We start from the raw sequence: 57,492 nt of genomic DNA, 5'->3' as shown, positions 1-57,492 counted from the left end.
TGACCCCGCCGAAGCTTTTTCCGCTTTCCCACCCTTACCTCCCTGCAGGCTGCCGGTCCGCTAACGGTCCCATTCCAGCCTGCACCCTCGACGTAGTCCATGTGGCTCTGTTGCAAAAATTGTGCTCATGCTATGGCATCAGCTATCGCGACCTTGAAGAAATGATGGGCGAGTGAGGTGTGTCCGTCGATCATTCCACGATCTCATCAACACCGACAAGGCACCGACCTACGGCATTGCTATTTCTGAACTGAAGACACAAGGCAAGTGCCCAGAAGAGCTTGTGCATCGGCCGGTGAAATATCTGAATAATGTCGTCGGGTCCGATCACGGCGAGCTCAAGCAACTGATCAGGCCTGTGAGAGGGTTCAAGACGTTGAAAACGGCCTATGCGACGATCAAGGGCTTCGAGGTGATGAGGGCTCTGCGCAAGGAGTCCGGCCGGGCAACCGGGCCGGCCGGATGTCGGTTCGGAGACCGTCCATCAAGATAGGCGGCTCCAATTATTATGCAAGCATGTATGATGTTTGTATTGCATTTTGGGTGGACCGGAGCCTATCCTGGTTCTCATTGAGACGGAGGAAAGATACCCATGACTTCTTCTGATCTTACCCTGTTAGGGACGACGATCCACCGGGTCGCGCAGCTCATCCAGCAGCGGATCGACACGAGATTGGCGACTGTCCGCGAATGATTTGAGACTTTTTGGGCTCTGGAAGAATGGAGTTTCCGGCTCGGTTTGCGGGTTGATTTAAGCCGCTTTGGCGTGGTGTTTCAAGCGGCGTAGTCTGATGGTGTCGCGTTTGATCCTTTCGCGTTCGAGCAAGATGGTATGGCCGCGTCCGAAGTAGACGTCGGCCGGGGTGAGATTATCGAGGCTCTCGTGGTATCGCCGATGATTGTAATGCTCGACGAAGGCGGCGATCTGGGCTTCGAGGTCCTCCTGGACCATTTATTGGGAACGGCGTGTGCGGATCTCATCATGGCCTGGCTGCAACCGCAGCTCATCGCGAGAGGCCGGATACATTTATGCAACTGGAATCGTCATTTACGATGTCGCGTACCCTTGCACGGACGAGGCGGACCATACATTCTTTCCCAAAAGGTCTTTCAAAGCCGCATTGTCGAGCATCGCATCGGCCAGAAGCCGCTTCAGCTTCGCGTTCTCGTCCTCCAGCGTCTTCAGCCGCTTGGCCTCCGACACGTCCATGCCGCCGAATTTGGCCTTCCACTTGTAGATGCTGGCATCGCTGACACCGTGCTTGCGGCAAAGCTCCGCGACCGGCGTGCCCGCCTCGTGCTCCTTCAGAACGCCGATGATCTGTTCGTCCGTAAAACGGTTGCGCTTCATTCCCTGGTCCTCTCAATGGGCCAGAGCTTACTTCAAAATGGATTAGTTCAGCGGGGCAAGGTCATTTATTGGGGGCATGTCACAACTTTTAGAAAACTCGACAGAAAACTGAATGACCGAAAAGACGGCGCAAAGCGGAAATAATTTCCCTCCTAGTTCGGCTCTTCACCCACGAAAGATTGCATCTGAATACACCGACACCGTTTTCGGATGGAGTGGATAATCTTTTCCAGGACTCTTGTCGGATCGCCGGCCAGAGCCTCGACTTGGGACGCCACCCCATCGCATGCGGCGCTAACACGCTCTGCCAGTTCCAAAACGCGCCTTGCCGTCGACGCGCCGCTCAATCCGAGTTCGTCGGCTAGCGCTTGCCAATCCGCTTGCCGTAAATCTGGAGCGTTGAACCTGCCGGCTATCCCTTGCGGAAGAATCTGATCGACCTGGCGGTACACCGCCGCACACATGAGATCGTAGAGCGGCGCCATCTTCGCCGAGCCGCCAGCACCGATCAGAACGGAATAGTTCTTGGAATGCGAATCTGAATTGCAGATCAGCACGTTGAAGATCACTGCATCAAGAAGCGTCAGACGTGCGGAAAGCGAGATCAGATCGCTGAGGGCAGCGAAGATCATTTTCTGGGTTACGCCACGTCCTATCGAGGATCGTTCGTATTTTTGCGACGGGAAGTGACCCGTTAGCTGGCAAGATCTTCCTGATGCAGCCGACGGATTGCTCCTTGTGGATCGGTGAAACGGTCATAGCGCTTCACCAGCAGATAGCGCCGGTCACACGCAACACCGATCGTCGCTTCGGCGGCGTCCAGTCCGTAGGCGCGCGCAAGCGCAAGTCAGAAGGCTTCGTTCTCGACACTGCCCGCAAGCCGTTTTGAATCCGGCTTCAGAATATGGGTCGAGGGTGTCCCATCGACGGGAATGGAGATGGTGTCGCCCTCATCCACGAAGACCGGCAGCTTCACTTGCACACCCGTGAGAGACATGGAGACGCCGCGTTCGCCGACCAGAAAAGGTTTTGCCGGAAGCTGGTCCAAGACGCGCTCCAGTGTCCTCGCACCCGGCACGGGCTGGAGATGAATACCCGGCTTACGGGGAGCACCAATCGACAATATGCCGGCGGTGTCACGCCCGATGCGGCCGAGCAGGCCGACGATGTCCTGAGGGGGAACCTTCAGCCGCTGGCCGATTTCGGCGAGGTCGGTTTCCGGTAGAAGATTGGCGAGCTAGGGTAGCAGCCTGTCGGCCGCGACTGGGCCTGAACGGAGCGGCATGGTGAGCGACACCGGGAAGGCAGACCGGCGCGCTTCCCAGCTCGGGTCATAGTCCATTCGCCACTCGCCACTGAAAGCCAGGCGGGCGACCGGAAGGGCGTCGTAGAAGATCGTTGTCATCGACCGTCACCGAAGGTTGGCAAGAAGGCCAGGTCATCGTCAGGCGAGGTCGGCGCGACTTGGGCCGTCCTGATATCGCCGATCTCAATGCCGACAGTGCGTGCGACGATCAGGGACTTTTCAAGCTGACAGCTTGGCTTGCCGGATTCAAGCTCAACGATGAAGCGCTCGCCCGTGCCGGACCGGGTGGCAAGCTCGGTCTGCGTCCAGCCAAGCGCCTTGCGTTTTTCCCGAATGGCAGCGCCGAAATCGCGTGCGGACCTGAACATCGAACATCTCCTGGATCGGCTTACCGCACAGGAAGATTTCTCCTAGATCAACGCGATCCTTACCGATCGGGAAGCAGGCGAAGGTATCTTCCAAAATCACCCTGATCGGGAAGTTTTGCGTCTCGCACGACCTCGAAAAAATAAGACCCTTGAGATCCGGGTATCGCTTGTGGTATACCTGTAGGTATCGTAATTTCCCGAACGGGAGCATAGGCTTACGAGAAACAATTGTTTCTCAGGTATCGCGGGCTTAATTGGCGGAGAGTCCCACCCTCTCCGCCATTGATGCAAAAAAGCGTAATTTTATCAATGTGTTGTAATTAATTTGCGCCTTCGCCCCACAAAATGACCCACATAATTGTTGTGTGTGGATCATCATCGTTGGCTTGGCTGTTAGATAAGTGTCGCGAACGTCGCACCGTGGGTAAAGTCTTCGTGCCTAGGCCCCGAAAAAGTTCGCTTTGCCCTCTTGGTTGACCAAACAGTGCAGTGGCGTTTTCTTCAGCCTCGACTTATCTCATGCAAAAGTAGCTCTGCCTGTGCGAGCACCACTTTTATGGCCTCCTACTCCAGGTCTGGCGGATATCCAAACTTCTTGAGGATGCGTTTCACTAGGATGCGCATCCTGGCGCGGGCACTTGCCTTGTGTTGCCAATCAACGGTGACTGAGCCCCGCATGTTCTCGACCAGTTCGTGGGCGATCACACGCAACTGTTCGCTACCCATGACCTCGACGGCCGTCTCATTGCCAGCAAGCGTGTCATAAAAGGCGATCTCCTCCGTAGAGAGACCCAGCTCATCACCACGTGCGGTCGCCGTTTGGATCTCCTTCGCCAGCGCGATCAGTTCCTGAATCATTTCGACTGACGAAATCGCATTGGCATGATACCGGGCCACCGCCTCCTCAAGGCGTCGAGAGAAGGCCTTGGACTGAACGACGTTGGTTTTGGACCGGCTCTTGATCTCCCCGGTCAGAAGCTTCTTCAGAGCTTCCAGCGCGAGGTTCTTCTTTTCCATCTTCTGGACGTCCATCAGAAACTGGTCAGAGAGAACAGAGATGTCGGGCGACTGCAGCCCCGCAGCCTTCAGGATGTCTACGATCTCGGCGTTGGCTACGGCCTGGTTGAGAAGCTGCTCCACCGCCATTGATTTGGCCTTGTCGGACATCTTGCCGGTAGCCGTGGTTTTCACCAGAGCGGCGCGAACGGCCTGGAAGAAGCACACCTCATCACGAATTTCCGTTGCCGCATCGCTGGCGGAGGCAAGGGCATAGGCCTTGCTCAGCTCCAAAACCGCATCCTGATATCGGCGATGCGCCTGTTTCTTGACCTCTGGGCGTTCAACTTTTGCTGCGTCCGCCTGCTGCCACTTCAAGATCCAGTCGATGCCGTCTGCCAGCGCCTTCAGCCGCTCGATAGGCTTGCCCGTGACACCCAGGCTGTAGTCATGCCCGGTGAACATGCCCCGGACGATCTCGTATTTCTCCAGGAGGACGGCGACGGCTTCCTCTTCATCAATCCCCGTCTTGTCTCGATCGGATTGGGAATACTGCGCGAGCGCCTTCTTCAGGTTGGTGGCGATGCCGATGTAATCGACCACGAGGCCGTCTGGCTTCTCCTTGAAGACACGGTTGAAGCGGCCAATCGCCTGCATTAACCCATGACCCGCATTGGCTTGTCGATATACATCATGTGCATGCAGGGCGCATCGAACCCAGTAAGCCACATGTCGCGCACGATGACCAGTTTCAGCGGATCATCGACCTTTCACGCCCGCATGGCGAGATCGTCGCGGCCGGACATTGCCTTGGCGACCCTCGCCGTCCGGATGCACATCGACTGTCATGTCTGCTAACAGGATAGATCAATCCGGTGCTTGGGTGAAGCCAGTTTATGTCAAGCAACGTACTTGCGATCGATCCTCGAGTGAGGAGGACGATCGCCTCTGGTCGGTCGAGTGGCGTTCAACGGCTCATGAGGCGGAAGTTTGCATGGTCCGATTGCCGGTCTTTCTTGGCGTTTCCACGTCATCGAACATTCGAAGAGCGAGTAAACAAATGACGACCAGCGACAGGCGGGTAATAACGGGCTCCTGTGCTCCTAAGGAATGACGCGTGGTCGTCAGCTCGCACGTCCGCAATGGCGAGGCGCCCTGAGGTTTTTGCGAAATCAGCACCCTCGATAGTGCCCGGCGTTCAATACCGGTTGCAATGACGCGCGCAACGAACTCTCAACGGTCGGCAGGCTCTGACAAGTCGCGAGCCTCACAATCGAGCGACTAAGGAGGTGCTAACCCCGATATGTTGCACTGTGCCACCCGCGCCGGACGTCATAGCCTGATGAGCACCTGCCAAAAGCAACTGGTTTCGCACGGGCGGAGCCAGTGCGCTGCGATCTGCGTGCGCTCCATTTTTTATCTACGGTACGACGGCGGGTGAAAAAGCGGATTTGATCAGTGTTCTGGTGTACTCAGCCGAAGGCCGGTTGAAGATGGCGTTTGTCTCTCCCTCCTCGATAATCTTTCCGTTTCTCATGACGATGACATAATCCGAAATGGCCTTGATGACGGACAGGTCGTGGCTGATGAAGATGTAGGAAAGGCCGTGGGCCTTCTGTAGATCACGCAGGAGGTCGATAACCTGGCCCTGAACGGACCGGTCCAGCGCCGACGTGGGTTCGTCAAGAATGATGACCTCTGGTTTGAGAATAATGGCGCGGGCAATGGCGATACGTTGGCGTTGCCCCCCGGAAAATTCGTGGGGGTAGCGGTTGCGGGCGGCGGGATCGAGGCCCACTTCCTTCAGCGCCTCGATTGCGCGCCTGTCCCGTTCCGCACGGTTGAGGTCCTGGTCGTGGACGAAGAGCCCCTCGGTGATGATCTCGCCTACCGTCTGTCGCGGCGAAAGCGAACCATAGGGGTCCTGGAACACGAGCTGGAGATGCCGCCGTAGCGGCCGCATGGCCTTTCGATCAAGCCCGGTGATTTCCTGTGTTCCGAAAAAAATCCGGCCATCGGCCTGGATCAGGCGCAGCAGAGCGCGACCGAGCGTGGATTTGCCTGACCCGGATTCGCCAACAATGCCGATCGTCTGTCCCTGATGAAGATTGACGTTCACGCCATCAACGGCCCGGAACTTGCTTGATTTCGACAGGAAGCCGCCCGGAATTGTGTAATCGATCGTTACGTTCTGGCCGGAAAGCACGATCGGAGCCTCTCGGCTGACTGCAGGCTTGTTCCCTCGGGGCTCGGCATCGAGAAGCATCCGGGTATAATCCGCCTTCGGGCGCTCGAAGATATCCTCCGTTGTCCCAGCCTCCACGATTTCCCCCCGGCGCATCACCGCGACGCGATCGGCAAAGTGGCGGACGACGCCGAGATCATGCGTGATCAGCACGATGGCCATCCCGAAACGCTGCTGCAGCGACTTCAAAAGATCAAGGATCTGGGCCTGGATCGTAACGTCGAGGGCGGTGGTCGGCTCATCCGCAATCAGGATGTCCGGCTCGTTCGCGAGCGCCATGGCGATCATGACGCGCTGGCGCTGACCACCGGAAAGCTCGTGAGGATAGCTGTCTATACGCCGCTCGGGCTCCGGAATTCCGACTAGCCTCAGCAGTTCGAGAACGCGTGCGCGCGCCTCCTTTTTACTGCCACCGCGGTGGTGAATGATCGGCTCAGCAATCTGCGCACCGATCCGGTAAAGAGGATCGAGCGAGGTCATCGGCTCCTGGAAGATCATGGTGACTTTCGCGCCACGGATTTTGTTAAGCTCGCCGACAGGCAGTCCAAGAAGTTCCTTTCCGCGATATTTCGCGGAGCCGCTGATGGCGCCATTGGATGCAAGCAATCCCATGATGCCCATCATCGTCTGGCTTTTGCCAGAACCGGACTCGCCAACGACAGCGAGCGTTTCGCCCTGTTTGACGTCAAGGTCGATGCCCTTGACGGCATGGACGGTTCCGTCCGGTGTGTTGAAGTCGACCTTCAGGTCGCGAACGGAAAGAATGGTGTCAGTTGTCGTCTTCATGTCAACGATCCTTGGGATCGAGTGCATCACGCAACCCATCGCCGACGAAATTCAGCGAAAACAGGGTCAGCACGAAAAAGATCGCCGGGAATATCAGAAGCCAGGGGGCGGACTGGATGTTGTTGGCACCTTCGGAAATCAGCGCGCCCCAGCTTGTGAGCGGCGCCTGAACGCCGAGACCGAGGAAGGACAGGAAGCTTTCCAGAAGAATGACTTTGGGCACGACGACCGTCACGAACACGACAACGGGTCCGATCGTATTGGGGATGATATGACGGCGGATAATCTGCCAGTCGCTTAGTCCCAGAGCCTGCGCCGCACTGACAAATTCCCGTCGTTTCAAGGCGAGTGTCTGGCCACGCACGATGCGCGCCATGTCCAGCCATTCCACCGCGCCGATGACGAGGAAGATCAGGATGAAGCTGCGGCCAAAAAAGACGACCAGAACCACAACCAGAAAGACGAAGGGCAGTGAATAGAGGATTTCGACGAAGCGCATCATCACATTGTCCACGCGCCCGCCGATATAGCCCGCTGTTGCACCGTAGACCACGCCGATTCCCAAGGAAACGAGGCTCGCCAGGACACCGACCGCAATCGAAATCTGACCGCCAAGCATGACGCGCGCAAGCATGTCGCGGCCGTTGGAATCTGTACCGAAGAAAAAGTATTCGCGGTTGACGTCGCCTTCCAGCTTCAGCGTGCGTCCGTCGTCTTCGGTTGCAGTCACCCTGGTATTTTTGAATTCATTGGCACGGTCGAAGTAGCGTGTTGCGCGCGGATCGATTGCGCTGCTGGAGGTGATGGTCGCCGTGAAAGTCTGGCCTTCAACGGCAAATTCCTTCAGCTCGACGCGGGCCCGGCTCGCAACACCCTCCATCACGTCCTGAAGGTTATTCACATCCGGGCGTGGCTCGAGACTGGGCGCCACCGAGACATAGGAGGAAAACACCTGATCATAGGTATGTGCCAGGAAATGAGGCCCGACGAACGAGAACAGAGTGATAAGGAGCAACATGACGGAACCCGCCATGGCCGCCTTGTTGCGTCTGAAACGCAGGACTGCCAGCTGGAACAGGCTGCGGCTTTTGATTTGTTGCGAATGAGGGTTAGTGCCGGGGCTATCAGTCATGTCTGACCCTCGGATCAAGAAGGCCGTAGAGAATATCGACGACTAGATTGAACAGGATGACGAAAATGGCGACGAGAACAACGGTGCCCATTACCAGCGTATAGTCACGATTGATGGCGCCGAGAACGAAGTAGCGGCCGACACCGGGAATGGTGAAGATCGTTTCGATGACTGCCGAGCCAGTCAAAAGCGCGGCGGCGCAGGGAGCGAGATAGGAAACGACCGGCAGCATTGCCGCGCGCATGGCGTGGAAAACGACGACGCTGCGCGCGGGAAGGCCATAGGCCTTGGCCGTGCGGATGTGGTCCATTCGCAGTGCCTCGATCATGGCACCGCGCGTCAGCCGGGCAATGACCGCAAGCTGCGGCAGCGCAAGTGCGATCATCGGAAGAATGAGGTAGCGTAGCGACCCGTCACCCCAGCTGCCTGCCGGAAGAAGCCCGAGCAGCACGGCAAATACAAGCGTGAGAACAGGGGCCACGACGAAGTTCGGGACGGTGACGCCCACTGTCGAGATTGACATGATCGAGAAATCGAAAGCGCTGTTTTGCCTGAGTGCTGCGAGCGTGCCGGCGAGCACGCCGCCCACCAGAGCCAGCAACAGGGCATAACAACCCAGTTCGAGCGAATAGGGCAGGCCCTTGCCGATCAGCTGCGCGACGGTGTTGTCCTTATAGATGTAGCTTGGGCCAAAATCGCCGGTGACGGCATTGCCGAGATAGATGAGATACTGGCGCCATAGTGGCTCATCCAGATGATAGGTTCTCATCAGATTTTCCATGGTCTGCGGGGGGAGGGGACGTTCGAGATTGAACGGACCACCGGGCGCAAAACGCATCAGGAAAAACGAGATCGTGACGACGATAAACAACGTCGGCACGGCGCTCGCCAAACGGCGCAGAATAAACGAGATCATGTTTTTGGGCTCCGGCATGGCACGGTGGCGGGGCCACCGTGCCAGTGCTGCTTATTCGGAAACGCTCAGGAAGCGGCTGAGGTGTTGATTGGCAGCGTTGTCCACCCAACCCTTGACGCGGTTGGACACCAGCCAAAGATCGGCCTGTGTCAGAAGCGGCGCTACCGGCTGTTCCTTCATGAGGATCGTTTCGGCCTCGTGCAGCAGCTTGTAGCGAGCTGCCGGATCCTTTTCCTCATAGGACTTCTTCAGCAATGCATCATACTCGGCGTTGTTGAACTTCGAGTAATTGAAGGTCTTGTTGGACGAGATGGAGAGCGCAAGGAAGTTTTCCGCATCCGCATAGTCAGCGACCCAGCCAGCACGCGCCACATTGAACTTGCCGCCTTCCTGGAGGTAGCCGTAGTGCGAGGCAACGTCGAGGTTCACGAGGGAGACCTTGGCGCCGAAGGTGTTTTTCCACATGTCGGCAATCGCGGTCGCAACGCGTTCGTGGTTGGGGTTGGTATTGTACCGGATTTCGATGGATAAAGACTTGCCACCTTCACCGTAACCGGCCTCCTTCATGAGCTTTAGAGCTTCGTCTTCGCGATCAAGCTGCGACAGGGTTGCAAAGTCGGCCTTGGCGGGCTCACCGTAGGAATCCATGCCGGGTGGAACCATCGAATAGGCCGGAACCTGCGAGCCGCTGTAGATTTCCTTGGCGAGGAAGTCGCGGTCGACAGCCATGGATAGCGCCCGGCGCACGCGGACGTCGTCATATGGCGCTTCGCGCGTATCGAAGGTGTAGTAGTAGGTCGCGAGCGTCGGTGAAACGTGCACCTGGTCGCCATAGGATTTGCGCAGACGGTCGATCTGGTCAGCTGAAAAATTGTAGGCGAGGTCCATTTCCTTCGCCTCGAAACGGCGAACGGAGGCGGCCTGGTCGTCAACCGGGTAGAAGATCACCTTGTCGATCTTGGTATTGGCAGCGTCCCAGAAATTGGTGTTCTTGACCACAGTGAGGCTGTCGTTCGGAACATGAGCTTCGAGTTTGTAGGCGCCGTTCGACACCATCACGCCCGGTTTTACGAAATCCGCGCCGTTCTTTTCGTAACTCGCCTTGGAAATGGGCAGAGCCGTTTGATGGGCGAGCAGTTCAAGGAAGAACGGCGTCGGCCGCTCGAGCGTGATCTCCAGGGTCTTGTCATCCACCGCCTTGACGCCAAGCTGGTCAACAGGCGTTTCGCCCTTGTTGATCTTTTCGGCGTTCTTGATCGGGTAGAGAATATTGGCGTATTTCGCTGCGGTCTTCGGGTCTTCGACGCGCTTATAAGAGAAGACAAAATCTTCCGCCGTCACGGGTGTACCGTCCGACCACTTCGCATCGGCGCGCAGTTTGAACGTGTAAACGGTACCATCGTCAGACAGCGTCCAGCTTTCGGCCGTGCCCGGAATGATCTTGCCGGTCGCGTCATAGATGGTCAGACCTTCATAGAGATCCTTGACGATGAAGGCCTCGATGTTGATGGAGGTCTGTGCCTGATCGAGCGTCTGTGGTTCGCCGGCATTACCGCGGTGTAACACTGTTTCTGCAAGCGCAGAGCTCGCCCCCAAGAGAAGCGCAGCCATCACCACCGCGACCCGAGACCTAGCATTTATCGACATTTTTTCTTTCCCCGTGACTATTGAGCCGACAAATATGGCCAAATCGCCAGGAAGCGCAACCGAGACGAAATCATCAGGTAAAATTGCCACTGCAGAGCCAGGGGTAGGAGAAGCGGATGCAGCGCGTGCCCGAACTTACAAATACCGTCGCCCAAATCTTCTGTTATTTTGGTGCCTCATCGCGTCTGGCAACTCTGCAGTCGGGCTGAGGCGCCGGCAAGGCAAGAGGTTGCCATCAGCCAGGTTGGAAGCGGACCGGCACCGGGTGTTACTCCTGGGATGAAAATACCAGCGTTACAACCATGTCGATGGAGAGATTGCCAGGTCGCTCCGTGACAGCGCAATCCCTCTTTCGAAACCGTTTTGTGCGGCACCGTACGAAAGCGATTTCGACCGGACTTAACCATGTTGGTTCCAGCCGCTTTAAGTTTCGTTCACGTAGTCTGGACGAAACACAGGCGGATATGAAACGATGCAAACCCTTCTGCAGTCGAAATGGTTTTGGAGATTTAGCCTGCCCGTCATGGCGTCATTCGCCATCTGCGGGCTGCTTCTCTTGTCACTCTATTTTGCGGCGATCGCAAGCGACGGTATCGCAGTTGCAAGGCAGCGTGACGTGGTCGCCCTGACGGTATCGAAACTCAAGTCATCGATTGCTCATGATCAGGAAAGCGCCACTGTCTGGGATGACGCCGTCACGAACTCCCTTGCCCGTAATCCAGACTGGATGGAAACCAATCTCGGCGTATGGATGAATACCTATTTCGGACACGATGCAGCAATCGTGCTGACAGCGGACCTTAATCCGATCTATCAATTTCTTGTCGATCACAATGACGCGTCCACCGCCGATGGTTTGCGGACCGCCTATCTCCCGTTAGCGACGAAGCTGAAGGAACGCCTTATCGCAGGCGATCAGGACGGAACGAGTAGCAAGGTGCTCTCCATAGGAGAAGCCGACATCGTCTACGTTGGCTCACGTCCGGCGATCGTAAGCATAAAACCGATCGTTTCCGACACGGGTGATATCGAGCAGCAACCGGGGCGAGAAAATCTGCATGTTGCGGTCCGATTTCTGGACGGAGATCTCGCAGCAACGGTGGGTCAGGAATACCAGTTCGAAAATCTTCGATTTGCCCTTCATCAGCCAACGGACCCGCGTTTTTCTTATCTTGCGTTGCATTCGAGATCCGGACAGGTCGTTGGCTACTTCGAATGGCAGCCGTTCAGGCCCGGCCAGCAAGTCCTTGAAGCTACCATTCCCGCGATCGCATTTGCTTTTTTTGCCATATTCAGTGCAGCGAGCGTCGGCGGAAACGCCCTCTGGAGACGCTCGAACCGATTGAAGGCGAACCAGGAGCAGTTGCAGTATCAGGCGGCACACGACACTCTAACCGGCCTTGCCAATCGATCGGAATTCAATGCGAGAGTTGCGACCGCCGCGCAAAATGCGAGGGAAGACGAGGCACACGCCGTGCTGTTCATCGATCTCGACAGGTTCAAGGAGGTGAACGATTCGCTTGGACATCCTGCAGGCGATAGATTGATATCACTTGTCGGGGCGCGGCTCACGAGCCTTTTGCCCGACAGTCTTGTTGCGCGGATCGGTGGTGATGAATTTACCGTCCTTGTCACATCGAACGATTTGCTAAAGCCCGAGCATGTTGCAAAAGCCATTGTGGACGACCTTCGATTGCCGTTCGAGATCGAGGAGACGCAAGTCACAATTGGTGCCAGCGTCGGAGTGGCCGTAAAGAACGGCGCCTTTGATGCAAACGAGGCGATACGTCAGGCCGACATCGCACTGTATCACGCCAAAGCAGCTGGCAGGAATACTTACGCAATATTCGGCGAGCACATGGACGAGTTGCTTCGCAAGAGAAGGGCTATGGAAGCTGACCTGCGGAAGGCGGTCAACGGCCGCGCGGAGATAGAGATATTCTATCAGCCAGTCTTCTCAGCACGGGACCGGATGCTCTGTTCCCTCGAGGCGCTGGCCCGATGGAACCACCCCACACTTGGATACGTAAGCCCCGGAGAGTTTATTCCGCTGGCCGAAGAGTGCGGTTTGATCCACGAAATCGGAGCCATTGTGCTAGAAGACGCCTGTTCCATGCTGGCGCACTTTCCCGACATCGACATCGCGCTCAACGCCTCCTTGCTGGAACTGTGTTCGCCGGCCTATCCGCTGAACGTGATTGCTGCGCTCGAAAAATGGAAGGTTTCGGCTAACCGCCTGGAAATCGAGATAACGGAAAGCGCAGCTACCGGAGAGGACGGCCGATCGGAACGGACCATTGCGGCCCTGCGCGCAGCCGGAGTAAGATTTGCGATCGATGATTTCGGAACAGGATATTCGTCATTCTCGCGGGTTCAAAAGATTGAGGTGGATCGCATCAAGATTGACAGATCATTCATCGAGGAAATCCACCGAAGCGACAACAGGGCCCTCGTCACTGCCATGATCAATGTCGCGCGGGCCAAGGGGTTGAAGATTACGGCTGAGGGTGTTGAGACAACGGAGCAGCGCGATGCTCTGGAGAGCCTCGGTTGCCATCATCTGCAGGGCTTTCTACTCGCAGGGCCCTTGTCGCCGAATGCTGCTCGCGCGCTGCTCTCGGCCCCTGATCCCCTCTCGACGCTGCCCGGTCACGCGGGTTTCTGGCCTGACCGACAGTCGTATAACGTAAGCCGCTGATCAACCGTCGCAATTCGCGGCGTCGCAAGAGCTCGTGACACGCCTGCAAATCCTCGCCGCTCACTCCGCGGCGGGCGGAGCCAGGCACGACCTGCTTTTGGCGAAATGCTTCGTTCGTCTCAACACCAATGGGATGCAAGCCTTCCAAGCTCGTCACATTGGCTCCGTGCAGGAACGAGGTTGGTCGCGATGCCTGGCAGATCCGAATTCGCGACCTCACGCCGAAAAAACAACCCCTGATAATCGGCAGATTGCTCGCCCGCCGGCCGTTATCTAGTTTCGGTCGAGGTTGACACGACAAAACGCGCGGGTGTCCATGTCCAATGAACCAAAAAGTCGCCTGCCATCGTTGAGTGCGGTCACGGCGGGCTTCATGTTTGCCTGTATCCTCGTCGGTGCCGCGATTGTGTTCAAGGTGATTGACGATCGAATGCTCAGTTTCCAGGAGGCAAGTCTGCGTACTGCCGTGGAAACCAGGGTACGGGGCGTTCAAACAGCCTTCGCCGCTTCCCTTTATCGAGAATGGACAAACCTCGAAACGCTGGGAAGGTCGCTTGCGGTGAGCCAGCCTGAAGAGATCCAGGACGATCTTTCAACGCTCGTGGGAAGCGGACGGGTTGTGTCGTGGGCAGGTTATGCCGGAAATGACGGCAAAGTCCGTGTCGCGTCAAACGGTCTGTTGGTCGGCGCCGACGTGTCATCCCGTCCGTGGTTTCAGAGGGGGCTTCAGGGCAACTTCGCCGGGGATGCGCACGAAGCGGTTCTTCTTGCGGCTAAACTTCCTGCTCCCGAAAGTGGGGAGCCGTTACGGTTCCTCGACCTGGCAGCCCCTGTAACCGGTGTTGGTCAGTCAGTAACAGGAGTTCTTGGGCTTCATCTCAATCTGGAGTGGGCAAAAGCCTACATTCGTGAGCTGAGTGATGCCCTGGACGTCGACGTCCTCATAGTCAATCCCGAGGGCAGGGCTGTTATATCGTCCACGAACGAGAGCCCTTCAAACCTGGATCTGCCAAGCTTTCGAAGAGCAAGGACAGGTGCCACCGGCGTGAGCCTCGAGTTATGGCCTGATGGCAAGAATTACTTCGTAGCCACGCTTCCCGAGGCCAGCTACCAAAGCCTACCGAGGTTCGGGTGGTCCATTGTCGCGAGGATCGATGCGAACGCATTCAGCAATGCGGCCAGTAGCTTCTCCAGCGGTCTTTTTATTAGTTTGTCTCTTCTGACCCTGCTCCTTCTGCTCCTCATGTCATTGTTCATTGTCTCGTTTATCCGGCCGTTCCATCACCTCGCCGTCAATGCCAAAGCCGTTGCGGATGGACAGAACGTATATCCCTACGAGAGCAGGAGAACTTCCGAACTAGCTACAATCGGCTCGGCAATTTCTCGCTTGCAGGCAAGTGCAGACCGGCAGGACGGCGGTTAAGTAAGCTAGACCACTACTGGCGGGCAAAACGGGTGGTGGCATCCTTGATGATCGCCGATAGCCGTGTTGACGTGACACTTGGTACGCTCCCTCCAGCGTAAAGTCTTTTCAGCAAGAGCTGGTACTGTGTTTCATCCAACCCCAGCGCAACGACCAGGCCGTCGTCGGTCCGATCCAGCACCGTGGCGGTGAAATCTCCGATTTCTTTGAGTTTCATGATGATCTGGGTAGCTATAGGCGCGTCTACCCCTCTGAGACGGGCCGTTTCCTGCGTCAGGTCCGTCATCCAGACGCGCTTCAGCGCACCGCCGAGGGATATTACGACCCGCTCGGGACGGTCCGCATAGTGTTTCTCACGTCGTGGCAACTCGACACAGACCAGCAGCGTCACGGCAAGGATCACCAGATTGTAAACAGTCCAGAACAGGATAACGACCTTCCCGTCTCCTGCGTCATTGAACGCGAAACGGTCAGAGACCAGACCGATCAGGACCCCGGCGACGGTCAGAAACGTCAAAAGGAGGAAGGGGCGCATAAGACGCCATTGGACAACGACTTTGGTTCGGTCTCCTCCCTTTGCCGTAACACTGAAAGGATGACCTTTCGGCTTCACAAGCCCCACAATGGCGGCTCTCGATATGGGGAGCGCACCAAGCAACTGGCTGACGTCATTGACGATGGGGATCACCATTCCGGACGAGATGAAGTTCAACACGAACAGGATCCACACCATATACGCCCCGAAATAGCTGATGACATCGGGAACAGATGCGTTGACCACCGTGATGTTGAAAAACCAGTAAAAGAGAGGAAAGGTCATGGAGGCGATGCGGAATGTGAAGGTGGTGAGCCAGAAAAATACCGAGTCAACGACACTCCAGCGGTCCCGCAGCCGCAAATTGTTCCGCGAAAAGGGACCTAGCCTTCCTCGGGCAATCTGCATGAGCCCCAGGCACCATCGCGCTCGCTGAGTGACGTATTCCTTCAACCCCTCCGGAGCAAGGCCCTCGGTCAACGCTTCGTTCAGATAGACCGTCCGATAGCCGTGCTCCTGCAACTGAAGCGTCAGCATGAAATCTTCCGTGATGCTGTCTGTCGGGAACCCACCGGAGGCCTGCACTGCCCTCCATCTGATCACCGACGACGTGCCGCAGCAGAATGCGATGCCCCACCCGTCGCGGCTTGGTTGTAAATGGTCAAAGAAAAAGCGCTGCTCGTCGGGATACGATCGGCTGAGCCCGAGATTATGCTGGATAGGATCCGGATTGAAGAAGTGCTGGGGTGTTTGAACCAGTCCGACCTCCTGGTCGTGGAAAAGCGCAAGTGCGCGCGAGACAAAATCCGTGTGAGGAACGAAGTCCGCGTCCAGCACGGCTATGAAGTCTGGCGGTTGATCGTCTTGCGCAAGAACGCCCAGGGCATGATTGATATTGCCGGCTTTCGAGCCCTTGTTATCTGGCCTGCGAAGGTATCGAACGTCGTGCTCCTTGCAGAAGTCACGCAGCCAGTCACGGCGCCCGTCATCCAGCACAAGAACCTGGACGTCCGGATGATCGCTGGCCTTTGCCCCGACGACCGTCCGTTCCAGAACGGCTTGCTCCTCGTTGTATGTGGCGATCAGAATCGCGACTTTTGGAGGCGGATCCGGTTGCCACCAGGATTTATTCTCCTCGACTTCAGGGGACCGATCGGTGGTTCTGGTCAGGATTGTAAACGCGCTCAGCGACGAGAGAACAGATAATGCTTCCAGAGCAAAGAATGACCAACTGAACAGACAGTCCAGCGTGAAGCCGGGCGGGGCCAGGGTCTGGGTTCCTCGCCACCAGATATATCGCACCGCTAAAGCCATTCCGATTGCGAAAAGGAACGTCCTGTGGGTCCAGTTACGATTGTTCAGGAGGTATGGCAGGACGAGTGCGCACCCGAAGGCCAGAGCCAGATGAGAGAAGCTCGACTGAAGTTCGCTAAGATAGAGAAAACTGTCCAAGTCCTATCTCCATAGTCCTCGCAGCCAGTCAAAAGCGCGCGTTTCGAAAAACACCCTGCCCGTGCGCCCTGCGAGGCACCGAAGGTCGGGGTCGTCCCGCAGAGCCGGCACATCAAGTGCCACGTCGTACCTTTGGAGGTGGCGCTGACTCGGTGCTATTGCCATGTTTTCATAGATCGTAGCCGCGCCGGAACCCGCAAGGCGGATTACCGATCCCTGAAGAACCTGACGGCTTCGGTTAAGGCGAAAGGTCGCGGGTGCGCCGACCCTGAGGAAATTGTAGACGCTTTCCGACACGGATAAGGTCACAATTGCGGAGTCGCAGTCTATCAGGCGCATGAGGTCCTGACCGCGCTGGACCGTTTCGCCCGAAGCGGAGAGGTACTCCCACAGCGCACCATTCACATTCGCCACCAGATCTGAGGAAGAAAGTCTGTTTACACGAAGACGCTCGTTTGCCAGCCGATCGGAAATTGCAGCCAATGCCAGTTTCTTCGCCTCAAGTTGCGCTTTTAATTCCAGACGCTGCACGTCGATCTCGGAAATCCTCTGTTCGGAGTAGGGGGCGTCGTTAAATCCGTCCCCGAGGAATACTCCCCGCTCGGCCGCCTTCTGTGCCACAACGATTTCGGCGGCCTGAGCCTTTGCATTTGCGACCTCCAGCGCGGAAACCTCGGAAAGTGACTGGGCCTGTTCAAGGGACTGTGCGGTAGAAATGCCCTGACCGCTTAGCCGTGATGATCGCTCGCGGCTGAGTTCCGCGTATTTCAGACGTGCCTCGGACGCAGCACGCGAGGCGTCGGCAGACTGAGCCTGAGCCGCGAGCTGGCGTTTTCTTTCCTCACGATAGATGGCCGCGCGGGTCTGCAACTCATCAATCGATTCATCGAAAGACGTGACGACGGTTTCGAGCCTTTTTATTTCGGTCTGAGCATCGGCCTGTTGAAGTTCGAGATCAAGGAGACGGATGCCGTCAACAAGAGGATCCTCAAGAGAGCCCAGTGGATCGCCTTGCGCAACCTGGGCGCCCAGCGGTCTCGAAATCAATTCAATTTTGCCAGCGATGGGAGCGCGTATCGTCGTCAAACGGGCGTTTATGAACGCATTTGCACTCGCGCCGCTAAGCTGCTCCCCAAGCACCACATAAAGAGCACCGCAGATCAGCAACAAACCGAATCCGATCTTTATGAGCTTCATGTTTCCTCCTCCGCATCTACCTAACAAAACGTACGGCCGGGGATCGGTTCACCCTGCTTGAGAAAACCCGCTCCCAGAGTTAGCGCGCGGTTAAATGACAACCGGCGCATATAGACTTTGACCTATCAAACCACCGAGCGCTAAACGTGTCTCAGGTCAAAACTTGCCCGCGAGTTTTTGTGGAGCGCTCGCTTTGCACGATTATCGACAGGCAAAGGGCGAGAATGCGCGCGACGATCACCGAGAGGAGGTGGCTCGGCGAGCGTCATGGATAGATCGAGAAGTTCGGGAGACGCGACTAGGGTCGTTCGATACGCCGCGCGAGTTTCGTCCAGATCGACAGCAATAAGATCGTGACGCCGCCGGTCGCTATACCGATTACCGCCTGAATAAACGCGGTGGCCAGCCAATTCGTCACGGAGGGGACAATCACTAGGGTTTGTTCTATCCTTGATGCGACTGTTTCGATCAGATGTTCAGGCTGATGCCATCCCATCCCCGCCAGACTGTGTACGATAATGCTTCCGCCTACCCACAACATTGCCGCTGTTCCAACGATTGCCAGTGCCTTGAGAAGAAACGGTACACCTTTGACCAGGCCGGCACCGACCGTTCTTGACAAGGGTCCACCGGACTTCGTCAGGTGCAATCCGACATCATCTGCTTTGACGATGAGCGCGACCACGCCATAAACTGCTGCGGTGAGCAGGATGCCAACCGCCGCCAGGACCCCTGCCTGGGTATAGATGCCGGAGGAGGAGACACCAGCCAGTGTCAGCGCCATGATCTCGGCCGAGAGGATAAAGTCGGTACGGATCGCGCCTGCGACCTTGCGGTTTTCCAGATCTGTTGCATCAAGCGCCGCGTTGTCGTCCGGACCGTGTTCCGGGGCATGAGCGAAAAATGCCTCATGTAGCTTCTCCGCGCCTTCGTAGCTCAAGTATATGCCACCGATCATCAGGAGCGGTGTGATGAGCCAGGGAGCGAAATATCCGAGGACGAGAGCGATGGGCAGGAGGAAGATCAGCTTGTTTTTAAGCGATCCAAGCGCAATTTTGCCAATGATCGGCAGTTCACGCGCGGGAGCCAGACCGACGACGTAGGCCGGCGTGACGGCGGTGTCGTCGATCACGACACCTGCCGCCTTCACACTGGCTTTGGCAGTCTGGGTTGCGACGTCGTCGAGGGACGCGGAGGCAGCCTTAGCTATCGCTGCCACGTCGTCAAACAATGCGATCAATCCGGTAGCCAATTTAACTCCTGAACAGGTTCAGCGTTGTCCGTGATTTGGGGCCGTTGCACAGAATGGAGAGTAAAGGTTGCTCGATATATCACAGCCATCCTGTCTTCTTGAACCGGTAATAAAGTATCGCGCAAAGGGTGATGATTACGGCGATCACGACATAATAGCCATATTCCGATTTCAGTTCCGGCATGTGCTCGAAGTTCATTCCATAAATGCCGGCGATCGCCGTTGGGACAGCCAGGATCGCGGCCCAGGCTGCAAGCTGGCGGGTGATCATACCCTGGCGCTGCTGTTCAAGCAGGTTCGAGGCCTCGAACACGGAAGTGATAACTTCCCGCAAGCCTGACATCATGAATTCGACGCGCCGTACATGGTCAAGCACGTCCCGAAAATAGGCTTTGGCGTTCTCGTCAATACAGGGCAGCTCCAGATTGGCGAGCTTGCCAGCGACCTCCTCCATCGGGCCCAGAATACGCTGAAAGCGGATCACCTGCCGTCGCATGCGGAAAAGCCGTCTGATCTGCTCCCTTTCGAGAAATGCAATCAGCATGTGCTTTTCCATCTCAAGCACCTTGTCCTCCAGCGTCTCGACCATCGGCAGATAACCGTCGACGACGAAATCGATGATACCGTGCAGGACATAGTCCGGGCCATGTTCGAGGAGTTGCGGAGACTGTTCGAGATGCTCCCTCAATTCCTTGTGGGAGCGTGCCGAACCATGCCGGACCGAAATCACATGGTGCCGTCCGACGAAAATACAGGTTTCGCCATAGGCAATCTTGTCGCCCTCAAGATGAGCGGTCTTGATGATGACGAAGAGCTGATTGCCGTACACCTCAACTTTCGGCACCTGCCTCCCGTTCAGTGCGTCTTCGACGGCAAGCGGATGCAGGTCAAACATCGACTTCAGGCTCGCCATTTCCTCGACGGTCGGGTCGGTGATACCGATCCAGGCAAACTCGCCGTCCCTCTCGGGGAACGGTCGGCCAGTCAAGGGGAGTTCTTCGGCACGCTTGCCAAGGCGGTAGATGTAGGAAGCTATGACTGTCATGAAAACCGCAGTGAGTTAACCGTCATGATTTGGTATTCTGATATCGTAGTGACAAGATGGAACGGGCGATATCCTATCCGTAGCGAATCTGCACACCAGCGTCATTGGCAGAATCGCAGCGTCACGGCGCGTCCATCGAATGTAAGTTTGCCGTCACTGGAACAGTCCGCGCTGCACACCGTTATAAACCGGCGCTGCAAAGGGTGGCGTTGGAGATGGTTTGCATGAACAGTCGCATTTGCATTATCGGTTCGGGGCCTACCGGAATCTTTTCCCTTCAGCGACTTATTCATTCTCCTTCCTCAATGAGTATTACTGTTTTCGAAGCGGAAATGTTGGCAGGGAAGGGAACGCCCTATCTTCCCGGCTCAAATGATCCTGTCATGCTTTCCAACATTCCGAGCATCGAGATACCGCCGTTGCCGCTGTCACTGGTGGAATGGCTATCTCGCCAGGAAGACGATTACCTTAACCGTTTTGCCATTGTGCGCGATGCCATCAGCGAGCGTGCGTTTTACCCGAGGTTGGTTCTCGGTGATTATTTTCAAGAGCAGTTCAGTGCGCTTGTGGATTATGGAGTCGAGAAAGGTCACCAGATCGATATCCGCCCCGGGCACCGCGTCAGTGATATATCGCTCGACGTCGACCATATCCGAATTTGCGTCGAAAGCCCTGACGGAAAGTTCGACGCGATCTATGACCACGTCGTGATGGCAACGGGCCATAATTGGCCTGATAAGACCGAAGTGCAGCCAGGCTACTTTGCGTCTCCGTGGCCCGCTTCCGCGCTCAAAAGTTCCTGCTATGGAAGGCTTGGGATACTTGGGACGTCGCTCAGCAGTATCGACGCGCTTTTGACCGTCGCGGTATCCTGCGGCTCGTTTGTTTATGACGACACGGGAACAATGAGGTTTCACGCATCCACCGGGCACGAAAACTTCACAGCCGTGATGATGTCCCGCAAGGGACTGTTACCGGAGGCGGATTTCTATTGCCCGCTTCCCTACCGGACACCGAGTGTTTGCACGCAGGAAGCTGTCAATGGAGAAATCGAGATTGGCTCTGCCGGTTTGCTCGACAGGGTTTTCGAGCTCTTCAAGCGGGAAATCGCGACCGCCGATCCTGACTACGCAGCCGAAATAGGGCTAAATTGCCTGACGGCAGACACCTTTGCTGGCGCATATTACTCTCGCCGGTCGGGAGTGGATCCATTTGTCTGGGCAGCAGCAAACCTAGCCGAAGTCGAACGCAACGCAGAGCAGCGATTCACTGTGCCTTGGCGCTACGCCATACTCATCACACATGAAATCATCGCCAGAGCAATCCCGCACCTGGACACGCGTGACCTAGCGCGGTTCAACCGATCGTTTAAAAGTATATTCATCGATGAATATGCGACCGTACCCCACCTTTCGATCAACCGTTTGCTTGCGCTTCGAAACGCTGGCAGGTTGGAAATTATCGCGCTGGGAGAAGATTACGCAATAGACACGTGTGGCCTTGCGCGGGGCGCCAGAGTGACCGCGGGCGACTCGGAAGAAGTCTTCGAAAGTTTCATCGATGCGACCGGCCAAACGGCGTTATCGGCACGGGACCTGCCGTTTCCTTCGCTCGTGAAGCAGGCAGCCGTCAAACCGGCTGTCACGCGCATGGCTTCGACTGGATTAATAGCCGATACGACAGGCCTCAACTTCAAGAGGACCGGCGGTATCGAGGTCGACGAATGCTATCGTCCACGCGATACCGGCTTGTTATCCAACCGGCTTTATTGCGTGGCAATACCATTCCTGTTGCATAAGAACCCCTTTGTACAGGGTATCACCAGCGCCGCGGAGTTAGGGCAGGCGGCCGCGCAGGCTATCCTCGACGATATTCGGGCGACGACAGCCGACTTGCTGCTCACAGCCTGACATAGCGGACAGAATAGATATGACGGTCACTTTTCGCTCAAAACACGTTATTGGGAAAGTCGCTGAGATCTGGCGTTTCCCGGTAAGCTCGCTTGGTGGAGAACGATGCAAATGCGCAGAAATAGAGCCAGCGGGCATCGTCGGCGACAGGCGTTTTGCGCTGTTCGACAATGTATCCGGCGTCGCCGCAGCGCCGGAAAAAGACGTTCGATGGCGGCCGGCACTTTTCCTCCGCAGCGCCATTGATGATGGCGGTGTGCGGATCACGTTTCCAAATGGGTGTAATTTCTATATTGAGGATTCTCAATTGCGACTGGAACTTTCGAAGTATTTTGGTTTTGACGTCGGTATCGGAAGTTACATCGATGCGGACCCGCTTGCCCCTTCTCTTCCCACTGTTGAGAACCGATACTCGAGATCGGCACTTCACTTGGTCACCACTTCGTCACTGGCCGAGCTTCAACAAATGTCATCGGATAGTACGGTTGACCGTTTGCGCTTTCGGCCAAATATTCTACTCGAAACCAGTAATGTGACAGGTTTTGCTGAGTTTCAATGGATCGGTAAGGTCATTAGTTTCGGGCTGGCGGAGGTCGAGGTGACAGACCTCACAAAACGGTGCGGAATGATCCTTGCCGCACAGCCTGATCTGCCGGAACAGCCGGAGATTCTCAGAACGGTATTGAGAAAAGCAGGTCGCGCGTTCGGAGTTTACTGCGAACCTGTCAAAATAGGAAATATCGAATCCGGCCAGCGCGCAGAGTTGATTTCCGGCTAGTCATTCCAAAGGTCGATTTCCAGGGATTAAAAGCAGGCCGAAAACCCTATAAATTATGCGGTATTTTACGCCATTTCTTCTCTTCAGTAGCGCGACATTGGCTTTTGGTCATTCCGCCATCGATGGCGTCTTGAACTGGTCGCCCGGCGCAGATGGTAAGCCGAGGTTGTTCCGGAGCTTGATGACAAGACTGTCGGGGTTGAGACTTCTCCGAACGCGCGTCCTGTAGTAGAAGAAAAGGCAGCGGTCCGAGAAGGCGAAGTCTCGCAGGCGGAGCCTCCGGCAAGGCAGTTGAACCGCCTTGATGAACTGAGGCAGGAGCGCGAAGACAAGCGCGATCGAGACGACCAGGAACGGTAAGATGAACGGAAAAAGCCTGCTTCACATGTACCACGAGCAGAAATTGGCGGACGAGTTTGCGCGTGATCGCAATCCTGAGGTGCCAGCGATTTTTGTTGCGGTCGCACTGTTCGTGGTGGGTGCAGCGCTCGACACCGCTTGGGTCTACCTACAGCAATGGTATCACGTCGCCACCAGCTACTGGCCGTTCCGATGAGTAATGAAAGCCGGGTTAGCCCGGCTTTCTGATTTTGAACGCACGAGAGCCCTCGATTGCAGACGGACGACCCTCCTTCGTACAGCTTTACCACGCAAATCGTGATGCCTCGCGTGGGATCCACAATGATCACAACCGCTTACGTCATCGACGCCAAAGGCCTTTTGGTGACGCAGGCAGGATCCGTCCGTCTCATCCCGTGGGCCTCTATTCGGTTCATACACGTTCACGTAACGAGTGGGGTCGGTTCCACCGGTTTTCCCGTCTACAGCGCCCGTTTGCGGATGCTCTTCGCGTCGAGGGAGATATCCTCGCTGCATTGGCAGGGAGAGGCACGTACCGATCAATCAGCCGGCTACGTTCGCTTCATGGAAGAACTTATTCCATTTGCAATCGCCCGTAACCCGCGGATTCGCCTCCGACACGGTGGCGACCCTATGCTCGAGGCAGCGATCCCGACGGTGCTCTTTCTCGTCTCCATGCCATTCTTGTTGATACCGTTCTTGATCGTTAAACCGCTTGGTGCTCTTGTTTCCGGCTTCAAATTTTCCGGGTTGAACAAATTCGGAACCAGGCCCGTAGTTGCTGCGATCATCGCGGGGCTTGGTGTGGCGCTCAACATGCTTCCCTGGTCGACCGGTAAGCAGTTCAAGGTCGACGATCTGCCAACCGCAGAACTTCCGCCGAAATATCGGAAAGCTCGCGTCTCATCTCATGTGGGATGAAAGCGCGGGTAGTTCCATAATAGAGCTTAGCCCGAGGGAGTCTGGAAACGTTCATGCTGACAGTTGCAGTCGGGAGCAATGGACGGTCGGTCGAAAACTGGTTCGCCGATTATCGGTGCTCATCATTATGGCTTCGGCTCGATGTCACTGCTCAAGCTGTGAAACCAGCGCCTGCATGTTCACACGCAGTCCGTCAGGACCGTAATTGATCCCGACGCCCCCCTTCCCGGGAGGCCCATGCGGATCAGAACATCGGGTGAGGCAGGTCTTATCCGCCACGGGCGTGGGACACCAGCAGGGGCACGACTTCGCGCTCAAGCCGCTCGACAGACCAGCTGTGCACAGGAGCGGATACGACGATGGCTCCCGCCGGACGACCCTCTGGCCCTGGTACCGCAGCGGCAACATTTACCTCGTCGCGGATCGACTGGCGATCCGTGAAAGCCACGCCTCGAACGCTTGCCTCCAGAATCTCTGTGCGGATTTCGTCCTTGTTCGTAACGGTAAAGGGAGTACCGGGCTGGACGGGGCTTTCCGAAAGAATTCTGTCAATCTCTCCAGGTGGCAGCCACGACAGGATCGCCCGACCACCGGAAGATGAAACGGCCGGAAGTCGCCTGCCCGGATAGGCGGTTCTGAAAGCCGGTTGTGGTCGGCTTTGAACATGCAGCAGGTGGATGATTTCCGTGCCATCCAGGATGCAGAAGGAACAACGCAGCCCGCATTCTTCCCGCAGCCTTATAAGCCGAGGCCATACCGACCGGAGCAACGCGTTTCCCATCTGGAAACGATAAAGAAGATCAAGCGCCCGCTCCGAGACATGGAAAGCGCGTTTGGGCTGGTCTTTCTTCAGATAGCCCAGTCCCGCCAGCGTATCTGTAATGCGCTGGACAGTCGGCACCGGAAAACCGGTCTGCTGTGAAAGTTGCGTCAGGGTGAGCAGCGGCGTTTGTGGGTGGAAAAACTGCAATAAATGCAGGCTTTTGGAAACTGCGGTCACCGCGAGCGGATCATTCTCGTCGTCGACCAGCGGCCACAGCGTGCGTGGATTTGGCTCGAGGTTGGCCGGGCGTACCGCCCGTGTCACCATCAACTCCCCCATGCGTGAGACGGTTTCGCAAAGTTGCCCGGTCACCGTGCCTGCTGCCTCTGTGTCTACAGGACCGGAAAGCGAAATCGCAGCAAGGGGCTGGCCGGCTGCATCGCGAAAAGCGGTCGCAATGACTTGGCGGGATCCGCCTTCGACAGTACCGTCAAAGGAAAATCCCATGCTGCGCTCAGAGGCTATCCGCTCGCGCAGCAAACCCGCGTCGCCTGTCCATGTTGCCAGAAATGTATCGAGTGTTGTCGCATCCATAAGAGACAACAGCGCCCGGCCTGGCGCGGTCTCGGCAAGTGCGACGCGGCTGCCAACCGGGGCAAGTGCCAGGGATGCGGCGGGTGACGGGACCCGGGCCAGCGTAACAGCGGTCTTGCCGTCGAGGAGCCAGAGGTCGGTGCTGAGGCCGGTGCGTGCATTCAGTTCGACGACCAGCGGCATCACGAGATCGATCAACTCGTTGCTGTAAAGATAGACATGTGCGGGATAACACGCCCGGTGCCCGAGAGAAAGGACACCGCTCAGTGCGTCGCGTTCAAGCCAATGAGATTTGACAAGTGTATGGACCAGACGCTGGGCGCTGGACCGGTTCATCCCTCCTCGCCTCGCAACATCGGCAATTCTCAGTTCAGGCGTTTCCGGCCCGAACATCTCAAGCACGGCAAATGCCTTTTCCAGCGCGGCAATGCGGGCCCGGTGATCGGATCCTTCTGAGGGTTTGGTAAAATTCATTTTGCGACGCAGCAAGATCGTTGACAAGGCTTTCAACGAACCTATAATCGATAGTCGAGAATAGCAATCGCATCGCGGTAAAATAATCCTAAGGGGAACGCCTTGCACTCTATGCCAATCGGAATGACGTCATAGTCAGCTATGCCCACATGCTCGCCATGTGACAGTAAGCTGAACCTTGCAAGCCTCTCGCGTTGCGGTCTCACAGCCGCAGTTGCGCAAGGTATTGCAGTCGTATGTTTCGCCGCACCTTTGCGGCGGTACAAGTGCTCTTCGCTGCGCAAACTTTGAGGGATCGCAGCGACATTATCGAAAACGGTCCGGATCGGAAGGGTGCCGTGCGCTTGCGTGCGGGCCAATGCCCGCGCGTTTCGGTCGCTACCTGCCAAACAAAAAAGGGAACAGCGAAATCATGCACGCTCAGTTGACCAGAAAAGCAAGCCGGGCAAGAAGCCGGATCGTTGCGGCGATCATCGCCCTTTCAGCCTGTGTTGCGGGCTTTGGAACGGATGCCTCGGCCACAACAATGATGGCCGTACCGCATTCTGGCCTGCGTATTCTCGATCCGATCATCACGACCGCTCATATCGTACGCAATCACGGCTACATGATCTATGACACGCTGCTGGCGCTTGATGCCGATTTCAAACCGCAGCCCCAGATGGCTGACTACACTGTTTCGGATGACAAGCTGACCTATACATTCACGCTGCGCGACGGTCTGAAATGGCACGACGGCACACCTGTGACAGCAGAAGACTGCATTGCCTCGCTTCAGCGCTGGGGCAAGCGGGATACTTCCGGTCAGATCCTCTTCGACAAGACAGAAAGCCTGACGGCTACGGACGACAGGACCTTTGTTTTCAAGCTGAAGGAACCCTTCGGCTTCTTGCCCGACGTTCTGGCCAAGCCGTCTTCGGTCGTGCCGTTCATGATGCCGAAACGTATTGCCGCAACCCCGGCCGATACCGCCATTACCGAATTTGTCGGTTCCGGCCCCTTCAGGTTCGTCACGGCCGAGTACCAGCCGGGCGTCAAGGCGGTCTATGAAAAATTCACCGATTACGTACCGCGCAACGAGCCTGCGAGCTGGCTGGCCGGCGGAAAGGTGGTCAAGGTCGACCGTGTGGAATGGTTGAGCATGCCCGATGCCCAGACCGCAATCAACGCTATCCAGTCCGGGGAGATCGACTATATCGAAGCTCCGCCGGTTGATCTTCTACCACTTGTCGAGAGCAATGACGAACTGACCGTCAAGACGCTAAACACGCTTGGCTCGCAGACCATGGGCCGCATGAATTTCCTCTACCCGCCATTCGATAACAAGAAGATCCGCCAGGCTGCTCTCAAAGCGATGAACCAGAAGGATGTTCTCGACGCGCTGATCGGCAATCCGGACTACTACACCATCTGCGGCTCCGTCTTCGGCTGCGGTACGCCGCTTGAAGCACTGGCCGGTTCGGAAAGCCTGACCGGCGCGGGCGATATGGAAAGCGCAAAGGCACTCCTCAAGGAGGCCGGTTACGACGGAACTCCCGTTGTCATCCTTCAGCCAACCGACGTCGTGACCGTCAAGGCCCAGCCCGTCGTGGCGGCGGCTGCGCTGAGGAGTGCGGGCTTCAACGTAGAACTTCAGCCCATGGACTGGCAGACGCTCGTCACTCGCCGCGCCTCGCAGAAGCCGGTGGCTGAGGGTGGCTGGAACATGTTCTTCACCAACTGGATTGTGCCGGAAATCATGACGCCGCTTAACAATCCGATGTTGAACGGTCGCGGCGCCAAGGGATTTTTTGGCTGGCAGACAGACGAGAAGCTGGAAGCGTTGCGCGCCAAATACATCGCCGCGGCGACAGCTGAAGAGCAGAAGGCTGCGGCCGCCGAGCTTCAGGCCCATGCCATGGACGAGGTCAGCTACGTTCCGCTTGGCCAGTACAAGAACCCCTCCGTGTGGCGCAACCAGCTTTCCGGCTTCCTGGAATCGCCGGTTCCCGTGTTCTGGAACATCGAGAAAACAGAAGACTGAGCCTCGTGGAAGAACATGGCGGCATCCTGTGGATGCCGCTGCCCTGCCTGCCCAACCGACGTGAGGATGCTTATGCTCGCCTATACGTTCCGCCGAATTCTGGCCTCCGTTCCGGTAATGATCACGGTAGCCGTCTTCGTTTTTCTCCTGCTGCGCATAACGCCCGGCGATCCGGCCGCCATCATCGCCGGCGACATGGCCACGCCAGAGCAGCTTGAGAAAATCCGCGCTGCCCTCGGCCTCGACAAACCAATCGTCGTGCAGTTCGTCTCGTGGTTCTGGTTGCTTCTCCAGGGCGACCTTGGCGTGTCGCTGATTTCCAATACGCCAGTCACTGCGATGATCGGCAAGCACATCGAACCGACCGTGAGCCTTGCGCTCGTCACGATCGTCCTGTCGGTGCTGATTGCCGTTCCACTTGGGGTCATCGCTGCGTGGCGCCACGGCACGTGGATCGACTATGCCGTCATGACGGTGTCGGTCGTCGGCTTCTCCGTGCCGGTTTTCGTGATCGGCTATATCCTCATCCAGGTCTTCGCCATCGACCTCAAATGGTTTCCGGTGCAGGGCTTCCGGAGCATCACCAAGGGCGTCGGTCCTTTCGCGGAACGCGCCATTTTGCCGGCCCTCACACTTGCTTCCATTTATATCGCGCTGATCGCCCGCATGACACGCGCCTCCGTGCTCGAAGTGCTGGGCGAGGATTATGTGCGAACCGCCCGCGCAAAAGGGCTGAAGGAAAATACCGTCCTGTTCCGCCACGCGCTGCGCAATGCCGCGGTTCCTGTGCTCACCATTATCGGCACCGGCTTTGCACTGCTTATTTCCGGCGTCGTGGTAACGGAGAGCGTATTCAACATTCCCGGCATTGGAAGGCTCACGGTCGATGCCATTCTTGCCCGCGATTACCCTGTCATTCAGGGCATGATCCTGCTGACAAGCGGTATCTATGTGATGGTCAATCTCCTCATCGACCTCTCCTACTCCTTCTTCGATCCGAGGATACGGTACTGATGGCCAATTCCACGCTATTTGGTGCCGCCATGCGGCTGCCCGTTTTCGCCGGCAGAAAAAAACGCGGACAAGCTGTCCTCGTCCCTGCCATCGCGCTTGCAATTCTTATCCTGATCATTCTCATGGCTGTTCTCGCGCCATGGCTTGCTCCGCATGATCCCGTGGCCATGACGCCCTCTGCCCGCCTCAAGCCCGCCAGCGATATCTACCCGCTCGGTTCCGATGCCTACGGACGGGACCTGCTGTCGCGTGTGCTCTACGGGGCTCGCATCTCCCTTTTTATTGGTATCGGAGCGACTGTCATCTCGGTGGCTGTCGGACTGGGGATCGGCCTGGTCTCGGGCTTCTTTCGGTTCCTCGACGCCGTGGTCATGCGGATCATGGACGCACTGATGGCAATTCCAAGCCTGCTGCTCGCCATCGCCGTGGTTTCGCTCACCGGGGCAAATATCTGGACCGTCATGTTCGCCATTACTGTCCCGGAAATTCCTCGTGTGGTGCGTCTTGTTCGCTCGGTGGTGCTGACTGCACGCGAAGAGCCCTACGTCGAGGCCGCGATCGCTGCCGGTTCGGGCCTTCCGAAAATCCTCTGGCGGCATCTGATGCCGAATACCCTGGCGCCGCTCATCGTGCAGGCCACCTATGTCTGCGCCTCGGCGATCCTTACAGAAGCGATCCTGTCTTTCCTCGGGGCTGGTGTCTCCACGGAAATACCGACATGGGGAAATATCATGGCCGAGGGACGCGCCTATTTCCAGATCAATCCGCAACTGATCTTCTGGCCAGGTCTGGTGCTCTCGCTCTGCATTCTATCCATCAACCTTCTCGGTGATACGGCGCGCGATCTGCTCGATCCGCGCATGAAGAAAAGGGAGGCCGCGAAATGACGGCTGTTGCATTCGATCCCGCCACCGCGTCCGAAGTATTGCGCGTCGAGAACCTCGTCATCCGCCTGACCGGAGACGATGACAGCGTGCCGGTCCTCAACGGCATTTCGATCACCATCCGAGCCGGAGAAACTGTGTGCCTTGTGGGCGAGAGCGGTTCTGGCAAATCGGTGACCTCGCTCGCTACGATGGGGCTCCTGCCGCGAAATTCTCTTGAACCTGCAGGGGGTACAATCCTCTTTGAAGGTGAAGACCTCCTCAAGGCCGACGCCGGTCGCATGCGGGCACTGCGCTCGAAAAATATTGCCATGATTTTCCAGGAGCCGATGACAGCACTCAACCCGGTGCTGACGGTTGGCAGGCAGATTTGCGAGGTGCTTCAGGAGCACACGACGCTTTCAGCAAGAGAGCAGAAGATCGCCGTTCTTGAGATGATGCGGGAAGTGCATCTGCCCGATGTCGAGCGGATATTCGCAGCCTATCCCCATCAGCTCTCGGGTGGACAGCGCCAGCGTATCATGATCGCCATGGCCTTGATCCTCAAACCCAGACTGCTGATCGCCGACGAACCGACCACGGCCCTTGATGTGACGACCCAGAAGCAGATCCTCAAGCTCATCAATGAACTTCAGGAAAAGCAGGGTACCGCCGTTCTCTTTATAACCCACGACATGGGCGTAGTGGCCGAGATTGCAGACACCGTCTACGTCATGAACCGTGGCAATCTCGTCGAGAGTGGTCCGGTCGACACGATTTTAAGAGCGCCGGAAATGGACTATACCCGCACGCTTCTTTCTTCCGTGCCAAGCCTTCAACCGCGCGAGCCGCGCCCCGCCCTCTCGGACGAGGTCGTGCTCTCGGCCTCGGAGCTTGAGAAGGTGTATGGCAAAAAAGGCTTTTTCGGAAAAACCGCGGCCGGAACAAAAGCCGCGACGGATGTGTCCTTCACACTGAAGAAGGGTCGTACTCTCGGTATCGTCGGTGAAAGCGGCTCTGGCAAGTCGACCGTCGCTCGCTGTATTATGCGGCTGATCGATCCCACCTCCGGCTCGATCCGCATTTCCGGACAGGAAATCGCCGATTTCTCCCGCCGGACCCTGCAGCCATATCGCCAGCATATCCAGATGGTGTTTCAGGATCCCTATCGCTCGCTCAACCCGCGTATCACGGTGGGGGAAAGCATCATTGAAGGGCCAGTAAATTACGGTACGCCGAGGCGGGACGCCCTGAAGCGAGCGCGCGAACTTCTCGCAATCGTCGGCCTGCCCCCGGATGCAGTGGGCCGCTATCCTCACCAGTTCTCAGGCGGCCAGCGCCAGCGCATCGCGATCGCCCGTGCCGTTGCCATGAACCCGAAGGTTCTCGTGGCCGACGAGGCAGTGTCGGCACTCGACGTATCGGTTCAGGCACAGGTACTCGACCTTCTTGCGGACTTGCAGGAAAAGCTCGGTATTTCCATCCTGTTCATCACGCATGATCTTCGCGTTGCCGCCCAGATATGTGACGACGTGATCGTTATGCAGAAAGGTCGCATTGTGGAATATGCCAGCGGCTACGAAGTGCTCACCAGTCCGGTTCATGCATACACCCGCCAGCTTATCGATGCCGCCCCGGGGCGGCATTGGGATTTCGCCAATTTCCGGCCGCTTGCCCCCGAAGCTGCATAATTTCCAGGAGAATGACCGATGACGTCCCGGCGTGTCGCCTTTGCCGGTTTCATTCATGAGACCAATACATTTGCTCCCACCAAAGCCACTTATGACGCCTTTCTGAAGGGATCCGGCCATCTGCCGCTCTGCCGCGGCGAGGAGATGATCGCTCTCGTCCGGGGCGCAAATACCGGTATCGAGGGCGCGCTCGATTACGCCCGGCAAGCAAACTGGGAAGTTGTTCCTATACTGCGGGCAAGCGCCGTTCCTTCTGCTCATGTTACCGAGGATGCTTTCGAGCGCATTGCCGGTGAGATCGTTGCCGGCATCGTGGCAGCGCTGCCCGTCGACGGAATCTACCTCGATCTTCATGGAGCCATGGTCTGTGAACATCTGGACGATGGCGAGGGCGAACTTCTCGCCCGCATCAAAAGCGCAGTCGGCCACGACATCCCCGTCGCTGTCAGTCTCGACCTGCACGGCAACATAACCAGGCGGTCGGTCGACGACGCCGATGTCATGATCGGCTACCGCACCTATCCGCATGTGGACATGGCCCTGACTGGCAAACGTGCCGCGGGTTTGCTTGACCGCCTGATGGATGGTGAGCGTTTTGCGAAGTCCTATCGTCAGATCGACTATCTGATCCCCATATCGTGGCAATGTACTGAGATGGAGCCGGCGCAATCCATCTACGCCCGCCTCGCAGGACTGGAGGAAGAGAAAACAATTCTCTCGCTCTCCTTCTTTCCCGGCTTCCCGGCTGCCGATTTCAACGATTGCGGTGCGACTGTTCTCTCCTATGGAACGACGCAGGAAGCAGCTGATCTTGCCGCCGACGAGCTGAAGGCCCTGATCGACGCCAGCGAGCCCGCCTTTGCCGGGCGCGTCTACAGCGCTGATGAGGGCGTAAAGGAGGCAATCCGTCTTTCCGCAACCGCCGCAAAGCCTGTCGTGCTTGCAGATACGCAGGACAATCCCGGGGCCGGTGGCGATTCCGATACGACCGGAATGCTGCGGGCTCTCATCGACAACGGTGCACAGAACGCAGCACTTGGCCTGCTCTATGACCCTGAGGCTGCGCTGGCAGCACAGGCAGCGGGGATTGGCGCAACGATCCGCATCGCGCTCGGTGGAAAATCCGGCATTCCAGGTGACGAGCCGCTTGAGGCGGAGTTCATCGTCGAAGCATTGTCCGACGGGTTGACACGCGTCACCGGTCCCTACTACGGCGACACCCTGATGCGGCTTGGACCTTCAGCGTGCCTCAGGATCGGTGGCGTTCGCGTAGCCGTAGCCTCTCACAAGGTGCAGATGGCCGACCGCGGCCTGTTCCGTTATCTCGGCATTGAGCCGGAAACGTCGAGCATTCTCGTCAACAAGAGCTCGGTGCACTTCCGCGCAGATTTCGAACCGTTTGCCGAGACAATTCTCGTTTGTGCCGCACCCGGTCCAATGGCCGTTGACCCGGCTGCCCTTCCATGGAGGAGGCTTCGCCCGGGCGTCCGCCTCTCCCCTCTTTCTGCCGCCCTCTCCTGATCCGTCACTTTTTAGAATTCAAGGATACAGCAATGCCCGTTATCGAGAAAATTGCCGCCTGGCACGATGAAATGACTGCCCTTCGCCGTGACATTCACGCTCATCCGGAAATCGGTTTTGAGGAGATACGAACTTCCGCCATCGTTGCCGACAAGCTGGTGAGCTACGGCATCGAGGTGCATCGCGGCATCGGCAAGACCGGCGTTGTCGGCGTTTTGAAGGGGGCTAAGGGGAGGGGGCGTACCATCGGCCTGCGTGCCGACATGGACGCGCTGCCGATGGAGGAGCGTACCAACCTGCCTTACTCGTCGAAAATCGCGAACCGCTTCCACGGCTGCGGCCATGACGGTCACACGACCATGTTACTTGGTGCCGCGCGATACCTCGCCGAAACCCGCAATTTTGCCGGCACGGCCGTATTCATTTTTCAGCCCGGCGAAGAAGGCTGCGGAGGGGCTCGCGCCATGCTTGCAGACGGCCTGTTTGAACGTTTCCCCTGTGACGAGCTCTACGGGTTGCACAATATGCCGAACGAGGAGCCGAACAAGATCGGCATCAAGCCGGGCACCGCAATGGCCGGCGCTGATTTCTTCGATTTTCACATCAAGGGACGCGGCAGCCACGGTGCGCGTCCCGAAGGGTCGAAGGATCCCGTCATTGTCGCAACTCACCTGGTCTCGGCTCTGCAATCGATCGTGTCGCGCAACATTTCTCCACTTCGGTCAGCCGTGGTGTCGGTCACGCAGATTCATGCCGGCTCCGCCTATAATGTCGTTCCGGAAGAGGCGACAGTCTCCGGCACCGTGCGTTATCTCGATCGCGAGGTGAACGAACAGATCCGTGAGCGTATGCGCACCATCGCAGCCGGCCTTGCCGCGTCTTTCGAAGTCGAAATTGTAACAGACATTCGCAATGTTTTCGACGTCCTCATCAATACGGAAGAACTTGTAGAGGGCTTCGCTGATGCCGCCCGCGACATCGTGGGTGCAGACCTTGTCTATACGAAGGACGAGCCTGTCATGGGCAGCGAGGACTTTGCCGATATGCTCTACAAGGTGCCCGGCGTCTACTGCACCGTTGGCCATGCCGGATCGGTACAGCTGCACAATCCGGGCTTTGTTCTGGATGACAATATTCTGCCGGTTGGTGCGAGCCTTCTGGCGCGTGTCGTCGAAAAACGTCTGGCCGCCTGACGCCCATGCCCTGCCACAAGATCGGGATTGCCCCCTCCCTTGAGCGCGGGCGTCCTGTCACGATGAAACGAGCCCCCTATTATGGATTTCACCAAACTTCCCCTTGATACAGACGCCATGCTGAAGCGTCTCAGGCCCTGGATAGAATGCGAAAGCCCGACATTCGATGCTGCAGCCGTAGATCGCATGATGGATCTTGCTGCCACCGATTTCGCAACAATCGGTGGCACAATAGAACGAATCCCCGGCCGTATGGGACTTGGCGGCAGCCTTCGTGCACATTTTGGCGACACCCGCGACACGCCCGGAATTCTCGTCTCCGGTCATCTCGATACGGTTCATCCGGTTGGCACGCTGAAAGAACTCCCGTTTAGTATCGAGGATACACGTGCCTACGGCCCGGGCATACTCGACATGAAGGGTGGCAACTTTCTGGTCTTCGAGGCAATGAGGCAGCTTCTGAACACGGGTATCGGCACCCGCCTGCCGGTCACCGTCTTGCTGACCCCCGACGAAGAGATCGGCACACCCTCGACGCGGGACCTGATCGAGGCTGAGGCCCGGCGCAACAAATACGTGCTGGTTCCCGAACCGGCACGGGAGGAGAACGGGGTGGTCACCGGTCGCTATGCCATCGCCCGCTACAACCTGGTGGCCCGCGGCAGACCCTCGCATGCCGGCGTTTCGCCGAAATCCGGGCGGTCTGCAATTCGCGAAATGGCCCGCAGGGTGATTGAAATAGATGCAATGAGCGACGACGACTGCACTTTTTCCGTTGGCGTCATGCATGGCGGGCAATGGGTCAATTGTGTCTCTTCGCTGTGCACGGCCGAGGCGCTGTCCATGGCGAAAACCGATGACGATCTCGCGTCCGGTGTCGCCCGAATGCTCAATTTGTCAGGGGTGGAAAACGAGGTGGAGTTCTCGGTCACCTGCGGCGTCACCAGACCCGTCTGGCCACCGGACCGTCCGGAAACCATGGCGCTTTACGAAAAGGCTCGTTTGCTTGCCGACAGTCTTGGGGTTTGCCTTCCCCACGGCAGTTCAGGCGGCGGTTCCGACGGCAATTTTACGGGCGCGCTCGGCATTGCCACGCTCTGTGGCTTGGGGCTGCGTGGCGCAGGTTATCACACCCTCGAAGAGCACATCGAAATTGACAGCCTGATTGATCGCGGCAGGCTGATGGCCGGTCTTCTGGCGACGCTGGATTGAGGACAGAGTAATGACAGGCGACATCACCCGGCTCTCCGCAGCCGCGCTTTCCAGGGCAATCCACCTGCGGCAGGTTTCCTGCCTCTCGGTGATGGAAGCCTATCTCGATCGCATCGACAGTCTCAATCCGGCCGTGAATGCGATCGTCTTTCGTCGACCAAGCACAGAGTTGCTGGAGGAGGCGCGCGCCTGTGACCGGGAACTTGAGGGGGGTCGCTCGCGCGGATGGATGCACGGGTTCCCCCAGGCGGTAAAAGATCTCTCCGAAGTTCGGGGCCTGCCGTGCTCCTGGGGGTCGCCGCTCTTTGACAATTTTGTTTCCACCGCCGACAGTCTCCATGTGGAACGTGTTCGCGCCGCCGGCGCGATTTTCATTGGCAAGACCAACACGCCCGAATTTGGCCTTGGGTCCCATACGACCAACCCTGTCCATGGTCCAACCCGAAACCCCTATGACAGGACCAGAAGCGCCGGCGGTTCTTCCGGTGGCGCGGCGGCGGCGCTCGCCTGCCGGATGCTGCCGGTCGCAGATGGCTCTGATATGATGGGCTCACTGCGCAATCCTGCCGCCTTCAACAACGTTGTCGGCTTCCGGCCGAGTTTTGGGAGGGTTCCAGGCACAAAAGGGAACGAGCTTTTCCTTGGCCAGCTTGCCACTTCAGGCCCCATGGGCAAGACGGTGGAGGACGTCGCTTTGCTTCTCGCAACGCAGGCAGGTTATGACCGGCGCGACCCGCTATCCCTGGCGGACGAAAGTCTCGCAATCCGAGGTCCTGCAACGACACAGGGAATGAAAGTCGCCTGGTTTGGTGATTTCGGTGGATATCTTCCCTTTGAGCCCGGGGTTCTAGATGTTGATTGCAAGGCTCTCGCCGTCCTGGCGAACATGGGCTGCGATATCGATGAACTCGTGCCGGATTTCGAACTGCCGAAACTCTGGGAAGCGTGGATGACATTGCGTAGCTTCAGCGTGACCCACGGCCTGCGCGCCTTTTATGACCAGCCGGAAACACGGTCGCTTCTCAATCGGCAACAGATGTTTGAATTCGACATCGCGCTTTCGTGCAGTGCCGCCGATATCTTTAATGCGTCCGTCGTCCGGACAGCCTGGTACCAGTATCTCTGCAGATTGTTTGAACGGTACGATTTTATTTTGATGCCGAGTGCACAGGTATTCCCTTTCGATATCGATCTCTCGTGGCCGACCGAAATCGACGGAAAAGCCATGGACACCTATCATCGCTGGATGGAGGTCGTGATCGGTCCCACGCTGGCTGGACTTCCCGTGGCGGCCGTTCCCGCGGGATTCGGGGTTAACGGGTTGCCGACTGGTATACAGCTGGTGGGACCACCACGCAGTGACCGGGCAACCCTTGAATTTGCACTGGCGTATGAGCAGTCAGCTGACATCCAGACGGGTGATGCGGTCATGTAAACCCCTTTGGCGCTCCGGGGCTTTCTTTGAAGCGCGAGCCGGTCTGAGACGGATAGCTTATGCGGCTTGTAGCAAGTAATATCGTCTCGTTGGACCGGGTCCTGCGTTCAATTGCAGAGCCATGAGTATGGTTTCTGTTGCATCCCGGGCTTCCGTCTGTTCGCAACAACAAATCTCTGCCATTGCCTGTAGCGGCTGAGGCGCTATCATGGGAGTGCTGTGGGGCGCAAAGCTTTGGGAGGAGCGATACGTGAGACGGATGTGGCCAGATGAATTTGCCTTTCTGCTGGACGATGCGGAAGAGGTCGAATTGCATATTCCACCGGTGGCACATGAGGATGGATCGCCGGGAAAAACCATTTCCAGGAAAGCCTTGAAAGTTCGTATCAGCCAGCAGGACTTCGAGAAAATTTGGCCGCTTGCCGAGGCTCGCTATCGGTTGAACGGCAGGTTTGCGGGCAAGGCCATTACGCTGATCGCCAATAATCCCCATTACCAGAAGTGGCATCCCTCCGATGGCGGCAGTGTCGAAAGCGTATCGGATAGCGGTCAAAAATATACCACGCCTTATGTGATCGTGCACTTTCTGCTGGATGATGTCCGCGAGCCTGTCGAGGTTTAGTTCGCAGAGCCGGCTCTGCCGTCAGTTAGCCCCGGCCTTTCATGGCGTCGCGATATTGGCGTTGCGGGAATAGTGTCTCGCTTCAAAAGCTCTCGCATATGATCGAACGATCGTTGAAGATTGAGGCAGCCATGGTATGAAAACGGGAGACGCGGCCGCTGGCCGCGCCCTTCGGGTTCAGAAGCCGCTTTTTGCAAGAAATGCCCTGCTGGCTGCCAGATCATCGAGAATGCTGCCAGTATTACGCGGGTCGCGTTCCTGTTCGATGGTGATATAGCCGCCATAACCAAGTTCGGTCAGGAGGCTGCGGATGGCTGGATAGTCAATCGAGCCGCGGCCTATCGGACACATCACGCCCTTGGCGCAGGCCTCGAAGAAGCGGATGCGCTCCGCCATCACTTCTTGAAAGACCGCGGCGTCGATATCCTTGAAATGAATGTAGTCGACGCGATCCCAATAGCGGCGCAACGTGGCGACGGGGTCCATGCCGGAATAGGCCATATGGCCGGTATCGAGGCAGAAACCCGCAAGATCTGCGGGAATGTCCTCAACGATCTGCTGCAACTCATCGGCAAACTCGATGTAGCCGCCGGCATGGGGATGTAAGGTGGCGCGCACGCCATATTTGTCCCGGGCGAGCGTTGCGATGGCCCGGATGTTCTCCACCATGCCCCGCCAGGCGGTTTTATCGAGACGTGGCGCGCGGTCAGAATGTCCGGCGGCATAATCACGCTCGTCATGGCCCCAGTCCATCACCGTCAGATAGGGGGCGGAAAAACGTTGGCCCGCATGGGTTTCCGGCTTTGGCAGGCGCGTTATCAGCGCGCAGATCTCCTCAGTTTGGCGTAGCAGATTGTCGCGATTTCCGGGTGAGACCAGATCGTCGAAGATGGTGCCGGCGACGATCTTGAGGCCTCGTTCATCCAGCGCCTGCGAAACGCGCCTGAGGTCGAGCGGCAGATAACCGTAGGGGCCGAGTTCCAGACCGCCGAAACCGGCTGCTTTCGCTTCGTCCAGCACCCTTTCCCAATGGGGAAGATGCGGGTTCTTGACGTCGTCGACGCCCCAGCAGCAGGGAGCGGTGGTGATGGTGATTGGGTTGGTCATTTGATCCTCATGGCGGCAGCGGCATCGGCCTGTTCTCTAGCCGGGTGCAACGTCTCATCGGTTGATGGCGGCTTGCAGGGCAACGATGGAGGGCCGGCTGTCCGCTTGGTGAATATGATGAAATCCTCACTTGAAGGCTGACCCAGCCGGAGGAGGATTGATCCGGAATGCCCGTAAATCCATTATGCGAAATCGACCCAGGTGGCACCGGCATCGGCCGAACGAACGCAGTTTTCCAGCCAGCGAACGCCTTCTGTGCCGGCTGTGATGCCGGGATAGTGATGGGTCTTGAGAAAGGCCCTGTCACCGCGATTGGCCGCATCGATTGCCTGGGCGATCCAGAGGTAAATGTTCGACCAGCTATCACCGAGACCTTCGGTGTGCAGCGCGCCCATACGATCGATAGCAAGGCTCTCCTCTTCCAGATACGGCATGCCGTGATGCAGGATACGCTCCGGCTCGCCCTGAACCTGATAGATCAGCTGATCGGGACGCGAATCGGACCATTCAAGCGACGCCCTGGAACCGATGAAGCGGTAACGCTGCGACCCCATATTGCCGGCATTGACGGAAGAAACCCACAGACGCCCGCGTGCGCCATTATCATAATGCATGAGAACCGTCGCATGGTCCTCCAGCGGCGCCCGCGTCGGGATGAAGGCCTTCCGGTCGCAAAGCAGTCGTTCCACCTTCATGTGCGGCAGCACGATTTCCGAGAGATAATAGAGATGCGTACCGATATCGCCGAGCACGAAGGTCGGGCCAGCGGTACGGGGATTGGTGCGCCATTTGACGGCCTCGCCTGCGCCCACATCGTCGCCGGCATTGAAGCCGTGGGTATATTGCAGATCGACGATGCGGATATCGCCCAGCATCCCCTTTTTGACCATGGCCGCCATCTGGTGCACCAGCGGATGGCCGGTATAGCCATAGGTGACGCCGACGATCAGTCCCTTCTGTTCGGCCAGCCGCGCCACCTCGTCACATTCTGCAACGGTGAAGAATAACGGTTTTTCGCAGATGACGTGCAGCCCGGCTTCAAGGCAGGCCTTGGTGATCTCGTAATGGGTAAAGTTGGGGGTGGCGATGGAGACGACGTCGATACCGTCTTTGCGCGCGGTTTCGCCAGCTATCAGAGCCCTGTAATCCGGGTAGCAGCGTTCCGCCGCCACGCCGAGATTGACGCCGAAATCGCGGCCCATTTCGGCATCCAGGTCGAAGGCGCCGGCGACGAGCTGGTAATTGCCATCGCGCAGAGCGCCGGTGCGGTGCTTGTATCCTACCTGTCCCGTCCGGCCGCCGCCCACCATGGCCCAGCGCAGCGGTCGCGAAATCAGTCTTTCTCCATTGATCATGTCGATCGTCTTTCCGTCGGATGTTTCGAATGGCGTAGCCAGAAGCAGGTTCTGCCTGGGCACCGGCACCGGTTTTTCGCGTTATTTCTTGAAATAGAGGTCGATATAGTCCTGCATCTTGGTGCGCATGAACCGGCTCGATTCATCCGCCCTGTCTTCCCAGGCGAAGACGCAGGAGGTCATGATGCCGTCGAAACCGATTTCAGCGAGCGTTGGCACTTCGCCCTGACCGATATTCAGGTGCTGGTGCACCCTTGCCTGTGTACCGGGCGGGTTGAGAATGTAGCGGAGCCCAGAACTTGCCCTGTGGTTGAAGGTGTCGCCCACATGCACATGGGCCAGCACGTCCTTGGCTTCCCGAAGCATCGCCTTGGTGTCGTCGCCGAAATAGAAGGTGTGTGGCGCGCAATAGAGGAATTTGACGTTCCTGGAGTTGACCGTGCGGATGATATCAAGCGCCGGCTGCAGCGTTTCGCACCAGTCTTCCGGATGCGGCTCGACATGCAGGCTGATGTTTTCGCGCTCGAAGATCGGTACCAGCTCTTCCATCGAGCGCCACCATGCATCCTCGCAGGCCTCGATCATCGAACCCGTATGGCAGCAATAACATGAGCCCTTGTCGGGATGCGGTCCACGGCCGAACTCCGAGTTCATCGTGTCGACCTCAAGTTCGATTGCGATCTCGATAGCGCGTTTCCAGTGTTTGACCGCTGCCTGCCGCTCGGTTTCATCATTGGAGGCCCAGCGATACATTGGCAGCAGCGCGGCGATGCCGACATCGGCCTCTTTCAAAGCCTTCTTGAAGGACCTGATACGTTCGGGAAACACGCGCGGCGCCTTGAACCATTCGAGGAAATCGGCGCGCGGGCTGAGTTCGATCCAGTCGTAACCGAGCTCCTTAACTTTGGCGGGCAGCTCATCGAGGTTGGTGAAACGGTGCATGTGGGGGTCGATGGCGATTTTCATCGATCTTGATCCTTCTTATGTCTCGACTGGATGGCGAGGGGGGATGGCCGCAAAGGCAATGGACGCCATCACAAGCGACGCGGTTCGTATCGCGAAAGATTTCCTGAAAAATGCCATTGCTTCCTCCCCGCCCTTCCTCCCGATGGGCCTGAATGACAGGCCGATTTATATCTTTCATTTTCGCGGAAATGGAGTTTATATTTCATTTGGCGTTGCATTTCGTATCATTTCATGTCATTCATCAATGATACGATTGAGGGCGCCATGAATCGACCCACCATTGCCGATCTTGCGAGAGCCGCGGGCGTCAGCATCTCCACTGTCAACCGGCTGCTGCACGGTTCGAGCGCCGTACGTCAGGATACGATCAACCAAATTCTCAAGGCGGCGCAGGAGATCGGGTTTTATGGTCTGGGCACCATCAAGGACCGAAGGCGCGAGGCCTTGCCACATTACAGGCTGGGCTTCCTGCTGCAGCAATCCCACCGGCCGCTTTACCGCCTTTGGGGAGAAGGGATCGTCGCTGCCGCACATCAGAGGCTGGAAAGCGTCATCGAGCCGGACGTGGTTTTTGAGGACGATCTTTCACCGGAGGCCGTTTCCGCCAATCTCCTGAAGATGGGGCAGTCCTGCAACGCAATTGCGGTTGTGACTGCCGATCACCCGCTGGTGAGCCAGGCCATTGATGAGTTGCGGAGCAAAGGTGTTCCCGTGGTGACCTATGTGTCCGATCTGTCAGCGGCGAGCCGGGCGGGTTTTGTCGGAACCGATAGCTGGAAACGCGGCCGGACGGCCGCCTGGTTCCTCAGCCAGACCGTGAAAGGCGAGGGGGTGGTCGTGCCCCTGATCGGCAGTAACCGTTATCAGTGCCAAGATGTTTCAGATGCCAGTTTTCGCTCCTACATGCGCGAGAACACGCCGGAACTGCAGGTAGCGGAAACACTGCTGACCCATGAAGAGCCGGAAAATGCCTATGCCGTCATTCGGGACATCATTGCTGCCGAACCAGGTCTCAGGGGGATATATGTCAATGGCGGCGGCATATCGGGCGTCTTGCGGGCGCTCAGGGAGCTGCCTGCGGAGAAACAGCGCGGCATAAAGATCGTCTGCAACGATATCGGCCCGGAAACGCGCAAGGGCTTGAATGAGGGGCTGATTACCGCTTCGCTGCCACTGCCCCTCGACAGGATGCCACAACAATTGATTGACGTGATGTTGCGACGCATCGAGAACGCGGATTCGTCTTCCGTCGAACAGCGGATCGTGCCTTTTGAAATCCTGACGCCCGAAAGCATCTGGACGTGATCGCAGGGTAACGGGAATTCAAAATCCCCGAACCGCGTGAAATTATCGATTGGGAAAAGCCAATCCACACCAAGGCCGGTGGTGCGCGCGCCTGTTACGATACGTGGTGAAGAATGGCAGCGGTTGGTGGCACGGTGCGAGAACGCGGACGCTTTTCGTAGTCGGCTTTTTATGGGCAACCATGTTTACCGCAGAACCGAAGAGAGAAACTCGCGGGTCCGCTCTTCTTTCGGCTCTCCAAAAATTTCCTCCGGCTTTCCCTGTTCGCAGATGCGCCCCTTGTCGAAGAAGCAGACCCTGTCCGATACCTCACGGGCAAAGCGCATTTCGTGGGTGACAAGCAGCATCGTCAGATCGTGCTCATGCGCGAGATCGCGGATGACGGAGAGCACTTCGCCCACCAGCTGCGGGTCCAGCGCCGAGGTCGGCTCATCGAAAAGCAATACACGCGGGCGCATGGCGAGCGAGCGGGCGATGGCGACACGCTGCTGTTGTCCGCCGGAAAGCTGAACCGGATAATGATCTTTCTTGTCCGCAAGCCCCACCATTTTCAATAGTTCGATCGCACGCGCCTCAGCCTCTCCACGGGCGATCCCCAGAACACGCACCGGCGCCTCCACGATGTTGCGCAGCACGGTCATATGCGGAAAGAGATTGAAGCTCTGGAAAACCATGCCGACGTGGTTGCGGATCTGGCGCAGGTGTTTTTCCGAGGCCATGAAGGGGCCCTTGCCTCCCGGCTCATGATAGGACATGTCAGCCAGCGTCAGTTTTCCCTCCTGGAAGGGTTCGAGTGTCATGAGAATGCGCAGGACCGTCGACTTGCCGGAGCCGGAAGGGCCGATGAGGGTGACTTTTTCACCCTTTGCCACGCTGAAATTGAACTGGTCGAGCACCGTCAGAATGCCGAAGCGTTTCGTGACATCCGAAAATTCGATCAGTGGCTGATTGGTGGTGTTGGTCATCGCAAGGGTATTCCTGCTTTTGGGAGCGCCCTTTGCAGGCGGCTGAGGCCTGCCGAGCAGATTATGGTCAGAAGGAGGAAGATCAGGCCGACAAGCGTCAGCGGCACCAGATATTCGAAGGTGCGTTCGCCGATCATGTTGGCAAGCCCCATCATCTCAAGAACCGTGACGACCGATAGCACCGGCGTTTCCTTGATCATGGCAACGAGATAGTTGCCCATGGCTGGAACGATGCGCGGAATGGCCTGGGGAATGATGATATCGCGATAGGTTTGCATGCGCGTCAGGTTAAGCGCGGTCGCCGCTTCCCATTGGCCATGGTGTATCGCCTCTATGCCGCCGCGATAGACCTCGGAAGTATAGGCCGCATATTGCAGGCCGAGCGCCAGCGCGCCGGTCAGAAAAGCGGGCAAGACGATGCCGAAATCCGGAAGCACATAATAAAGAAAGAACAGCTGCACCAGAAGCGGCGTATCGCGCAGGAATTCGACCACCAGCGCAGTCGGCCAGGAAATCATCTTTACCTGGCTGCGGCGCAGCAGCGCAAAGACAAGTCCCAGAACCAGTGCGATGGCAAAACCGGCGGCGGCTGCCTTCAGCGTCACGGTCAGACCGATCAGGATGATGGGCAGGATGGAGGTCGAGTAGGTAAGCCAGGTGGTCGTGTCCCATTCGTAACCATACATCATGAGAAGATATCCTTACGAATGGCGCGTGCGCGGGAAGACGTTGCCACGGCGCACGAAGCGTTCGATCGCCCGGATGAGGACCATCAGGATCAGCGACATCGCGAAATAACAAAGCAGCGTGACCGAATAGATGCTGGCGCTGTCCAGCGTCAGGTTGCGGATCGACTGTGCCGCGAAGGTGAGATCGGCAATCGAGATCAACGAGACAAGCGAGGAAAGCTTCAGCGTCTCGATGGCCAGATTCCCGAAAGCCGGCATCATTTCGACGATCGCCTGTGGCAAGGAAATGCGAAAAAGCGTCTGCATGCGTGTGAAGTTCAGCGCGCGTGCGGCTTCCAGCTGTTGCACCGAGACGGAGGACAGCGCGCCGCGAACGATTTCCGCGCCGTAGCCGCCAGCATGGGCGGCAAGCACCAGCACCCCCGTCGTGATCGGATCGAAGCTCAACCCGACCAGCGGCAGCGCATAATAGAACCAGAATAGCTGCACCAGCAGCGAGGTGCCGCGAAACACTTCCGTATAACAGAGCGCGATTGCCGACAGGATCGGTCCGCCCTCGACGCGCAGAATGCCGAAGAAAAAAGCGAGTACCGTACCGACAACAAGCGCTGCGAGCGTAATTGTCATCGTGACGACGGCGCCTTGCCACAACATCGGCAGATAGGCAGTCATGTCCATCTGGAGATTTCCCGAATTCCCGAGGAACGGCGCCCGGTTATGCCCGGGCGCCGGCTGGCATTATTTGCCGGCGCAGAGATCGGCGACCTTCTTTTCGGCCGCTGCCGCGATACTCTGTTCGGAGAGACCGTATTTGGCGAGGATTTTCTTGTAGTCGTCCGTCTTGCGGAATTCGACGAGCGCGGCGTTGAAGGCGTCACGCAGCTCCTTGTCTTCCGGGCGGAAAGCGAAACCGCCGTAGTTGCGCACCGGCGCATCCTTCACGACCGGATCGGTGAAAGGCTTTACCTGCTCGACGTTCGCCTGACCCTTGGCGAGTTCCGAAACCGTCAACTCCGTGGCCGCATAGGCGTCGGCGCGGCTCTGCACGGTTGGGATGGCATCGGCATTGGCTGGGATGAAGACGATCTGTTCTTCCTTCACGCCAACGGCGCGCAGGAAGTCGACATTGTTCGCGCCCGACACGACGGCCACCTTCAACGAAGGGTCCTTGGCGATATCGGCGTAGGTGGTCAGCTTTTTCGGATTACCTTTCTTCACCAGCAGGCCTTCGCCATAGGATGAGTTCGGCTCGGTGAAGGCCACCTGTTTGCAGCGCTCGGGCGAGATATTCTGTTCTGCGGCCGCAAAATCGAAGCGACGGGCCTTGAGGCCGGGGATCAGCGTGCCAAAGGGCGTCACCGTCCAGTTGACCTCTTCGATGCCCATCGACTTCAGAACCGCATTGGCCACATCCGGGCCGATGCCAGCGGAGGTGCCATCCGGCTGCATGTAGGAATAGGGCACTTCATTAGCCGTGGCGGCGCGAATGTAGCCCTGGCTTTTGACTTCTTCGACGGTGAGCGCGCTGGCTGACGTCACGCCGATGGTAAGGGCGAGGGCGGAAAGGCCGGCGAATTTGGTGATCTTCATGTTCTAACTCCTCTGGTTGGGTTGCGTGGTCCGTTTTCGGATCTCACGGTGTTCTAGTGGCTAGGTATTCTCCGTGACCGTGGCGATGACGGAAAGGCAGTCTCCAGCCTTGATGAGGCCGGGTACGTGGCGCGCGGCAAGCAGCCCTGACATGGAGGCGCGGTAATCGACCGGTGCGAGGCCGGTTTTCCCGATGGGATAAACCCGTGCGATTGTCTCACCAACCGTGACCGCGTCTCCCAGATCGCGGACAAAGGCGACGAGACCGTCGTCTTCGGCAAAGGTGAAGCAGTCGCTGGAGGGCATATCCAGCCAACGGCTTGGCGCGGCAACGGGCGAACCGGCCAATATGCCTGCATGTCGCAGCAGATTGATGGTGCCCCTGCGGGCGATATCGATCGATTTCGCGCTCGCCGTGCCGGCGCCGCCGAGTTCGGTGGTGACAAAGACCTTGCCCATTTCCTCGACGGTCGTGTCCAGCATGCCGACGGCGTCGATTTCCAGCATCTTCATCGAATAGGGGGCAGCAAAAGCGGCCACGGCATCAAAGCAACGGCTTTCCTGAGTTTTGTCGGGCAATTCGTGCGCCGCTGCATAGGGCAGGAAATCAAGCGTCCTGCCGCCGGAATGAAAATCGAGAACGATATCCGCGAGCGGTATCAGATGACGGGTGACGTAGTCGGCAATCTTCTCCGTCACGGTACCATCAGGGCGACCGGGAAAGCTGCGGTTGAGGTTTCCCCGGTCGATGGGTGAGGTGCGTGTACCTGCGCGAAAGGCCGGGTAGTTGAGCGCTGGGACAATGATGATGCGGCCTTTCACTTCGGCCGGCTCGAGCGTCTGGGCGAGTTCGAAAAGCGCCGCCGGCCCCTCATACTCATCGCCGTGATTGGCGCCGGTCAAAAGGGCGGTCGGCCCCTCACCATTGGCGATAACGCAGATCGGGATCATCACCGAGCCCCAGGCACTGTCATCGCGGCTGTAGGGCAACCGCAGATGACCGTGTTGCACGCCCCTGGCGTCAAAATCGACGGAGGGCGTGATCGGGGAGGGGCGAAGCGCGGTCTTCAACATCGTCTCAGCCCTTCACGAAGAGTTGCCGCGGTACATTGGAAAGGCATTCAACACCGGTGTCGGTAATCGCGATGCTCTCGGTGATTTCGAGCCCCATGTCTTCCAGCCACAGGCCGGTCATGAAATGGAACGTCATGCCGGGTTTCAGCTCCGTGCGGTCGCCGGGGCGAAGGCTCATGGTGCGCTCGCCCCAATCAGGCGGATAAGAAAGTCCGATCGGATAGCCGGTGCGGTTGTCCTTGATGATCCCGTATTTTTTCAGCACGGCAAAAAAGGCATTGGCGATGTCTTCGCAGGTATTGCCGGGCTTGGCTGCGGAAAGACCGGCCTCCATGCCCTCGAGCGTTGCTTTCTCTGCGTCAAGGAATGCCTGTGTCGGTTTGCCGAGAAAGACCGTGCGTGACAGCGGGCAATGATAACGACGGTACGCGCCGGCGATTTCGAAGAAGGTACCTTCGTCTGAGCGCATCGGCTTGTCGTCCCATGTCAGGTGCGGGGCGGAAGCGTCGGCACCGGAAGGAAGGAGCGGCACGATGGCGGGGTAATCGCCGCCGAATTCTGCGGTGCCCCGAATGCCGGCATCGTATATCTCTGCCACGAGATCGCACTTGCGCATGCCCGGTTCAACGACGTCGACGATACGCTTGTGCATCAGTTCGACGATCTTGCCCGCCTTGCGCATATAGTCGAGTTCGGTCGGGCTTTTGACAGCGCGCTGCCAGTTCACGAGGCCGGCGGCATCCTTGAAACGTGCGTTTGGCAGATGTTTGTTCAGTGATGCGAAAGCTGCTGCCGAGAAGTAATAATTGTCCATTTCGACACCGACCGTCAGGCCTGACCAGCCCCGTTCCTCGATGATCTGCGACAACAGGTCCATCGGGTGCCGCTCGGTCGATTGAACATAGTGATCGGGATAGCCGATGATGTTGTCGTGGGCGAGGTATGCCGTGCGCTTGGCTCCATTCGCATCCTGTTTGCGACCGTACCAGATCGGCTCACCATCAGGCGGCACGAGCACACATTGGTGGACGTAGAAGGACCAGCCGTCATAACCCGTCAGCCAATGCATGTTGGACGGGTCGGTGACGACAAGCAGGTCGATACCGGCACTTTCCATGGCTTTACGGGTTTTAGCCAGGCGCGCGGCATATTCCTCGCGCGTAAAGTTCAGCGTTACACTCACGCTGCGTCTCCCATTTTTACGCTGTTTTCGATGATTTGGCCGCTGCCTGCGTCTTTGGCGCGGGCAAAGGCGAGATTGGCGATGGCTGTGTCCTGCACGCCGGTTCCGGTCAGATCGGCAAAGGTGATGTCTTCGTTCGAGAGGCGGCCCTGTGACTTGCCGGCAATCACCTCTCCAAGCTCGGCGAAGGACTGATCCCGCTCGACGTAACCCGCGGCAATCGCGTGATGCAATTCGCCGAGAATGCGGGTCTGCGTAAGCCTGTCCGCGACATAGCGCACTCTGGCGAATACGGCCGGATCGATCTCGTTCTTGTGTTCGGCATCCGATCCCATCGCGGTCAGATGCTGGCCTTGTTCCAGCCAGTCGGCGCGCAGGATTGGCTTTTCGGCCGGTGTCGTGGTGACGATGATGTCAGCGTTTCGCACCGCTGCCTGTGGATCAGCCACGGCGGAAACTTCGATGCCGTGCTCCCTGGCAAAATCGCTAGCGAGCTTTTCAGCCTTGTCATGGTTTCGTGCCCAGATCCTCGCAGTTTTAATCGACCGCACCAGCGTCAAAGCCTCGAGCTGCAGACGCGCCTGCATGCCCGCCCCGAAAATCGTTGCGACGGACGCGTCCTTTCGTGCCATGTGCCGCGCCGCAACTGCACCGGCCGCAGCGGTGCGCACATCGGTAAGATAACCGTTGTCGAGAAGCAGGGCCTCCACCACGCCGGTCCTCGCGCTGAAGAGGATCATCAGGCCATTGAGGCTCGGTAGCCCAAGCGTCGGATTGTCGAAGAAGCCGGGGCTGACCTTGATGGCAAAGCCGTCGAAACCCGGCACATAGGCAGTCTTAACATCCACTTCGCCGCGAAATTCGGGAACATCGAGCCGGAGGATCGGCGGCATGGCGACAGCTTTGGTGGCAAGGGCGCCCAACGCCTGCTCCACGCAGTTGACCGCGGAAAGGTCGAGCTTAACGATGGCGCGCAGGTCTTTTTCGGTGAGGATGGTGATGCGGCTCATGCGGCTCCCCTGTCGATGATGGTCTTGTGGAGCGCCGGATCGATGTTTTCGCCCGATACGATGATCGCGGTCGGGCCGCTGATGTTGACTTTGCCCGACAGGACGGCGGCGAAGCCAACGGCGCCCGCGCCTTCGACTGTCAGGCCTTCCTCGTGCGCCGCATGGCGGATGCCTGCTGCGATCTCGTCTTCGGAAACCAGCACGATGTCATCAAGCAATGCCTGGCAAAGTGCAAAGGTCACACGGTTCGCCAGTCCAATCCCGCCGCCGAGCGAATCCGCCAGCGTTTCTTCCTCCTGGACCGAGACGGGGCGACCGGCCTTAACCGACGCATGCATGGCCGCACCCCGCTCCATGGAAATACCGACGACCCGCGCCCTCGGCTTCAACGCTTTCACCGCAACGGCGATACCGCCCGCAAGGCCTCCGCCCGATAAGGGAACGAGAATTGTCGCCAGTTCAGGCATGTCCTCGACAACCTCGAGACCAATCGTGCCTTGGCCCGCCACGACGTCGCTATGATCGAACGGAGGTATAGCGGTCAGGCCACGGCTTCTGGTCAGGCGCTCCACTTCCTCCTGCGCGTCATCCTGTGATCTGCCGACGATCCGGATGTCGGCGCCAAGCGCGCGGATTGCCTCCACCTTGTTTGTCGGCACCAGCTCCGACATGCAGATCGTGGCAGGAATACCGAGTTTCTCTGCCGCATAGGCCACCGCCCGGCCATGATTGCCTGTCGAGGCGGTGACGAGGCCCCGTTTGCGCGCCTCATCGTCAAGCGAGAATATGGCATTCATCGCGCCGCGCAGTTTGAAGGCGCCAATAGGCTGAAGGGTTTCAAGCTTCAGATGAACGGGATGGCCACAGCGTTCGGACAGATTGTCCGAGCGGACCAGCGGGGTTCGCTCCACCTGTCCGGCAAGCCGCCCGGCCGCCTGCTCTATCGCGGCCAGCGAGACCGGAAGCGGGCTTTTTTCGGCGGATATGGACAGGTTTTCGCTCTTCATGATTGTCATGTTGTGAGCGAAGTAAAATCATGTCAATTATTATATTGTAATGATTCAATGATTTTCGATCGACAGCCTCAGCCGATCGAGCCGATATCGTAGACGGGCGGCAGTTGTTCGAAGGTCTGCCGCACCGTGGTCAGAGCTTTGATAAGGGTTGCATGATTGAGGCGGCCGCCGAGGCATATGCGGATGCCGCCGCCGTGGCCGGGACCGGCTATGAATGGTTCTGATGGGGTCACGGCGACATTTTGGGTCGTCAGCGCGCGCACCAGGCCGTCCTCCGTCCAGCGCGTCGGGACCTTCAGCCAAGCGCAGAGGGAAAGGGGATGGGTCGAGGCGATATGCTGGCCTAAGATATCTAGGGCAATTTTCTGCCGCGCCCGCGCTTCGGCGCGCTGCACATCCAGTAGCCGTAAGGCAGTGCCGTTTTCGACCCAGCGCGTCGCAATTTCGGCCGTGAGATAGGTTCCGCTCCAGCTCGACACCCGCAGGATGGACGCGGCGCGGATGGAGTAGGCCGGCGGCACGACAAGATAGCCGACGCGCAGCCCCGTCAGGACCGCTTTGGTGAAGCTGGTGACGAAAAAGCCGAGATCAGGCAGCATTACAGTGATGGATGGCAGATCCTCCTCGATGATCGGCCGATAGACTTCGTCTTCAATGACAAAGATGCCATAGCGTTCAGCGATCGCGGCGATCGCCTGCCGTCGCGCCGGGCCCGATACATGTCCGGTGGGATTGTTGAGGGTCGGAATGAGTACCAGCGCTCGCACACCACCGGCTGCGCACGCGGCCTCCAGGGCATCGGGCAATATGCCCTCGCCATCCGTGGGCAGGCCCTTGAGACTGAAACCGAGGATGTTCGACAGGCCGATAATGCCGTGGTCCGTGAGGTTCTCGCAGAGAACCACGTCGTTCGATCGAATGATGCAGCTCAGGGCAAGGAAAATGCCGTGGGCTGCGCCGTTAGTGACGAGGATACGCTCCGCACCGGCGGTCACGCCCATCATGGTGAGCCAGGTTCGGGCGGTTTCCCGATGGCTGTCAAGGCCGGCCACCGGCCTGCAGGGGCGCATGAAATCCGAATTGTCACCATCGGCCAATTCACGAAGGATGGCGCGTGAGGCGTTTTCATGCTCGTCGAGATAGACGCCGCGGATAATGGAGAGATCGAGGACCTCAGTCGGGCTGTGGTCGAGCATCATGCGGCCCGCCCGGTCCGTCACCCGTGTCTTCACGAAGGTGCCTCGGCCGATTTCGCCGCTGAGATAGCCGAGCCGCTCGGCCTCCTTGTAGGAGAGGCTAACGGTCTGGACGGAAAGGCCGAGTTCACGGGCGAGGTCGCGATGGGTCGGCATGCGGTCCATCGGCTTCAGAACGCCGGCGTCGATATCGGCGATGATGCGTTCGGTCAGTGCCGAATGTTTCGTTTCGCCCTTCTGCTTCGCGAGAACTGGCCGCCATGCCACCGGTTTCGTTGCGGGAACCGGATCGAGGCTGAGCGGATTGGCTTGACGGCGCATGAAATTGTCTCGTTTTAGACGAAGATGATTTCATGACATTATGCACGGTTCGGTGAAAAGATGAAGCCTTATGCAGCGTAGATGACAATTGCATCCAAAACAGGCGCAATCGTCATCTCCCTGCTGTCCAGACGAGCAGTTCCCGGTCCGGTAAAAGCCTGGCTGGTGATCAGATTTTTTCGCCAGCCTGGACCAGATCATCCATGACGCTGCGGACGGCGGCTTCGGCGATGGCGATGATCTCGTCCACCTCCGCCTTCGTCGTCACGAGCGGCGGTGCAAAGCCCAGAATATCGCCATGCGGCATGGCCCGCGCAATAAGGCCGCCATTGCGTGCTGCCTTCGAAACGCGTGCACCAACCGCAAGACCCGGTGCAAAACGTGTCTTCTTTTCCCGGTCCGCCACGAATTCGATGGCGCCCATCAGGCCCACGCCACGCACCTCGCCGACGATTGGAAGCTGTGCGAACCTTGCCTTCAACTGCTCCTGAAAATAGTTGCCGACGGCCCGTGCATTGCCCGGCAGGTCTTCCTTTTCCACGATATCAAGCACGGCGTTTGCCGCAGCCGCACCGATGGGATGTCCGGAATAGGTGTAGCCGTGCGAGAAGGCGCCGACGCGATCAGCGCCGTCCTCCATCACCTTGTAGACTTTCTCTCCTACGATCGCGCCGGAGAGCGGGAAATAGGCCGAAGTCAGACCCTTGGCGACGGTGATGAGGTCCGGTTCGATACCGTAATGCTGGCAACCGAACATGGAGCCCGTGCGACCAAAGCCGGTGATGACCTCATCGGCGATCAGCAGGACATCGTATTTTCTCAGAACCTCCTGTATCGCCGGCCAGTAGCCTTCCGGCGGCGGCGTAATGCCCCCCGTGCCGAGCACCGGTTCGGCAATAAAGGCACCGATTGTGTCGGGGCCTTCGCGCAGAATGAGCTCTTCCAGTTCGTCGGCGCGCCGTTTTGAGAATTCCAGTTCGGTTTCACCGGCTTCAGCGCCCCAATAATGGTGTGGGACGCCGGTGTGCAGCACGCCAGCGCGCGGCAGGTCCATGTGGTCATGATAAAAGCTCATGCCGGTCATGGAACCGGAAACGACGCTGCAGCCGTGATATCCCCGCTCGCGGGAAATGATCTTCTTCTTCTCCGGCTTGCCGCGCAGATTGTTGTAATACCAGACGAGCTTGGCCTGGGTCTCGTTGGCGTCCGAGCCGGACATGCCGTAGAACACCTTGCTCATCTTGCCGGGAGCCATCTTCACCAGCCGGTCGGACAGGATCGCCAGTTCGTCCGTCGTGTGGGCGGCGTAGGAATGATAATAGGCGAGCCGATAGGCCTGACGGGAAATGGCTTCCGCCACCTCGGTGCGACCGTAACCGACATTGACGCAATAAAGACCGGCAAAGCCATCGATCAACTGCTTGCCGTGGGCGTCCTGAATGCGGATGCCCTTGCCGGTTTCAACGATGGTCGGTTCCCCGAGCTTGCCGCTGGCGAAGTCCTTCAGCTGCGTGAAGGGGTGCAGAACCGCATTTCGATCCATTTCCGCGATATTTTTGATGTCGATGGTCATAGGCGGGTTCCTTTCAGGCAGCCAGATTGCCGAAGCAGACATATTTGGGTTCAAGATATTCCATCAGGCCGTGGCGCGAGCCTTCGCGACCGAGGCCGGATTGTTTCCAGCCGCCGAAGGGAATTGGCGCACCGGTGAATTTCGGCGTATTGACGGCAACCATGCCGTATTCCAGCTGGTCGGTCAGGCGCATCGCCCGGCCCAGATCGTTGGTGTAGACATAGGCCGCAAGTCCCATCTCGGTTGCATTGGCGCGGCGGACGACCTCATTCTCGTCATCGAAGGGAAGGATGGCGGCCACAGGCCCGAAGGTTTCCTCACGTGCGATCAGCATGTCGTCAGTCACATCAGCCAGCACGGTTGGCGTTACGAAATTGCCGCCGAGCGGACTGTCCTGCCCGCCGCAGACGAGGCGCGCGCCAGCGGAGAGCGCCTGTGCGATCTGCTGACGGCACTTTTCGGCGACCGATGGCCGTGTCATTGGCCCAATGTCGATGCCCGGTTCAAGGCCGTGGCCAACGGTCAGTCTGGATGTTGCGTCGGCAAACCGATCGATGAAGCGGTCATACAGCGCTCGCTGAACATAGATGCGATTTGCCGCCAGGCAGTCCTGGCCAGATGTAGCGAATTTGGCGCTGATGCACCCCGCCACCGCTTGAGAAAGATCAGAATCCCCAAATACGATGAAGGGTGCATGACCACCCAGCTCCAGCGACGCTTTCTTGACGGTTGCCGCCGACTGGGTAAGGAGCAGCCGCCCGACCTCCGTCGAGCCAGTGAAGGAGAACGCCCGCACATCGGTATGCTCCAGAAGACGACGCGCCAGAGGCGCGGCTTCACCGGGCAGTACCTGCAATACGCCGGCCGGCATGCCTGCCTCCTCCGCAAGTTTTGCCAGAGCCAGCGCCGAGAGCGGAGTTTCGGGTGCCGGCTTGACGATCATGGTGCAACCGGCGGCAAGGGCCGCTCCTGCCTTGCGGGCTATCATGGCTGACGGGAAGTTCCATGGCGTGATCGCTGCCGTTACGCCGATCGGCTGCATCCGTACGGAGAGATTGCCACCTTTCAGGTGGCTCGGTATTGTCTCGCCATAGGATCGCTCGCCTTCGCTTGCGAACCAGTCGAGAAAATTGGCCGCGTAGGAAATTTCCCCCTGCGATTCTTCCAGCGGCTTGCCCTGCTCGGCGCTGATGATAGTGGCGAGATCGCGCGCATTGTCGCGCATCAGTCTGCCCCAGCTCCGCAGGATGTCGCCGCGTTCTACCGGCAGCGTCTCGCGCCAGTGAAGGAAGGCTGCGCTGGCGGCCTCTATGGCGGAATCGACATCATCGAGAGAGCAGGCGGTCACATCCACGAGATGGCCGCCGCCTGCTGGGTCGATAACGCTCAGCCTCTCGCTGCGCTCCACCCATACCCCGCCCAAAAAGGCGCGATGCTCGATCAGATCGGGCCGGCGAAGGTTCTTCAACGCGGCGCTGGCAATACCTTTCATGAATATGCTCCATTTTCATTTGCGTGGAGCTTAGCGTCGCTGCATGATCGATCTCCGGCATTTATTTCCTGCTTGACGCAGAAATAATGCTAATTTTTACCCAAGTACGCAGGAATTCTGCATGACCAATATTGATCGAGCCGACAGGGCGCTGCTTGACGCCGTGCAAAAGAACAACCGTCTGACGTCGGAGGAGCTTGCGCGGATCGTCAATCTCTCGCCGACGGCCTGCCAGAGGCGGCTCAAGCGATTACGGGAGGAGGGAGTGATCGAGGCGGATGTGGCGATCATCTCGCCCAAAGCCGTGGGACGGGGCATCACCATGATCGTCCTCGTGTCGCTGGAACGGGAGCGTGCGGACATCGTCGATCGCTTCAAGGCGGCGATCCGTGCGACGCGCGAAGTCATGATCGGCTATTATGTCACCGGTGATGCCGATTTCATTCTGGTAATCACGGCAAGGGACATGGAGGACTACGAGGCCTTCACCCGCCGCTTCTTTTATGAAAACCACGACATTAAAGGGTTCAAGACAATGGTCGTCATGGACCGCGTGAAGGCCGGATTCGCCTTTCCTATCGAAGACTGACCGGCCAGAGGCCTGCCAACATGTCTGTGTCGGGACTTCCGCCTTTTGTACGGTCGTTCTAGTTCTGGACGGCTGCAAGACCCTGCCCAAGCAGCGGGGGAAAGGAAGGAGGCCCGGATATCCGTGCGATGACAGATCCGGAGCCTCCGGGAGCTGGGAGTTCATGTAAGCCCTGCGCAGGCAGATCATGCGCTCGCAATTTGGAGCATTGTCGCGCGCTATTGCGTGATTTCGGGCTCCACGAGCTTGGCAAGCTTGCGCAGTGACTCCTGCCAGCCGAGATAACACGCATCAGCCGGAATGATATCCGGCACGCCCTCCTGTTCGATATTCACTTCGGTGCCGGATGCGACTGCCTTCATGCTCACCGTGACTTTCATTTCGCCAGGCAGGTTGGGATCGTCGAAGCGGTCCGTGTAGACAAGGCGCTCTCCGGGCACGAGTTCAACATAGGTCCCGCCAAAGGAATGACTGTCGCCCGTCGTGAAATTTCGGAAAGACATCCGGTGATTGCCGCCGACCTTCGCATTCAGTTCATGAACGGTACAGGTGAACCCGAATGGCGGGAGCCAGCTTGAAATCGCATCCGGTTCGATGAAAGCGCGATAGAGCTTTTCGGGTTTCGTTGCGAAGACGCGATGTAGACGAATGACGCTTGGCATGGTTTCCTCCTGTTGATGCGTTGTCATTCAACGTGGTTGATCATTGTCGGGCTGAACAGCAGCCGGATATAGCGGTGAAGATGGTCGAGGCTTTCGACGGCTTGCTGCGGATTCCCGCTCGCTTTTGCCAGAATGAAGGCGCCCTGGATGACGGCTTGAATGTGCAGGGCAAGACTTTCCGCCGTAAATGTCTCTGTTATCTTGTATTGATCCAGGGCTGCTTCGATATCGCTGACAAGTGTTTCGGCGTGGCCTGAAATGCTATTCCAGCACGCTTGCCGGATCGCCTCGCTGGTCTCGTAAACCTCCTGCGCCATGGTGCCGACAAAGCAGGTAAAATCCGGCAATTCGCCCTGTATCAACTGCTTGCGGAAGGCGACATAGTTCAGCAGTCGCTCCAGTGGATCAGCGGCATCATGATAGGACGCGGTTTCGAACACGGCACCGGTTACCTCCGACCAGTGCTGGGCAGCCGCGACCGCCATTTCCTCCTTGCTGGAGAAATGGTGAAAGAATGCACCTTTGGACAGTTCGGCCTTGGCGCAGACATCGTCAACTGTCGTCGCGGCGTAACCTTTCGTCCGGATGACGGTAAATGCCGCCTCCAGCAGGCCCGGCCTGGTCAATGGGTTCTGTTTCCTTGCCACATCAAATCTCCCTTGCTTGATTAAATACAGACTAGTCGGTATTTAATCAAGCGGAATTTTACTGGTGTGTTGTCCCGGTGACTTCGCGGTCCAATATTGTTGGGCAGGATGGCGCATAACAGAAGGCGCGTTCACGGATCCCGCGAGGGAGCGCGCCGCTCCCGCGCCGTCATTAATGCGCAGACCGGGCAGTTCTACTCCAGCGCCACCATGTAGGCTGGTAACTGTTCTTCGAAAAATTTCGAGAAAGTTGCGATGCGGGGCGGCAGGGCCTGATAGGGCGGATAATAGAGCGTCAGCCAGAGTTCCGGCGGCGACCAGCCGGGCAGGACATGGACGAGGCGGCCGCTGTGGATATGCTGTGCGATGTTGAAGCCCGGCAGCAAGGCGACCCCTGCGCCATCCGCAGCCATATCGGCCAGAACCTCGCCGCTATTGGCGCTGAAGGCACGACCTGCCGTTATCGTGATACTTGACCCGCCATCTGACAGAACCCAATTCTCCCGACGGCTCTCGCCGCTGTAGGCAAGGCAATCGTCAGGCGTCAGTTCAGCGGGGTGTTTCATCTGCGCGAACCGGCTGCCCGGAGCCGCCACCAATATGCGCGGTACAGCCCTGATCTTGCGCCATATGGTGAATTTGTCCGATGGGGCGGACGAGATACGGATCGCCAGATCGTAGTCATCATCCACGATATTGACCAGGCCATCCGATAACGAAATCTCGAAGCACATTTTCGGATAGAGTTCCCGGAAGCCCGACAGGATCGGCGGCAGCACCGTTTTGCCGAGCCATGTCGGCGCGCTGATCCTCAGGCGTCCCTCGTCGGCCTTGTGGGCGTTGCGAACATCGCGCCGGGCGTTCTCCAAAGCCTCGACCGCCGGCTGAATCTGTGCGGCGAAGACGGCCCCGTCCGTCGTGAGCGATACCTGACGGGTGGTCCGGACGAATAATTGCACGCCGAGATCATCTTCAAGTGCTGCAATCGCACGGGTGACGGCCGCTGCCGTCATGCCGAGTTCACGGGCC

The 57,492-nt window shown here is 57.9% G+C and carries 50 protein-coding genes and 4 pseudogenes (1 of these 54 running past the window's edge); 20 read left to right on the top strand and 34 right to left on the bottom strand.

What is annotated here, in order from left to right; translation table 11 throughout:
- Positions 1-205: 205 nt before the first annotated feature.
- A pseudogene (locus tag DOU54_RS02890) lies at positions 206-493 on the top strand (DDE-type integrase/transposase/recombinase); the annotation flags it as partial.
- 258 nt (positions 494-751) lie between these two features.
- Here DOU54_RS02890 and DOU54_RS02880 read toward each other — a convergent pair.
- The 4 genes and pseudogenes from DOU54_RS02880 to DOU54_RS27825 form a co-directional block, all read right to left on the bottom strand.
- A pseudogene (locus DOU54_RS02880) lies at positions 752-940 on the bottom strand (integrase core domain-containing protein); the annotation flags it as partial.
- A gap of 147 nt (positions 941-1,087) precedes the next feature.
- Positions 1,088-1,351: pseudogene (locus DOU54_RS02875) on the bottom strand (transposase); the annotation flags it as partial.
- Positions 1,352-1,503: 152 nt separating this feature from the next.
- Positions 1,504-2,153 (bottom strand): annotated as a pseudogene (locus DOU54_RS27830) (HipA domain-containing protein).
- A 45-nt stretch (positions 2,154-2,198) separates the two neighbouring features.
- Complete coding sequence (locus DOU54_RS27825) at positions 2,199-2,399, bottom strand: hypothetical protein (protein WP_279873082.1); 201 nt, start codon at positions 2,397-2,399, stop codon at positions 2,199-2,201.
- A 39-nt stretch (positions 2,400-2,438) separates the two neighbouring features.
- Between DOU54_RS27825 and DOU54_RS27820 the strand changes: the two genes are divergently transcribed.
- Positions 2,439-2,576 (top strand): hypothetical protein, encoded by a 138-nt coding sequence (locus DOU54_RS27820; RefSeq protein ID WP_279873081.1) that lies wholly within the window; start codon positions 2,439-2,441, stop codon positions 2,574-2,576.
- 12 nt (positions 2,577-2,588) lie between these two features.
- Here DOU54_RS27820 and DOU54_RS27815 read toward each other — a convergent pair whose 3' ends face one another.
- The 8 genes from DOU54_RS27815 to DOU54_RS02840 all read right to left on the bottom strand — a co-directional run bounded on the left by DOU54_RS27815 (position 2,589) and on the right by DOU54_RS02840 (position 10,747).
- A complete protein-coding gene (locus DOU54_RS27815) occupies positions 2,589-2,693 on the bottom strand; it encodes a HipA N-terminal domain-containing protein (RefSeq protein WP_279873103.1) in 105 nt (34 codons plus the stop codon).
- 59 nt (positions 2,694-2,752) lie between these two features.
- Positions 2,753-3,025, bottom strand: a complete 273-nt coding sequence (locus DOU54_RS02865; protein ID WP_113730507.1) for a helix-turn-helix transcriptional regulator — start codon at positions 3,023-3,025, stop codon at positions 2,753-2,755.
- A gap of 564 nt (positions 3,026-3,589) precedes the next feature.
- Positions 3,590-4,678, bottom strand: a complete 1,089-nt coding sequence (locus DOU54_RS02860) for a type I restriction enzyme endonuclease domain-containing protein (RefSeq protein WP_210206185.1) — start codon at positions 4,676-4,678, stop codon at positions 3,590-3,592.
- Complete coding sequence (locus tag DOU54_RS28530; RefSeq protein ID WP_376785127.1) at positions 4,678-4,752, bottom strand: hypothetical protein; 75 nt, start codon at positions 4,750-4,752, stop codon at positions 4,678-4,680. The genes DOU54_RS02860 and DOU54_RS28530 overlap by 1 nt, the downstream gene beginning before the upstream one ends.
- Before the next feature lie 689 nt (positions 4,753-5,441).
- A complete protein-coding gene (locus DOU54_RS02855) occupies positions 5,442-7,052 on the bottom strand; it encodes an ABC transporter ATP-binding protein (protein ID WP_193603286.1) in 1,611 nt (536 codons plus the stop codon).
- A 1-nt stretch (position 7,053) separates the two neighbouring features.
- Positions 7,054-8,184: an ABC transporter permease gene (locus DOU54_RS02850; RefSeq protein WP_108081779.1), complete on the bottom strand. Its 1,131-nt coding sequence runs from the start codon at positions 8,182-8,184 to the stop codon at positions 7,054-7,056.
- Positions 8,177-9,100, bottom strand: a complete 924-nt coding sequence (oppB, locus tag DOU54_RS02845) for an oligopeptide ABC transporter permease OppB (protein ID WP_004437372.1) — start codon at positions 9,098-9,100, stop codon at positions 8,177-8,179. The genes DOU54_RS02850 and oppB overlap by 8 nt, the downstream gene beginning before the upstream one ends.
- Before the next feature lie 51 nt (positions 9,101-9,151).
- Positions 9,152-10,747: a peptide ABC transporter substrate-binding protein gene (locus DOU54_RS02840; RefSeq protein ID WP_113730505.1), complete on the bottom strand. Its 1,596-nt coding sequence runs from the start codon at positions 10,745-10,747 to the stop codon at positions 9,152-9,154.
- Positions 10,748-11,219: 472 nt separating this feature from the next.
- Between DOU54_RS02840 and DOU54_RS02835 the strand changes: the two genes are divergently transcribed.
- Both DOU54_RS02835 and DOU54_RS02830 read left to right on the top strand, forming a co-directional pair.
- Positions 11,220-13,445, top strand: a complete 2,226-nt coding sequence (locus DOU54_RS02835; protein WP_113730503.1) for a bifunctional diguanylate cyclase/phosphodiesterase — start codon at positions 11,220-11,222, stop codon at positions 13,443-13,445.
- Positions 13,446-13,761: 316 nt separating this feature from the next.
- On the top strand, positions 13,762-14,868 hold the full coding sequence (locus DOU54_RS02830) for a cache domain-containing protein (RefSeq protein ID WP_072495000.1): 1,107 nt from the start codon (positions 13,762-13,764) through the stop codon (positions 14,866-14,868).
- Between the two features lie 13 nt (positions 14,869-14,881).
- Here the strand turns inward: DOU54_RS02830 and DOU54_RS02825 are convergent, their stop codons facing one another.
- The 4 genes from DOU54_RS02825 to DOU54_RS02810 form a co-directional block, all read right to left on the bottom strand.
- Positions 14,882-16,855, bottom strand: coding sequence for a glycosyltransferase family 2 protein (locus DOU54_RS02825; protein WP_113730501.1), 1,974 nt, complete (start codon positions 16,853-16,855; stop codon positions 14,882-14,884).
- 3 nt (positions 16,856-16,858) lie between these two features.
- The gene (locus DOU54_RS02820) at positions 16,859-18,052 is read right to left on the bottom strand and encodes an HlyD family secretion protein (protein ID WP_113730499.1); all 1,194 of its coding nucleotides are present in this window, start codon (positions 18,050-18,052) and stop codon (positions 16,859-16,861) included.
- Between the two features lie 298 nt (positions 18,053-18,350).
- A complete protein-coding gene (locus DOU54_RS02815) occupies positions 18,351-19,304 on the bottom strand; it encodes a DUF808 domain-containing protein (RefSeq protein ID WP_113730498.1) in 954 nt (317 codons plus the stop codon).
- A gap of 79 nt (positions 19,305-19,383) precedes the next feature.
- A complete protein-coding gene (locus tag DOU54_RS02810; RefSeq protein ID WP_022563344.1) occupies positions 19,384-20,349 on the bottom strand; it encodes a magnesium and cobalt transport protein CorA in 966 nt (321 codons plus the stop codon).
- A gap of 224 nt (positions 20,350-20,573) precedes the next feature.
- On the opposite strand from DOU54_RS02810, the gene DOU54_RS02805 reads away from it, so the two are divergent.
- From DOU54_RS02805 to DOU54_RS02790, 4 genes are all read left to right on the top strand, one after another.
- The gene (locus DOU54_RS02805; protein ID WP_113730496.1) at positions 20,574-22,259 is read left to right on the top strand and encodes an FAD/NAD(P)-binding protein; all 1,686 of its coding nucleotides are present in this window, start codon (positions 20,574-20,576) and stop codon (positions 22,257-22,259) included.
- Between the two features lie 19 nt (positions 22,260-22,278).
- Positions 22,279-23,037, top strand: coding sequence for an MOSC domain-containing protein (locus DOU54_RS02800; protein ID WP_113730494.1), 759 nt, complete (start codon positions 22,279-22,281; stop codon positions 23,035-23,037).
- A gap of 361 nt (positions 23,038-23,398) precedes the next feature.
- Positions 23,399-23,593 (top strand): hypothetical protein, encoded by a 195-nt coding sequence (locus DOU54_RS02795; protein WP_022563347.1) that lies wholly within the window; start codon positions 23,399-23,401, stop codon positions 23,591-23,593.
- A gap of 125 nt (positions 23,594-23,718) precedes the next feature.
- Positions 23,719-24,318 carry a hypothetical protein gene (locus tag DOU54_RS02790; RefSeq protein WP_113730492.1) on the top strand — a complete coding sequence of 200 codons (600 nt, stop codon included), beginning with the start codon at positions 23,719-23,721 and terminating at the stop codon, positions 24,316-24,318.
- A 268-nt stretch (positions 24,319-24,586) separates the two neighbouring features.
- Here the strand turns inward: DOU54_RS02790 and DOU54_RS02785 are convergent, their stop codons facing one another.
- Complete coding sequence (locus DOU54_RS02785) at positions 24,587-26,149, bottom strand: IclR family transcriptional regulator (protein WP_113730490.1); 1,563 nt, start codon at positions 26,147-26,149, stop codon at positions 24,587-24,589.
- Positions 26,150-26,561: 412 nt separating this feature from the next.
- Between DOU54_RS02785 and DOU54_RS02780 the strand changes: the two genes are divergently transcribed.
- The 9 genes from DOU54_RS02780 to DOU54_RS02740 all read left to right on the top strand — a co-directional run bounded on the left by DOU54_RS02780 (position 26,562) and on the right by DOU54_RS02740 (position 37,723).
- Positions 26,562-28,172 carry an ABC transporter substrate-binding protein gene (locus tag DOU54_RS02780; protein WP_113730559.1) on the top strand — a complete coding sequence of 537 codons (1,611 nt, stop codon included), beginning with the start codon at positions 26,562-26,564 and terminating at the stop codon, positions 28,170-28,172.
- 72 nt (positions 28,173-28,244) lie between these two features.
- Positions 28,245-29,186: an ABC transporter permease gene (locus tag DOU54_RS02775; protein ID WP_004437414.1), complete on the top strand. Its 942-nt coding sequence runs from the start codon at positions 28,245-28,247 to the stop codon at positions 29,184-29,186.
- A gap of 29 nt (positions 29,187-29,215) precedes the next feature.
- Positions 29,216-30,073 carry an ABC transporter permease gene (locus DOU54_RS02770; RefSeq protein ID WP_223215483.1) on the top strand — a complete coding sequence of 286 codons (858 nt, stop codon included), beginning with the start codon at positions 29,216-29,218 and terminating at the stop codon, positions 30,071-30,073.
- Positions 30,070-31,740, top strand: a complete 1,671-nt coding sequence (locus DOU54_RS02765; RefSeq protein ID WP_022563353.1) for an ABC transporter ATP-binding protein — start codon at positions 30,070-30,072, stop codon at positions 31,738-31,740. Before DOU54_RS02770 ends, DOU54_RS02765 begins: the two co-directional genes overlap by 4 nt.
- A gap of 18 nt (positions 31,741-31,758) precedes the next feature.
- Entirely contained in the window at positions 31,759-33,261 is a 1,503-nt protein-coding gene (locus DOU54_RS02760; protein ID WP_044459534.1) for a M81 family metallopeptidase, read from the top strand.
- A gap of 32 nt (positions 33,262-33,293) precedes the next feature.
- Complete coding sequence (locus DOU54_RS02755; RefSeq protein ID WP_035207445.1) at positions 33,294-34,454, top strand: M20 aminoacylase family protein; 1,161 nt, start codon at positions 33,294-33,296, stop codon at positions 34,452-34,454.
- Between the two features lie 81 nt (positions 34,455-34,535).
- Positions 34,536-35,666 (top strand): M20/M25/M40 family metallo-hydrolase, encoded by a 1,131-nt coding sequence (locus DOU54_RS02750; protein ID WP_113730489.1) that lies wholly within the window; start codon positions 34,536-34,538, stop codon positions 35,664-35,666.
- A gap of 10 nt (positions 35,667-35,676) precedes the next feature.
- Entirely contained in the window at positions 35,677-37,101 is a 1,425-nt protein-coding gene (locus DOU54_RS02745) for an amidase (RefSeq protein WP_113730487.1), read from the top strand.
- Positions 37,102-37,360: 259 nt separating this feature from the next.
- A complete protein-coding gene (locus tag DOU54_RS02740; RefSeq protein ID WP_112765989.1) occupies positions 37,361-37,723 on the top strand; it encodes a hypothetical protein in 363 nt (120 codons plus the stop codon).
- A gap of 177 nt (positions 37,724-37,900) precedes the next feature.
- Here the strand turns inward: DOU54_RS02740 and DOU54_RS02735 are convergent, their stop codons facing one another.
- From DOU54_RS02735 to DOU54_RS02725, 3 genes are all read right to left on the bottom strand, one after another.
- Positions 37,901-38,830, bottom strand: a complete 930-nt coding sequence (locus DOU54_RS02735; RefSeq protein WP_037090496.1) for a sugar phosphate isomerase/epimerase family protein — start codon at positions 38,828-38,830, stop codon at positions 37,901-37,903.
- 182 nt (positions 38,831-39,012) lie between these two features.
- Positions 39,013-40,185 (bottom strand): Gfo/Idh/MocA family protein, encoded by a 1,173-nt coding sequence (locus tag DOU54_RS02730; protein WP_112766011.1) that lies wholly within the window; start codon positions 40,183-40,185, stop codon positions 39,013-39,015.
- A gap of 81 nt (positions 40,186-40,266) precedes the next feature.
- Positions 40,267-41,151, bottom strand: coding sequence for a sugar phosphate isomerase/epimerase family protein (locus DOU54_RS02725; RefSeq protein WP_113730485.1), 885 nt, complete (start codon positions 41,149-41,151; stop codon positions 40,267-40,269).
- On the opposite strand from DOU54_RS02725, the gene DOU54_RS02720 reads away from it, so the two are divergent.
- Both DOU54_RS02720 and DOU54_RS02715 read left to right on the top strand, forming a co-directional pair.
- Positions 41,138-41,419: a hypothetical protein gene (locus tag DOU54_RS02720; protein WP_146617324.1), complete on the top strand. Its 282-nt coding sequence runs from the start codon at positions 41,138-41,140 to the stop codon at positions 41,417-41,419. The two genes, DOU54_RS02725 and DOU54_RS02720, sit on opposite strands and share 14 nt — an antisense overlap.
- A complete protein-coding gene (locus tag DOU54_RS02715; RefSeq protein WP_113730481.1) occupies positions 41,416-42,456 on the top strand; it encodes a LacI family DNA-binding transcriptional regulator in 1,041 nt (346 codons plus the stop codon). The genes DOU54_RS02720 and DOU54_RS02715 overlap by 4 nt, the downstream gene beginning before the upstream one ends.
- 185 nt (positions 42,457-42,641) lie before the next feature.
- On the opposite strand, the gene ehuA is transcribed toward DOU54_RS02715, so the two are convergent.
- The 11 genes from ehuA to DOU54_RS02660 all read right to left on the bottom strand — a co-directional run bounded on the left by ehuA (position 42,642) and on the right by DOU54_RS02660 (position 54,565).
- Entirely contained in the window at positions 42,642-43,421 is a 780-nt protein-coding gene (gene ehuA / locus DOU54_RS02710) for an ectoine/hydroxyectoine ABC transporter ATP-binding protein EhuA (RefSeq protein ID WP_006699965.1), read from the bottom strand.
- Complete coding sequence (gene ehuD / locus DOU54_RS02705) at positions 43,418-44,110, bottom strand: ectoine/hydroxyectoine ABC transporter permease subunit EhuD (RefSeq protein ID WP_113730480.1); 693 nt, start codon at positions 44,108-44,110, stop codon at positions 43,418-43,420. The genes ehuA and ehuD overlap by 4 nt, the downstream gene beginning before the upstream one ends.
- A gap of 12 nt (positions 44,111-44,122) precedes the next feature.
- Positions 44,123-44,788 carry an ectoine/hydroxyectoine ABC transporter permease subunit EhuC gene (gene ehuC, locus DOU54_RS02700; protein ID WP_113344259.1) on the bottom strand — a complete coding sequence of 222 codons (666 nt, stop codon included), beginning with the start codon at positions 44,786-44,788 and terminating at the stop codon, positions 44,123-44,125.
- A 60-nt stretch (positions 44,789-44,848) separates the two neighbouring features.
- Positions 44,849-45,700 carry an ectoine/hydroxyectoine ABC transporter substrate-binding protein EhuB gene (ehuB, locus tag DOU54_RS02695; protein ID WP_004437452.1) on the bottom strand — a complete coding sequence of 284 codons (852 nt, stop codon included), beginning with the start codon at positions 45,698-45,700 and terminating at the stop codon, positions 44,849-44,851.
- A 60-nt stretch (positions 45,701-45,760) separates the two neighbouring features.
- On the bottom strand, positions 45,761-46,774 hold the full coding sequence (gene doeB, locus DOU54_RS02690) for a N(2)-acetyl-L-2,4-diaminobutanoate deacetylase DoeB (protein WP_044459527.1): 1,014 nt from the start codon (positions 46,772-46,774) through the stop codon (positions 45,761-45,763).
- Positions 46,775-46,778: 4 nt separating this feature from the next.
- A complete protein-coding gene (doeA, locus tag DOU54_RS02685) occupies positions 46,779-47,957 on the bottom strand; it encodes an ectoine hydrolase DoeA (protein WP_113380679.1) in 1,179 nt (392 codons plus the stop codon).
- On the bottom strand, positions 47,954-48,967 hold the full coding sequence (gene eutC / locus DOU54_RS02680) for an ectoine utilization protein EutC (protein ID WP_113730478.1): 1,014 nt from the start codon (positions 48,965-48,967) through the stop codon (positions 47,954-47,956). Before eutC ends, doeA begins: the two co-directional genes overlap by 4 nt.
- Positions 48,964-49,983, bottom strand: coding sequence for a hydroxyectoine utilization dehydratase EutB (gene eutB / locus DOU54_RS02675; protein ID WP_193603285.1), 1,020 nt, complete (start codon positions 49,981-49,983; stop codon positions 48,964-48,966). The genes eutC and eutB overlap by 4 nt, the downstream gene beginning before the upstream one ends.
- A 68-nt stretch (positions 49,984-50,051) precedes the next feature.
- Positions 50,052-51,500 (bottom strand): MocR-like ectoine utilization transcription factor EhuR, encoded by a 1,449-nt coding sequence (ehuR, locus tag DOU54_RS02670; RefSeq protein ID WP_113730477.1) that lies wholly within the window; start codon positions 51,498-51,500, stop codon positions 50,052-50,054.
- A gap of 169 nt (positions 51,501-51,669) precedes the next feature.
- Entirely contained in the window at positions 51,670-53,073 is a 1,404-nt protein-coding gene (locus DOU54_RS02665) for an aspartate aminotransferase family protein (RefSeq protein WP_113730475.1), read from the bottom strand.
- A 13-nt stretch (positions 53,074-53,086) separates the two neighbouring features.
- Positions 53,087-54,565 carry an NAD-dependent succinate-semialdehyde dehydrogenase gene (locus DOU54_RS02660; protein WP_113730474.1) on the bottom strand — a complete coding sequence of 493 codons (1,479 nt, stop codon included), beginning with the start codon at positions 54,563-54,565 and terminating at the stop codon, positions 53,087-53,089.
- 121 nt (positions 54,566-54,686) lie between these two features.
- Here DOU54_RS02660 and DOU54_RS02655 point away from each other — a divergent pair, with 121 nt between their 5' ends.
- Positions 54,687-55,154, top strand: coding sequence for an Lrp/AsnC family transcriptional regulator (locus DOU54_RS02655; RefSeq protein ID WP_113730472.1), 468 nt, complete (start codon positions 54,687-54,689; stop codon positions 55,152-55,154).
- Positions 55,155-55,372: 218 nt separating this feature from the next.
- Here DOU54_RS02655 and DOU54_RS02650 read toward each other — a convergent pair whose 3' ends face one another.
- The 3 genes from DOU54_RS02650 to DOU54_RS02640 all read right to left on the bottom strand — a co-directional run.
- On the bottom strand, positions 55,373-55,816 hold the full coding sequence (locus DOU54_RS02650) for an SRPBCC family protein (protein WP_004437482.1): 444 nt from the start codon (positions 55,814-55,816) through the stop codon (positions 55,373-55,375).
- Between the two features lie 23 nt (positions 55,817-55,839).
- The gene (locus tag DOU54_RS02645) at positions 55,840-56,463 is read right to left on the bottom strand and encodes a TetR/AcrR family transcriptional regulator (RefSeq protein ID WP_113730470.1); all 624 of its coding nucleotides are present in this window, start codon (positions 56,461-56,463) and stop codon (positions 55,840-55,842) included.
- Positions 56,464-56,657: 194 nt separating this feature from the next.
- Positions 56,658-57,492: the 3' portion of a LysR family transcriptional regulator gene (locus DOU54_RS02640; protein WP_004437488.1), read on the bottom strand. It continues 65 nt past the right edge of the window; only the last 835 of its 900 coding nucleotides appear in the window; the start codon falls outside the window, past its right edge; its stop codon occupies positions 56,658-56,660.

It is taken from the genome of Agrobacterium sp. MS2 (assembly GCF_003261015.1).
Classification (GTDB): Bacteria; Pseudomonadota; Alphaproteobacteria; order Rhizobiales; family Rhizobiaceae; genus Agrobacterium; species Agrobacterium pusense.
Note: the sequence above shows the minus strand (reverse complement) of the source record. Positions and strands in the feature narration are given on the sequence as shown.

What these genes read in the sequence shown, in the direction of transcription:
- DOU54_RS27820 (WP_279873081.1), top strand. Translation starts at nt 2,439, where the DNA reads ATGAATACCCGGCTTACGGGGAGCACCAATCGACAATATGCCGGCGGT.
- DOU54_RS27815 (WP_279873103.1), bottom strand. Translation starts at nt 2,693, where the DNA reads ATGGACTATGACCCGAGCTGGGAAGCGCGCCGGTCTGCCTTCCCGGTG.
- DOU54_RS02865 (WP_113730507.1), bottom strand. Translation starts at nt 3,025, where the DNA reads ATGTTCAGGTCCGCACGCGATTTCGGCGCTGCCATTCGGGAAAAACGC.
- DOU54_RS02860 (WP_210206185.1), bottom strand. Translation starts at nt 4,678, where the DNA reads ATGCAGGCGATTGGCCGCTTCAACCGTGTCTTCAAGGAGAAGCCAGAC.
- DOU54_RS02855 (WP_193603286.1), bottom strand. Translation starts at nt 7,052, where the DNA reads ATGAAGACGACAACTGACACCATTCTTTCCGTTCGCGACCTGAAGGTC.
- DOU54_RS02850 (WP_108081779.1), bottom strand. Translation starts at nt 8,184, where the DNA reads ATGACTGATAGCCCCGGCACTAACCCTCATTCGCAACAAATCAAAAGC.
- oppB (WP_004437372.1), bottom strand. Translation starts at nt 9,100, where the DNA reads ATGATCTCGTTTATTCTGCGCCGTTTGGCGAGCGCCGTGCCGACGTTG.
- DOU54_RS02840 (WP_113730505.1), bottom strand. Translation starts at nt 10,747, where the DNA reads ATGTCGATAAATGCTAGGTCTCGGGTCGCGGTGGTGATGGCTGCGCTT.
- DOU54_RS02835 (WP_113730503.1), top strand. Translation starts at nt 11,220, where the DNA reads ATGCAAACCCTTCTGCAGTCGAAATGGTTTTGGAGATTTAGCCTGCCC.
- DOU54_RS02830 (WP_072495000.1), top strand. Translation starts at nt 13,762, where the DNA reads ATGTCCAATGAACCAAAAAGTCGCCTGCCATCGTTGAGTGCGGTCACG.
- DOU54_RS02820 (WP_113730499.1), bottom strand. Translation starts at nt 18,052, where the DNA reads ATGAAGCTCATAAAGATCGGATTCGGTTTGTTGCTGATCTGCGGTGCT.
- DOU54_RS02810 (WP_022563344.1), bottom strand. Translation starts at nt 20,349, where the DNA reads ATGACAGTCATAGCTTCCTACATCTACCGCCTTGGCAAGCGTGCCGAA.
- DOU54_RS02805 (WP_113730496.1), top strand. Translation starts at nt 20,574, where the DNA reads ATGAACAGTCGCATTTGCATTATCGGTTCGGGGCCTACCGGAATCTTT.
- DOU54_RS02800 (WP_113730494.1), top strand. Translation starts at nt 22,279, where the DNA reads ATGACGGTCACTTTTCGCTCAAAACACGTTATTGGGAAAGTCGCTGAG.
- DOU54_RS02795 (WP_022563347.1), top strand. Translation starts at nt 23,399, where the DNA reads ATGAACGGAAAAAGCCTGCTTCACATGTACCACGAGCAGAAATTGGCG.
- DOU54_RS02790 (WP_113730492.1), top strand. Translation starts at nt 23,719, where the DNA reads ATGATCACAACCGCTTACGTCATCGACGCCAAAGGCCTTTTGGTGACG.
- DOU54_RS02785 (WP_113730490.1), bottom strand. Translation starts at nt 26,149, where the DNA reads ATGAATTTTACCAAACCCTCAGAAGGATCCGATCACCGGGCCCGCATT.
- DOU54_RS02780 (WP_113730559.1), top strand. Translation starts at nt 26,562, where the DNA reads ATGCACGCTCAGTTGACCAGAAAAGCAAGCCGGGCAAGAAGCCGGATC.
- DOU54_RS02775 (WP_004437414.1), top strand. Translation starts at nt 28,245, where the DNA reads ATGCTCGCCTATACGTTCCGCCGAATTCTGGCCTCCGTTCCGGTAATG.
- DOU54_RS02770 (WP_223215483.1), top strand. Translation starts at nt 29,216, where the DNA reads ATGCGGCTGCCCGTTTTCGCCGGCAGAAAAAAACGCGGACAAGCTGTC.
- DOU54_RS02765 (WP_022563353.1), top strand. Translation starts at nt 30,070, where the DNA reads ATGACGGCTGTTGCATTCGATCCCGCCACCGCGTCCGAAGTATTGCGC.
- DOU54_RS02760 (WP_044459534.1), top strand. Translation starts at nt 31,759, where the DNA reads ATGACGTCCCGGCGTGTCGCCTTTGCCGGTTTCATTCATGAGACCAAT.
- DOU54_RS02755 (WP_035207445.1), top strand. Translation starts at nt 33,294, where the DNA reads ATGCCCGTTATCGAGAAAATTGCCGCCTGGCACGATGAAATGACTGCC.
- DOU54_RS02750 (WP_113730489.1), top strand. Translation starts at nt 34,536, where the DNA reads ATGGATTTCACCAAACTTCCCCTTGATACAGACGCCATGCTGAAGCGT.
- DOU54_RS02745 (WP_113730487.1), top strand. Translation starts at nt 35,677, where the DNA reads ATGACAGGCGACATCACCCGGCTCTCCGCAGCCGCGCTTTCCAGGGCA.
- DOU54_RS02740 (WP_112765989.1), top strand. Translation starts at nt 37,361, where the DNA reads ATGTGGCCAGATGAATTTGCCTTTCTGCTGGACGATGCGGAAGAGGTC.
- DOU54_RS02735 (WP_037090496.1), bottom strand. Translation starts at nt 38,830, where the DNA reads ATGACCAACCCAATCACCATCACCACCGCTCCCTGCTGCTGGGGCGTC.
- DOU54_RS02730 (WP_112766011.1), bottom strand. Translation starts at nt 40,185, where the DNA reads ATGATCAATGGAGAAAGACTGATTTCGCGACCGCTGCGCTGGGCCATG.
- DOU54_RS02720 (WP_146617324.1), top strand. Translation starts at nt 41,138, where the DNA reads ATGGCGATTTTCATCGATCTTGATCCTTCTTATGTCTCGACTGGATGG.
- DOU54_RS02725 (WP_113730485.1), bottom strand. Translation starts at nt 41,151, where the DNA reads ATGAAAATCGCCATCGACCCCCACATGCACCGTTTCACCAACCTCGAT.
- DOU54_RS02715 (WP_113730481.1), top strand. Translation starts at nt 41,416, where the DNA reads ATGAATCGACCCACCATTGCCGATCTTGCGAGAGCCGCGGGCGTCAGC.
- ehuA (WP_006699965.1), bottom strand. Translation starts at nt 43,421, where the DNA reads ATGACCAACACCACCAATCAGCCACTGATCGAATTTTCGGATGTCACG.
- ehuD (WP_113730480.1), bottom strand. Translation starts at nt 44,110, where the DNA reads ATGATGTATGGTTACGAATGGGACACGACCACCTGGCTTACCTACTCG.
- ehuC (WP_113344259.1), bottom strand. Translation starts at nt 44,788, where the DNA reads ATGGACATGACTGCCTATCTGCCGATGTTGTGGCAAGGCGCCGTCGTC.
- ehuB (WP_004437452.1), bottom strand. Translation starts at nt 45,700, where the DNA reads ATGAAGATCACCAAATTCGCCGGCCTTTCCGCCCTCGCCCTTACCATC.
- doeB (WP_044459527.1), bottom strand. Translation starts at nt 46,774, where the DNA reads ATGTTGAAGACCGCGCTTCGCCCCTCCCCGATCACGCCCTCCGTCGAT.
- eutC (WP_113730478.1), bottom strand. Translation starts at nt 48,967, where the DNA reads ATGAGCCGCATCACCATCCTCACCGAAAAAGACCTGCGCGCCATCGTT.
- eutB (WP_193603285.1), bottom strand. Translation starts at nt 49,983, where the DNA reads ATGACAATCATGAAGAGCGAAAACCTGTCCATATCCGCCGAAAAAAGC.
- ehuR (WP_113730477.1), bottom strand. Translation starts at nt 51,500, where the DNA reads ATGCGCCGTCAAGCCAATCCGCTCAGCCTCGATCCGGTTCCCGCAACG.
- DOU54_RS02665 (WP_113730475.1), bottom strand. Translation starts at nt 53,073, where the DNA reads ATGACCATCGACATCAAAAATATCGCGGAAATGGATCGAAATGCGGTT.
- DOU54_RS02660 (WP_113730474.1), bottom strand. Translation starts at nt 54,565, where the DNA reads ATGAAAGGTATTGCCAGCGCCGCGTTGAAGAACCTTCGCCGGCCCGAT.
- DOU54_RS02655 (WP_113730472.1), top strand. Translation starts at nt 54,687, where the DNA reads ATGACCAATATTGATCGAGCCGACAGGGCGCTGCTTGACGCCGTGCAA.
- DOU54_RS02650 (WP_004437482.1), bottom strand. Translation starts at nt 55,816, where the DNA reads ATGCCAAGCGTCATTCGTCTACATCGCGTCTTCGCAACGAAACCCGAA.